The sequence below is a fragment of the Helicobacteraceae bacterium genome (genome assembly GCA_031258155.1).
Taxonomy (GTDB): Bacteria; Campylobacterota; Campylobacteria; order Campylobacterales; family SZUA-545; genus JAIRNH01.
Window position 1 is genome coordinate 1 of the sequence record JAIRNH010000061.1, and the last position, 41,845, is coordinate 41,845.

Annotated in this window: 29 protein-coding genes; 9 read left to right on the forward strand and 20 right to left on the reverse strand. The window is 51.1% G+C overall.

Going from position 1 to position 41,845, the window contains the following annotated elements; translation table 11 throughout:
• On the reverse strand, positions 1-5,484 hold a 5,484-nt coding region (locus LBF86_08220; protein MDR0665484.1), incomplete at its 3' end, for a hemagglutinin repeat-containing protein.
• A gap of 1,089 nt (positions 5,485-6,573) precedes the next feature.
• Between LBF86_08220 and LBF86_08225 the strand changes: the two genes are divergently transcribed.
• Positions 6,574-7,209, forward strand: coding sequence for a hypothetical protein (locus LBF86_08225; protein MDR0665485.1), 636 nt, complete (start codon positions 6,574-6,576; stop codon positions 7,207-7,209).
• A gap of 553 nt (positions 7,210-7,762) precedes the next feature.
• Here the strand turns inward: LBF86_08225 and LBF86_08230 are convergent.
• The 5 genes from LBF86_08230 to LBF86_08250 all read right to left on the reverse strand — a co-directional run bounded on the left by LBF86_08230 (position 7,763) and on the right by LBF86_08250 (position 12,660).
• On the reverse strand, positions 7,763-8,431 hold the full coding sequence (locus LBF86_08230; protein ID MDR0665486.1) for a cytochrome b/b6 domain-containing protein: 669 nt from the start codon (positions 8,429-8,431) through the stop codon (positions 7,763-7,765).
• Complete coding sequence (locus LBF86_08235) at positions 8,424-9,389, reverse strand: 4Fe-4S dicluster domain-containing protein (protein MDR0665487.1); 966 nt, start codon at positions 9,387-9,389, stop codon at positions 8,424-8,426. Before LBF86_08235 ends, LBF86_08230 begins: the two co-directional genes overlap by 8 nt.
• 8 nt (positions 9,390-9,397) lie before the next feature.
• Complete coding sequence (locus LBF86_08240; protein MDR0665488.1) at positions 9,398-9,655, reverse strand: DUF2892 domain-containing protein; 258 nt, start codon at positions 9,653-9,655, stop codon at positions 9,398-9,400.
• 13 nt (positions 9,656-9,668) lie between these two features.
• Positions 9,669-11,048, reverse strand: coding sequence for a DUF3373 domain-containing protein (locus tag LBF86_08245; GenBank protein MDR0665489.1), 1,380 nt, complete (start codon positions 11,046-11,048; stop codon positions 9,669-9,671).
• 238 nt (positions 11,049-11,286) lie between these two features.
• Entirely contained in the window at positions 11,287-12,660 is a 1,374-nt protein-coding gene (locus LBF86_08250) for an FAD-dependent oxidoreductase (protein MDR0665490.1), read from the reverse strand.
• Between the two features lie 157 nt (positions 12,661-12,817).
• Here LBF86_08250 and LBF86_08255 point away from each other — a divergent pair, with 157 nt between their 5' ends.
• Complete coding sequence (locus LBF86_08255; protein ID MDR0665491.1) at positions 12,818-13,153, forward strand: hypothetical protein; 336 nt, start codon at positions 12,818-12,820, stop codon at positions 13,151-13,153.
• 758 nt (positions 13,154-13,911) lie between these two features.
• Here the strand turns inward: LBF86_08255 and LBF86_08260 are convergent.
• The 3 genes from LBF86_08260 to LBF86_08270 are packed head-to-tail and all read right to left on the reverse strand — an operon-like array spanning position 13,912 to position 16,589.
• The gene (locus LBF86_08260; GenBank protein ID MDR0665492.1) at positions 13,912-14,997 is read right to left on the reverse strand and encodes a PilT/PilU family type 4a pilus ATPase; all 1,086 of its coding nucleotides are present in this window, start codon (positions 14,995-14,997) and stop codon (positions 13,912-13,914) included.
• A 22-nt stretch (positions 14,998-15,019) separates the two neighbouring features.
• A complete protein-coding gene (gene gatC, locus LBF86_08265; protein MDR0665493.1) occupies positions 15,020-15,310 on the reverse strand; it encodes an Asp-tRNA(Asn)/Glu-tRNA(Gln) amidotransferase subunit GatC in 291 nt (96 codons plus the stop codon).
• The gene (locus tag LBF86_08270) at positions 15,300-16,589 is read right to left on the reverse strand and encodes an MFS transporter (protein ID MDR0665494.1); all 1,290 of its coding nucleotides are present in this window, start codon (positions 16,587-16,589) and stop codon (positions 15,300-15,302) included. Before LBF86_08270 ends, gatC begins: the two co-directional genes overlap by 11 nt.
• Before the next feature lie 67 nt (positions 16,590-16,656).
• Between LBF86_08270 and LBF86_08275 the strand changes: the two genes are divergently transcribed.
• The 4 genes from LBF86_08275 (at position 16,657) to cadA (ending at position 22,917) form a co-directional block, all read left to right on the forward strand.
• A complete protein-coding gene (locus tag LBF86_08275) occupies positions 16,657-17,244 on the forward strand; it encodes a non-canonical purine NTP pyrophosphatase (GenBank protein ID MDR0665495.1) in 588 nt (195 codons plus the stop codon).
• 103 nt (positions 17,245-17,347) lie between these two features.
• Positions 17,348-19,684, forward strand: a complete 2,337-nt coding sequence (locus tag LBF86_08280; GenBank protein ID MDR0665496.1) for a TIGR03545 family protein — start codon at positions 17,348-17,350, stop codon at positions 19,682-19,684.
• A gap of 159 nt (positions 19,685-19,843) precedes the next feature.
• On the forward strand, positions 19,844-20,797 hold the full coding sequence (locus LBF86_08285; protein ID MDR0665497.1) for a sel1 repeat family protein: 954 nt from the start codon (positions 19,844-19,846) through the stop codon (positions 20,795-20,797).
• Between the two features lie 59 nt (positions 20,798-20,856).
• On the forward strand, positions 20,857-22,917 hold the full coding sequence (gene cadA, locus LBF86_08290; GenBank protein MDR0665498.1) for a cadmium-translocating P-type ATPase: 2,061 nt from the start codon (positions 20,857-20,859) through the stop codon (positions 22,915-22,917).
• A gap of 1,216 nt (positions 22,918-24,133) precedes the next feature.
• Here cadA and LBF86_08295 read toward each other — a convergent pair.
• The 8 genes from LBF86_08295 to LBF86_08330 all read right to left on the reverse strand — a co-directional run bounded on the left by LBF86_08295 (position 24,134) and on the right by LBF86_08330 (position 33,711).
• Positions 24,134-26,152, reverse strand: coding sequence for an ATP-dependent helicase (locus LBF86_08295; protein ID MDR0665499.1), 2,019 nt, complete (start codon positions 26,150-26,152; stop codon positions 24,134-24,136).
• A gap of 20 nt (positions 26,153-26,172) precedes the next feature.
• A complete protein-coding gene (tkt, locus tag LBF86_08300; protein ID MDR0665500.1) occupies positions 26,173-28,092 on the reverse strand; it encodes a transketolase in 1,920 nt (639 codons plus the stop codon).
• Positions 28,093-28,975: 883 nt separating this feature from the next.
• Positions 28,976-29,458, reverse strand: coding sequence for a methylglyoxal synthase (locus tag LBF86_08305; protein MDR0665501.1), 483 nt, complete (start codon positions 29,456-29,458; stop codon positions 28,976-28,978).
• On the reverse strand, positions 29,455-30,669 hold the full coding sequence (gene trpB / locus LBF86_08310) for a tryptophan synthase subunit beta (GenBank protein MDR0665502.1): 1,215 nt from the start codon (positions 30,667-30,669) through the stop codon (positions 29,455-29,457). The genes LBF86_08305 and trpB overlap by 4 nt, the downstream gene beginning before the upstream one ends.
• Positions 30,669-31,223 (reverse strand): adenine phosphoribosyltransferase, encoded by a 555-nt coding sequence (gene apt / locus LBF86_08315; GenBank protein ID MDR0665503.1) that lies wholly within the window; start codon positions 31,221-31,223, stop codon positions 30,669-30,671. Before apt ends, trpB begins: the two co-directional genes overlap by 1 nt.
• A 9-nt stretch (positions 31,224-31,232) precedes the next feature.
• Entirely contained in the window at positions 31,233-31,565 is a 333-nt protein-coding gene (locus LBF86_08320) for a hypothetical protein (GenBank protein ID MDR0665504.1), read from the reverse strand.
• The gene (rpiB, locus tag LBF86_08325) at positions 31,565-32,005 is read right to left on the reverse strand and encodes a ribose 5-phosphate isomerase B (protein MDR0665505.1); all 441 of its coding nucleotides are present in this window, start codon (positions 32,003-32,005) and stop codon (positions 31,565-31,567) included. Before rpiB ends, LBF86_08320 begins: the two co-directional genes overlap by 1 nt.
• 128 nt (positions 32,006-32,133) lie before the next feature.
• On the reverse strand, positions 32,134-33,711 hold the full coding sequence (locus tag LBF86_08330; protein MDR0665506.1) for a PAS domain-containing protein: 1,578 nt from the start codon (positions 33,709-33,711) through the stop codon (positions 32,134-32,136).
• A 1,634-nt stretch (positions 33,712-35,345) separates the two neighbouring features.
• Here LBF86_08330 and LBF86_08335 point away from each other — a divergent pair.
• Together LBF86_08335 and LBF86_08340 are read left to right on the forward strand one after the other, a co-directional pair.
• The gene (locus LBF86_08335; protein ID MDR0665507.1) at positions 35,346-36,098 is read left to right on the forward strand and encodes an ABC transporter permease; all 753 of its coding nucleotides are present in this window, start codon (positions 35,346-35,348) and stop codon (positions 36,096-36,098) included.
• On the forward strand, positions 36,082-36,831 hold the full coding sequence (locus tag LBF86_08340) for a TIGR02757 family protein (protein MDR0665508.1): 750 nt from the start codon (positions 36,082-36,084) through the stop codon (positions 36,829-36,831). Before LBF86_08335 ends, LBF86_08340 begins: the two co-directional genes overlap by 17 nt.
• On the opposite strand, the gene LBF86_08345 is transcribed toward LBF86_08340, so the two are convergent.
• The 3 genes from LBF86_08345 to groES form a co-directional block, all read right to left on the reverse strand.
• The gene (locus LBF86_08345; GenBank protein ID MDR0665509.1) at positions 36,803-37,915 is read right to left on the reverse strand and encodes a DUF1887 family protein; all 1,113 of its coding nucleotides are present in this window, start codon (positions 37,913-37,915) and stop codon (positions 36,803-36,805) included. The two genes, LBF86_08340 and LBF86_08345, sit on opposite strands and share 29 nt — an antisense overlap.
• Before the next feature lie 155 nt (positions 37,916-38,070).
• Positions 38,071-39,699, reverse strand: a complete 1,629-nt coding sequence (groL, locus tag LBF86_08350) for a chaperonin GroEL (GenBank protein ID MDR0665510.1) — start codon at positions 39,697-39,699, stop codon at positions 38,071-38,073.
• Between the two features lie 18 nt (positions 39,700-39,717).
• Positions 39,718-39,999, reverse strand: coding sequence for a co-chaperone GroES (gene groES, locus LBF86_08355; protein ID MDR0665511.1), 282 nt, complete (start codon positions 39,997-39,999; stop codon positions 39,718-39,720).
• A 173-nt stretch (positions 40,000-40,172) separates the two neighbouring features.
• Here groES and LBF86_08360 point away from each other — a divergent pair, with 173 nt between their 5' ends.
• Entirely contained in the window at positions 40,173-41,693 is a 1,521-nt protein-coding gene (locus LBF86_08360; protein MDR0665512.1) for an AAA family ATPase, read from the forward strand.
• Positions 41,694-41,845: the final 152 nt, after the last annotated feature.

Sequence of the window (41,845 nt, forward strand, 5' to 3'; positions counted from 1 at the left end):
AGCGGCTATAATGGAGGTTTGGTTGTTTACCCAATTATCGGAGTATTTAGCGGCGTTTGCGCTTAGCGAGGACGATCCGCTTGATCCAATATTGGCGTTTGAGCCTTGGGAGTATCCGAAAGAGGAGTCTTGAAGAGAGATAAGGCTAAAGTCGCCGCCAACCGTTAAGGATATATTGTCTCCGATTAACGAAGCGCCTTTGATTACGGTATCGCCTCCCGAATAAAGCGATAGATCGCCGACTTGTATAAGGCTGTTTTGATAGTAGTTAGAACGATCGGAAGCCATAGAGAAGCCGCCTCCTCCGCTAACGCCGACGCCAGCCGTCCCTACTGAGACGGAAGCCTCTACCTCTTTGGTTTGGGTTGAGGATTGGGCGGCGTTTTTAGAGGCTGATATATTGATATTATCGACTGCGGCGATAACGGCTTGGTTTGCCGTTAGGACGGAGCCTTCGACGGTTATATCGCCTCCGGCGTTCAGCGACAGAGCGTCGGCGCTTAGCGACGAGGCTTTATTTGAAACCCGCGTTTGTTCCGTAACGGTCTGCGTTCCTTTAACCTCCATAGAGGCGTCGGCGTAGAAGCCGCCGGTTTCGCTAGAAGCGGCGGCTTTAGCTCCGGCGGCGGCGACAGCCGTCGTAGCTTGGGCTAAATTGGCGACGGCGACGGCTATATTGGTTTCATAGAATTTCAAGTCGCTTGCGTTAATTCGCGGATCGCGCTTGGCTTCGTCGTAAGCCCTTTTAGCTTCGTCGACGGCTTTTACGGCTTCAGACAGGTTGGCGACGGCGATATAAGCGTCGTTGTAGCTGTTGCCAACGCCTATTGATAATTTGGTTTTTAGCTCGTTTAACTCCTCTTTTACTATGGCTATCTCTTCGGCGGACAGTATGTTGATATTATTGGCGGCGTCGATAGAGAGCGTATTGGCGGCGTCGACGATCGAGCCTAATATGTTAACGTCGGAGCCTGAAACGATATCGATGGCGCCCGCGTTAATAACGGAGGCTTTTTCAAACGATGTTTGCGTTTGATAGCTTTTATCCGTTTGCGTTCCCGTAACGCTTATGCTCGCGCGCGAAGAGCTAACCTCTACGCCGCCGCCCGTAATCGCCGATCGCGACGAAGATTCGCTTGTTTGGGCGGTTTCGGCGGCGGAGGCGATCGTAATATCGTTAAGCGCCGCTATAGATACGCTCCCGATAGCCTGTATATTAGCCGCCTCTAAAACGACGTTTCCGTCCGATCGCAAAGCAATATTATCGGCGGCGAGATTCGAGGACGAGCGTTCTACGATCGATCGTCTTTCGGAGTTTGAGCGATCCGTCGTAATATCAAACTCCAAGCCATAAGCGCCGGCGTAAAACGCCGCTCCCGCCACAACGGTTTTCAGAGCGCCTCTTAACCCCCAATAGCTCTCGTCCCACGACTCGTCGCGCAAGGCGACGCTATTTACGATAAGGTTATCAAGCGAGCGCCCGTCCTCCGATATATAGCCGCCTTTAGCGTCTGTGAGCGCCGAGCCGGTTTCGTCTTTAGCGACGACGATCGATCCTATGTTCAAATTGTTCTTGGCGTTTAGATTCGCCGCGCTTATAATAATGTCGCCTTTAGCGTCTAGCGCGACGTCGTTCGCCCAAATACCGGCTTTGCCTAGACTTTCCGTATAGCTTCCCGTATCGGAACCGCTCTTGGCAACGACGTTCTTTTTCTTCGTAACGCTTTGTTCGTATTGAGAATCCACCGCCGAAACGATCGCCAAGTCGCCTCCGGCGATCAAATTGACCTCTTGATCGGCTTTAATAAAAGAGCCGTAAACGAAAACGCCGTCGGCTATATCGGCGTTCATAGATCCGCCTACGTTCCATTCGGAACCGTCGTTAATCAAAGAACGCTCGCTCTTAACGGTCTTTTTTGAGGAAGAACCGAGTATGGAACTAGACGAGGAGGATTTTACGGAAGTTTTATCAGTTTCGTTAGCTACGGACGTTATTAACAACGAGCCGGCTTGCAGATCGACGTCGCCTCCTACGAGCGCTTTCGTTCCGTAGAACAAAGCGTCGTCGTTTGCCTCTATACGCAGATTGCCTCCTATATTCAAAGCCGACGTTTCGTTGGTTGTAGAGTTTTCGGTAACGGCATAGCCGTTTTGACCGTAAAAGCGAGAGTTGCGCAACGCGACGGAATCGAATACAACGCTCTCTTGCGCGGACAGACGCGCGTCGCCGCCCGCGCTTATCGCTCCGGCGCCGTCTATGATCGAACCTCCCGTCATAACGTTTAGAGCGCCTTCAGCCGTAGTGGAGGCTATTTGCGAAATTACCTCGTAGCGATCTTGTCCGATCGCAAAAGAGTTCGTTGTAGATTGATTTATATAGTCGCCCTGCGCGGAGATTGAGAGCAAATCGCGCGAGGCTATAGAGCCTCCGACGTTTTTTATGTCGCCGTTTGCGCTAAGATACACGTTTTCGCCTAATATCGACGCGAGCGGATCGGAAACGCCGTAAAGCCATGCGAGCGGGTTAACGGAGCTTTGATTTAGTATATCCGAGGCGCTTAAACGAAGCGAGCCGCCGGATTTAATCGTTCCGTTTATGTTGGCGATCGTTCCGTCGGAAGCGATCGAGAGTCGATCTTCGGCTTTAATAACGCCTGAATTGGAAAGCCCGTCGGCTATAAAAAAATCTACTACGTCAGCCTCTATGATAGCTCCGTTTTCAATAGCGATACGACCGCGCGAGGCTTCGCCAAGATATACCTTCGGCGCTAAGACGCTCTGTCCGCCTATATAAACGAACTCATACCAGATAATATCGTTGGTTAAAACGGCGATCTGTTCGTCGGCAAGCGACACGCCGGGTTGAAGCTCCAAAGCCAACGCCGCCGACACGCCGTTTTCCAGTAGCGCGTTGAATATCTCCTCGTCGCTTCCTCTAGCTAAATAATCGGGCGACACTCTTCCAATCGCGTCTAAAACCAACCGCTGTTCGACGAGATTATCTCCCAAACGTTTAACGTCCGATTGGGGGACGTAGCCGATTCGATCAAAGAAATACGAAGAGCCGAGCAGTTTATCTACGTCCGTAAACGCCGCGCGACTTTCGATTAAATAGTTGCGATCCGCCGTTTGATTACGATTTAGCGCGTATAGAGCGTTTAGATCGCCTTGCTCGATCGCCTTGTCGCCTCCAATTAACGAGAGCGGATCCACAAAGCCTTCGTTAGCGGCGATTGATTGAATATTGTCCGCGTATTGGCCAAAAGAGAGATCCGAGACGACGGGAATATCCGAAACGTCCGACGACGCGCCGTTTTCCAGATTGGAAATAGAGCCGCTAATAGTCCCCGCCGCTTGAATATAGGAGTTTATAGAACCGGTTTGAGCGACGGTTTCAAGCGGAAAGTATTCTTGCCACGTTTTGGTCCTATGTCCGTACTGAACGCATCCGACAACAGGTATTTTGATTTTGCAATATTCTTCTTCTTTGCTTCTGGTTACCTCCCCTACAATATACTTGCTTGCATAAAGAGGAAGCGAAATGTTGGCAAACGTTTCTCCTGTCGCGTAAATATCCCCGCCGCTTTGAATATACGAAAGATTGTTTGTCAAAGAGCCGACGTTTAACTCCATATCCTCGCTAGATCGTATAACCGATCGCTCGCTTTCGTTTAACGTAGCCGCATCCGCATAAACGCTTTTTGTTTGATTGAGAATGTATTGGGTCGAATATACGCGATCGTAAGCGTTCGCTCCGGTTAAATATCGGTTGATTAGATCGGAGCTCGCGATATATAACCCGCCGCCGCTAAATATCCGCGATCCGTCGTTTAATACAAGATCGGCGCGCTCGCCGTCGCGATCTACGCGCAGAGATTGTCGCCCGTATATAACGCTATCGCCGGTATTGTAAAGATTGACCGCGTTTAGATAAAGATCGCCCTCGGAGTAGAGCGCCGCTCTGTTTTGGTTGTAAAGCGCCAGCGCGTCGATCGTCAGATCCTCTTTCGCGGCTAGCGCGTAAGAGTCGTTGACGATTTTATTCGCGCCTTTTATATACAGCGAGCCTAAAGCGGCGTAATCTCTTTTTAGCTCCAGATTATTTCCGCTTAATTCAATTACGCTTCGCTTGCCGCCGTTAATCCCGATTCTATCGTCTATCGCGAGATCGCTTCCAAACGAAACGATCAGATCGCGGCTTGATCGAAACTCGCCCGCATTATCGTGGGTATTCGCCCTTACGTCTAGCAACGCGTCCGCCGCCAAAATACCGCCGTCGTTTTCTAAGCGATCGGTCGATACGACGGTTGCGTCCGCCGCGATAACGCCCCGATTGTTTAGCGCTTGAGTCGCGATTGAGAGCCGATCTAAAGATCCTATCGATCCAACATTGTTTAGCGCGTCAGATCGTATATCGGTTTTGGTTTCGGATACGATAACGCCCTCGTTATCGATCGTTTCGGCGCTAAGGGCGAGAACGTTTTTGGCTTGAAGCGTCCCGCTATGCGCGAGCGAGTCGGCGTTTATAACGAGATCGCTAGCGTACAGCGTTCCGTTGGTTTGCGTATCTGTAGCGGCGATTAAGGCGGTTTTAGCGGCGTAAGCGTCCTTAAGTTGAAGCGAGCCGTCCGCTAGGATCTCAAGATCGTCCGCCAAAGCGACCAACGCCGCGTCGCTTTTAACGCCAAATCCCGCGTCCGTAGAGACGATTTTAATCGATCCCGCATACATAGAACCTAGCGCCGAAGCGTCGATGGCCAAACCGATTTGGTTGTCCGACGTTTGCGTTAACAGAGAGGTTATGGCCTTAGTCGCGTAATCAAACTCCTCGTTTCCAGCGTATATATTTATCCGCTTTGATCCTAATATCTCGCCCGTAACGCGATGAACTTTCGCGACTAAATCTACGCTGTCGGACTCTCTAGCGTCAAGCCCCAAAGCGCCTATTAGCAGCTCTTTGTCTCCCATATTGAAACGCAAATCGTCGAAGCCGGGTTTAGAGCCGCCTACGATTAGCGAAGCGCGAGAGGCGTTGATAAATCCGCAACCGTCGCAAGTTATGCCGTTTGGATTGGCGATAATCAGTTCGGCCTTAGAACCAAACACTTCAGCGTAGCCTTTTAAGTCGCTTCGCTTATTGCTTGTTACTTCGTTAAGTATGACTAAGGCGCGATCGTTGGCTTGGAAGTTTGGGTTTGCCATAAGAGCGCCGCCCAGCTTTGAAACGCCGAGCTGATCGCTGTTGTTGAATATCGCGCCTTGCTTGTCTATGTTGAAATTGGAATAGGTGTTGCGCGAAACGCCGTCGTTGTTTGGTCTGGCTATCTGTATAAGATCGACGCCGTTTTGCGCTTTATCGAGAGAAGTCTTAGAATTTGGATCAAGCTCTATCGACGCGGCGCGTAGCGGAGCTAACGCTTGAGAAAAGATAAGACATAAGGAGAGCAAAAAAGAGATTTGGGGTTTCGGACGGGTTTTTAGCATTTCGCGATTGCCTCCGGACGACAATATAAAGCGGCGACAATTATACAGCAAACAGTTTAAAATCAAGCATAAATGTTGCGGACGGCGGAAGCCGAAATAAAAGCGTTGATTCGTTAGCGCGGTAAGTCGGGCTTAGCCGTCCGCGTCTAATCCGCTATCGTTTGCGTCGGCAGTCCTTACGGACGCTAAAGCGCTCGTATATTTTTGGAATTGGGAAGAGGCAGCCTTAAATTGCAAAATAGCAAGGCGCAAAAAGTTAATCGCGCCAGAAGATCGCTCGAAGCTCAAGATAACGCTTGAAATACCGAAAATCGCTTCGCTGGCTGACGAATGCCTGTTTTAACGTCGGGACTTTTTACGACTATATAGCCCGTTATATCTTCAGAAGCAATCGCTATCCACCCTCTTGCCGCGTTCTTTTAAGGTATGCCGGACTGAATACCCGTCAATAATACGCTGGATATTATTATCGGGATTTTTGAAAACGAGACTGTCGCCCTGCTCGCTGAAAGCTAGTTCAATTCGGCGATCTTTTTATCGCATGCTTTCTCGACGGCAATTTTTCGTTAGAGCCTTGTATTTTTCAATAACGACGGCGATAAGTTTTTTTTGTTCTCGTTTGCGACTGCGGCGTAATATTTAGCGCGGCGCTACTCGACGCTTCTTGAGACGTTGGCGCTTTTGGATTCTTAACGCCCCTTTTCTTTCGGTTGTGGAGCTCCTTCGTTTTTTCAGGATGACTTACGCGCAAAAGCTCCGCAAAATGAATTAACGCCGTTACATTATCATGTAAGATAATCTTCTATTTTTAAGTAAGTTTTCAGCCCATTTTGCGCGTTTAGCGCCGTTTCTTGCCGCCTTATCAGATTCGCCGCCTCTCGTAAAGCCGCCGAGTTCCTATCGCCGATATTCGTCCGTCGCGCCTGTCCAGCGTTCGCAAGGTTTTACGCGCGCCAAATGCGAAAAACGATCGATTTTGACGATCTAGCTTAATTTTTAATCACGCTTACGCGCATTTTTAGATTAGGGTATCGGCAAAATATACCGCTCAAAAAACGCTATGTAACGAAACAACAATAAAGGCGGGCAATGCGATATAGATTAGGGGGCTTTACCTTAGCGGAGACGATCATAATCGTAGCGGTCGTCGGCATTTTGGCTATGACCGCTACAGTCGTCTTTCGAGAACCCGACAGGCTGGCTTTGGCTAGAGATCAAATTATCCTCCATATTCGTTACACGCAACATCTTGGCGTGATGGACGATAAATTCGATCCATCCGACGCTAACTGGCGTTTTAGGAGATGGCGATTAAGATTTGAAAACACTGGATTTCCCGAATACGCGGGCGGGAAAGCAAACGGGTGGTCGTATTCTATTTTCGCGGACAAAGACAAAGGCGCCAATAACGCGCCTTCGCTGGGCGAACTAGCGAAAGACCCGCTTACAAAGCGGCTTTTAAGCGGCGGTTTCAACGACTCCCTCAAAAGCGCCGATCCTAGGGCAACTCCAGAAATGGCGTTATGGTATTGGAGAGTTGAAACGCTTGTATTCACAAATTGTAACCGGAGTATCGCTTTCGACGAGATTGGTAGACCGTATAACGCGGGCGCTAAGACAATAAAGGCGCTGACTAGGACCTGCAAGATAACGCTAAAAGGCGAAAACGAAGAGAGCGCGAGCGTTTGCATCGAGCCTGAAACTGGCTACGCGCACGAGTGTTAAGCCAAGCGTAGCGCGCCGCGTAAAAAGCGCGCCTTTCAACCGCCCTCTCCCGTCATACCCGCGCGGAGCGATAGAAGCGTAAGCGCTTCGTAATCGAGCGGGTATCCAGACGCGCCGAAGGCGTGAAAGATATAGATTTTCGTATTTCTCCGAGCCTTATGAGAACGGATTCCCGCCTTCCTACCGCCTTACCGCTCCTACCCGCGCGGGCGTTTCGCTGGAATGACAAAGAGACGAATGTTTTCATGGGTATGACAATGCGCGTTATATCGCCAGCTTCCCGTCATACCCGCGAAAGCGGGTACCCATCTTTAATGATTGTTGTTATAGATACTCGCTTGCGCGGGAATGACAAAAAGACGAAGCGCTTAATCGCTTTCGCTTGCCAACAAGAAACGACGCGAGCGATCGTAATCGGCAAGCGGGCGATTTTCGCCAAAACGCCGAACGCTTAATTAGGCAAACGCTAGTCAAGCGCAACATCTGGGGGGGGGGTCTGTATGTTACCCACGCATTTCGAACGCTTAGTTAAGCAAACGTAGCGGCGATTTGTTTATTCTCGCGCGTCCTTAAGTTTTGCGGCTTCCTTTACTCCCTCTTGCCAAAGAGCGTGTCTATGGATCGCGTAATCCGCTTCGACCTTGCCGCTAAACATCGCGCTTAGCAATTTGCGGTTCGGCTTGAACAAAAACGCCGCCAAATGTCCGACGATCCCAAGTATAACTAGGATCATTCCTAGATTGTGTAGCTGCGCCGTCCAGAGGTGAAGCGCGTCGGGTATATTCCAACCCGCGACGTTTTTCGCCATTTTGATTAGCCCCGTAACGATAAGCAATAACAGCGCAAAGGCGATAAAACCGTAAGCCAGCCGTTGTTCGGGCAGATATTTGCCGCTTGGCGGCTCCTCTTTAGAGCGTATCATCGCCCAAATAACCTGTAGCGAAGCCTTGAAATCGCCTTTTTTTGGCAGTATGTCAAACTCGCGTCGCAAACCATGAGCGGTTATATGATAAGCGACGGCGGCAAGTAGCGCGATCGCAAAAACATAGTGAATCCACAGCGTAATTTGGTAATCCGCCGTCCATGCCATAGCGCTTAGATCGGCGAGCTTATAGCGTTTGTATGCGGGCAACTGCCCTATGCCGCTAAAGATCAATCCAAAAACGCTTACCGCGATAGTCCAATGAACAATCCTGTTTGAAAGACTTTGGCGTTTAATCACGCTTGCCTCCTTTATATACCGCGATCGCCGCGCTTGCCGCAGCCGCGATCGGCGCGATTAACGCCGCGGCGAATAGAGCGTCCGCGCCTTTTAACTTGCTTTCAACGCCTACGGGCATTTGCGGGCGACCGTGCGCTTTGTCGCCGCCCTTTTTAGCCGCGATCGCCGCGTCGATCTCCTCGAAGGGAATCTTTGAAACATAAAAGGTCGCGGTTCCGCCGCCTTCGTTAACGCCGTAGATATATCCGCCGATCGCTTCGGCGCGCCGTTTTGCCTCTAGTTTCATATCGGCTTTATCGCCAAACATAATCGCGTTTTTAGGACACGCCGACTCGCACGCGGGTTTTTGATCGTTTGCCAGCGAATCGGCGCACATATCGCATTTATACATCGAGCCGCCGCCCATAAGTTTAGGCGCGATCTTTGTGTATATACCGACTCCCGCCTGCCGTTGCGGGATATTCCAAGGGCATACGTCGCGACATTTGCTTCCGCCCATGCAAAAATTAGCGTCTATGCCGACCGCGCCCTCTTTGGATTTGCCGATCACGCCGAAGGGACACAGCTTTTGACAGGCGGGATCGTCGCAGTGCATACAGCGGCGCGGCAGATAGATCGTTTGCCCCGCCGCTTCGATTTTCTCGACATACGTCCAATTATACGGCGTTAAACGGTTTATTACGTCGCGTTTGCCCGACCAGTCCTCATGACGCTTTTGGGGCCAGTAATCTATCAGATATTTTGGGTCTGGGCGAGGAAACCTATCGGCGTTCTTTTCGCGGCACGCGCCGACGCACGCGGGCGCGGGTAGTTTCGCGCACCCGTCGCATAGCGTTAGATCGATAATCGATCCTTGTTCGCGGCGCGGTTGGCTCGCCGCTTTCGCGTCCGAAGGCGCGAGCGCGGCGCACGAGAGCGCGCCGATCGCCGCCGTTTTGAAAAAACGTCGTCTGTCCATTTTGAGCGCTACTTGTTTGCGTCCGCGCCGCAACAATCGCGGCGGCAGTTTTCTCCGCGTTTGTCCGCGCAACGCCGCGTCGCAAATTTTACAAAGCTATAAAGCGGACACACGCCAATCGCGCCCGTAACGATCATAATAAGCCCGATCGCGCATAAAACCCATGAGAGATACGGACCAAAAGCGTTCAACAGGGTAATTACGCCGATCGCTAAGCCTAAAAGTATTCGAGCCGATCGGTCGATTACGCATACATTCCTTTTCATCTTAAACTCCTTGCTAGTATTTGTAGCGGATATAAAACCGCAGATCGCTCGCCTTATCGACGAGGTTTGGTTGATTTTTAATTTTTATCGGCGCGCCCTCTTCTCCAAAAAAGGCGTTAGACCCAGAGTAGTCGTAATCGATATAGGTATAACGCGCTTGGAAACTAAGTATCTCGCCCGCGATCGGTTGCGTATAGTAAATCTCGTACGCCTTGCCGCGCGCCGCCATTTTCGAGCCGATCGCCGTATCTTCGCCGTATGTGAAACCGCGCCAATACTTATCGCCGTAGTTAAACTCCGCCCCGATCGAGCCGCGTTCAGACCAGAATGCGGGAATCTGCGCTCCGACATAGACGCTTTGTCCTGTTTTGGCGTCGTTAGAGCCGAGCATTTTACGATCGCCGCTAGGGTCGCTTTGGCTTGCCGAGTAAGCGACGAAAAACTTGGTTTTATCCAGAAAATCGTTTATAAACTCGCCTACGCCCTCTTGAACATAGGCGACGGAAGCGATGTTGATCGCGCCAAAATCGCGAAAGCCGCTTTTGGGCGCGCCAGAAGCGTCAAGCTCGTAGCCGATAAGGTTTGTCCCTCGCGCAAGTTGCGTTATCACGCGATATTGCCCGTCGTAATACGGTTGAAAAATTACGCCGAACATATCGATATTGTCTCTATGCGATTGAGTTTTGTCGCTCGCGTAATCCGCGCCGTCTTGGCTAAAGCGCGGCTTTGCGTTTGTTAGCCCGCGCCCCAAACATAGTTTGGCGTACATGCCGTCAACGCCCGTTAGCTTGTCGAGCCTAAACTGAAAGCTAGCGCCGTCGAACTCAACGTTGATCGCCTGACTAAGCGGCGATTGCGGCGCGTCGTCCTCGCGGTAGTGTAGCGGCAAACCGCCCGTGGAAGGACGGCGACCAAAACTCGCCGTATATGGAAGGTTTTCGCCGATCGAGCCGTTATATAGAAAATACGCCTGCCGAACCTTTAGCGTATTGTCCGAAGCGCTTTCATTAACTATCCAGTCAAAATCGCCGTATTGCGGCGCGACGTTACCCTGCGCGTGATTTACGCTATCGCCATATAGCTTGTTATAGGATAACTGACCAAAAAAGGCGACGGCGCTTTGCGGCTGATATTTCATATTAAGCCAAAGGCGCGTAGAGAGCAGATCGTTGTTTTTGGCCGAGCCGCCGTTCGCGAATTCATAGCGGATTACATCTACGCTAGAGCGCAGATCGACGCCGAACTTTAGATTATCCTGCGCGCTCTGTTTTCTTACCTCGCCAAGATCGTTTCGTAGGCGCGCTATTTCAGCTTTAAGCGCGTCGATTTCTGCGTTTTCGGCGGCGTAAGCGCCGCATAACAACGCCGTCGCAAAAACGGTTTTACGGATCATTATTAACTCCTTGTAATATCTGAAATCATTAAACGGCGGCGCGGCAACGCCGATTTTCCCGCGCAAATCGCGGCTTTACAGGCAGGCGAATTTGCGTAGCGAGGCGGCGCGCCGTCTTGTCGCTTTCGCGTTCGGCAAACGCGATTTGTTTCATCCGCCGCGCCTTTTGTCGGCGATCGCGTATCGCGCCGCCAATCAAGCGATCGCCGCGCGAAAGACAGACGACAAAACGCGCCATTTACGCGCTTGCTTTCAACATCGCTTTATACATTGGCATAAGCGCGCGCGTCTTAAGAAGCCACCACATCCAGCGTTCTTGCGTAGGGTCTAGCGGGGCGCTAGGCAGTAGCGTGTCCGATCCGTCCGCGCCCTTGTAGCCGAACTCAAGCATCATCACGCTGCCATAGTTGGTGATCAGCGGGCAAACCGTGTAGCCGTTATACTGTTGGCTTGGCGCTTTTCCTTGCATAACGTCGACGAGATTTTGCGCGACGATTTGGTAGTGTTTGCGCACGCTACCGCCTGTTTTGCCAAACGGCGTAGCCACAATGTCGCCCGCGCCAAAAATCTCTGGGTAGGTTTCGCTTTGAAGCGTTTTGATATTTACTTTCAAAAATCCCGACGGATTGGCTAGTTTTGGATTTTGCGCCACAACCGCCGCGCCGCTTTGGTCTGGAACGATGTGAATAAAATCATACGGTTTTACGACATTTTCGCTCTTTTCCACTTCAATGCCAAGCTCTTCGTCCTTTACTAGTTTTGCTACGGCGAAAGTCGCCTCGCGCCGTTTGGCGTCGATTTTTATAAGTTTGCTCTTGAACTCGTGCGACATCTCTCTTTTGTAATAGAGTTTTTCGATCGCCTCCGCATAGGCTTTCACGCCAAACCACGCGCCGCCCGTCATCATTTGAGTCAGATTCGCGTTATCGCGTTTGCCGTTTCGCCTTATGTAATCCTGCGCCAAAAACGCGATCTTTTTAGGAGCGCCGCCGCATTTAAGCGGCGTAGCCGTTTCGCAAAAGAGCGCTGAAACTTTGTTTAGCTCGCTTTGCTTTGCCAACTCTTGCAACTGACCAAACGCGGCTGTCGCGCCTTCGTAAGCGTAGATCGAGGCTACGCCGTCCTTGCCTAGCATAGAGCGATTTAACCCGTCGATCGCCTCGTAGTTCAAATCTATACCCGCGGCTATAACCAAAAAATCATAACTTACCGTCTCGCCGCTAGAAAGCGTTACGAGTTTGCCGTCGGGATCAAGCGCGAGCGCCTTTTGTTTGATCCACTTTACTTTTTTGGGTATATAGTCGGCGTTGTCCAGCTTTGAATAATCGGCGCTAACCACGCCGCCCGCAATCAGGCTAAAAGCGGGTTGATATAGGTGCGTTTGCGTATCGTCGATAATCGTAACGTCGGGTTCTTCAAGTAATTCGCATAGCTTCGCGGCGGTCGAAACGCCCGCCGCTCCGGCGCCGATAACGACGATTTTACCTTTGGCGTTGATTGCCGCTAACGCTTTTGTCGGCGCGATCGCGGGGCTAAACGCCAACGCCGCGCCCGCGACGCCGGCGATCTTGAGCGCTTCGCGCCGTGAAATAGTCGTTTTCTCTCCAATCATTTATATTCCTTTCTCGTTTGAAAGATTGCAAACAGGAAAATATATCGGGTTTTTCCTTCATTTATTCTTAAAAAAGAATAAAAGAGCGTGTAATTTAAGCATAAAATAAAATAAATGTAATATAATAACGCCCCAAATCAACATCAAAGGGACAATTATGAGAAAGATTTTCATCGCTCTGGCGATTTTGACGCTCGCGGGAACGGCGGCTTTTGCGGACGCGGACGCCGATACGGGGCAACGCATATACCTAAAAACGCTAAGCGATCATACGGGCATGAACGGCGCGGATTTTGCGGCGCTACATACTACGGCGGAGTGGAACGCGCTTTTTGACGGCGACGCGGAGGGGTTCGTTAAAGAGATTGGGCAAAAGTATCCAAACGCGTTGCCATATTTAAACGGCGAAATGTTCGCAAAGCACAGACGGTATCTGAAGGCGTTTATGGCGAGCTACTCCAAAGACAGCGGCAATTTCCCAAGTTGTAACTAACTTAACGCGCGATCGCTTCCAAAACAGGCGAGCGATCGCGCCGCGGATCGAGCTAGGGGTCTAAGCGCGCCAAATAGGCGGCGCTTTGCCGCGCATTGTCATTCCCGCGAAAGCGGGAATCCATAAAAAGGTTAAAAGCCTATGCGACGCGCCCATATTTCGATTATTTGAAAGAGACGGATACTCGCCTTTGATTACTAACCGCTCGCGCTTGCTCCGCGCGGGTTGCGTAATTTTTCGGCTCCAAGATGGATTTAGCCGTCCCAGAACGCCCGTTAAATAGCCTTTAATCGAAGGTTGTCGGCTCGACGCGCCGTTAAGCGCGCAATTACGGGCAATATAATCTATCGGTTTGTTCCAAAGCGCAAAAACCGCCGTAAGTTCCGCGATCGGCATATTCGGAAAACAAAAAAGACGGGGGCTTTTGCGCAAACGATAGTCCGCGATCGCGCATTGACATATACCGGCGGTTCTCTATCGCAAAAACGCAAAAGCCGCTTTAATAAAAATAAAAACGCGCGAAAACAATATAAGGCGCTCGGGGAAACGCGACCCTAAACGTTTTGAATCCGCGTCTATCTCTTCGCGAGCGAGCTAAACGCTAAAGAGCCGAGCGTTTAGAAAACGCTTGATTCGCCCGAAACGCGAACAAAACGTCTCGGAAAAATAGTCGCTCTAGGCGCGATAGCGACAGATCAAACGCCGCCCAGCGCTTGGACGGCTAGACGACGAATTGCCCGGCGTTTTCGCGAAATTTGTTACCCCGCTAGCTCGCCGACGCCGAGCGCTTTTTTCATCTCGTCTTGATTCGACGCGTATTTCAGCGCGTTTTCTCTGTTGATCTCTCCGGCGCGGAAGGCTTTGATCAGCTCCTGCGTCTGCGTTTGCATCTTGGTTTGCGACTGCCCGATCTGCATTGTAGAGTAGATCTGGTGCAGTTTATCGTCGCGTATGAGGTTGGCGATCGCGGGGATATTAACCATAATCTCAAAAATCGCCTTTCGTCCGCCGCTAACTTTTGGCATAAGCACCTGCGAAACCACGCCTAAAAGCCCCATAGAAAGCTGCGTGCGGATCAAAGCTTGTTCGTCGGTCGGAAAAACGTTGATGATACGGCTGATCGTCTGCGGCGCGGAGTTGGTGTGAAGCGTGCCAAGCACCAGGTGCCCCGTTTCGGCGGCGGTAAGCGCGGTTCGGATCGTAAGCACGTCGCGCATTTCGCCCACTAGGATAATATCGGGGTCGGCGCGCAACGAGTATTTAAGCGCGTTAGAGAAACTGTGGGTGTCCTCGCCGATGCTTCTGTGCGAAACTATGCAGGTTCCGTGCGGGTGAATAAACTCCACGGGATCCTCGATCGTAATAATATGTCCTTTTTCCGTATGGTTTATCTCGTTGACTATCGCCGCCAACGTCGTCGTTTTGCCGCTGCCCGTTGGTCCCGTAACGAGAATCAGCCCCTTTTGACGTTTGATTAGGTCTTTAAGCATAACCGGCAGGTGCAAACTATCGATCGAGGGAATTTGCGTAGGTATTATGCGAAACGAAGCCGTTACGTTGTGCCGTTCGTAATAGTAGTTGCAACGAAAGCGCCCGATGGTCGGCATATCGAGCGCAAAGTCAAGCTCTTTCTCCTCTTCAAATTTCTTCTTTTGCGAGTCGGTCAATACGGAGTAACACATAGTTTGAACCGTATTGCGGTCGAGCTTTGGCAAGTCGAGCGGCGTTATTATCGAGTGAATGCGCACCTGAGGCTCGGCGCCGACAATAAGGTGCAAGTCGCTCGCGTCGTGCGCGATAACAGTTTTTAAGAGCTGATCAAGGCTCAAATCGCTTAGTTCCATACTCTGACTCCTTTTTTTTAGTTTAACCTACGACTCTAGGCGTGATAAAACTTTGACCGTCGGATTTAGGCGCGCGCGCGATTAGATCCTCAAAAACGGAGCGATCCTCTTTAGGCTCGTCGGCGCGAAGCCTCGCCCGCGCGTTAAAAAGCGTAGAAATCGCGTCGATGCGGCTTGTGTCCAACTCGTTTAGCTTTTCCACAAAGTCCAAAATCTCGCTCAAGCTACGCTTAGCCGCTTCGCGCTTATTAGGCGCGATAGTCAGCCGCGAAAGCGTTTCCAAACGATTCAACAACTCGTCGTCAATTGTCATCGGTTTCCCTTTGAAGATAATCTAGCAGAGTTTTGCTTGAAATTATGGTCGGATCATAGCGCACAAATAGTTTTTCGGCGCGATAACACTCCACGACTCCGCGATATTTTTCAATCGCCTCTTGCGTTAGCGCGCGCGGCAGCTCGATCGCGATCGTTTTCGTTCGTCGCGGATTGTCCACGCCAAAAATTAGCGCCAGCCAAACGACGCACAGAGCGCAGAGCGAAACCGCCAGCGCGGAGAGTCCGTAGCCCCCGTAAATCGCCCCCGCTCCCGCGCCGCCGACGAAAACGCCGCAAAATTGACAGGCGTTGAACACGCCGAGCGCCGATCCGCGCTCGTCCGCGCGCGCGAATTTTGTCGCGCTCGACTGCATTAGCGGCTCTAAGCTGTTAAGCCCCACGAAAAGCGCCATAACCCAAAAAACAAAACTTTCCGGACAAATCGCAATCAAAATAAACGTCGCGATCAAAATAGCGACGCCTATTAGCATAACCGCTTTGACCGCGCCTAACTTTTCGCCCGCGCTAGTTCCAATTCCCATAGCCAAAACGCCGCAAAAAAGCGCGGGCAAATAGACGCGCCAAAGCGTGTCCAGCTCAAAACCTTCGTTTTGGGTCAAAACCATCGGAATCATAAAAAACGAGGCGGTCATAACAAAGCTGTGTAAAAACATCGCGATATTCAACCGCCGCAAATTACGATTGGCAAATACGCGGCGTATCTTATTGCCTCTGATAGGCTCGATCGGCGTGATTTTCGGCGGGCTAGGCGCGATCGCCAAAATCGCAAGCGCGGGAAAAACAAGCGCGAAACTAACCCAGAATAGCGAAGCCACGCCGAACTTCGCGCCCGCGAGCGGACCCACAAGCAACGCGACGACGAAGCTACAGGCGATCGACATGCCCATCGCCGCCATCGCTTTGGATCGATTCTCCTCGTCGGTTAGATCGCCGATCGTAGCCGTGATAACGGCGCTAACCGCGCCTGCGCCCTGAATAAACCGCCCTATTATCAAAACTATCGCGTCGTCGGCTAACGCGCATATCGCCGAGCCGACGGCAAAAACGCACATTCCGATCGCGATCATCTTCTTGCGCCCTAGCCGATCGCTGAGCGCGCCGAAAGGATACTGAAAGATCATCTGCATAAGCGCGTAGCCTCCGACCGCGAGTCCCGCCAAAAAAGGAGCGCCGCCCTTTAGGTTCGCCGCGTCGATCGCCAATACCGGCAAAACGAGAAAAAGTCCGAAAAATCTCAACGCCAAAATCGCGCACAAATATAAAATTGGCTTAATAACTAATCCTTAACGTATTGGAAGCTCGGATCATATATGATCCGCGATTATGCGACTGATTTTAGCCTCCTCAAACAAAGGCAAAGCAAAAGAGATCGCCGCTTTGCTCGCGCCTTGCGACGTAACGGTTTACTCCGAGTTGATCGAGCCGATCGCGATCGACGAAAACGGCGCCGATTTCGCACAAAACGCGCTAATCAAAGCGCGCGCCGTTTTTGCGGCGTTAGGCGATCCTTCGGCGCTCGTTATCGCCGACGATAGCGGCGTCGTCGCGCCGATCTTGGGCGAAAACGTCCCCGGAATACATAGCGCCCGATACGCGGGGCTAGGCGCTAGCGACAAAGACAATCTAAGCAAAATGATCGACGCGATTAAAGCAAAAGGCGTAGATCGAACGCCGGCGTATTACGAAGCCGCGATCGCGCTTAAAAGCGAAAAGGGCGAACGAACGGCGAGCGGCAGGCTTGAAGGCGCGATCGTCGTCGAGTCGCGCGGCGCGTTTGGCTTTGGCTACGATCCGATCTTTATCCCTAAAGGTTTTAAGCAAACGCTTGGCGAGTTAAGCCCCGATATTAAAGCCTCGATAAGCCATCGCGCGAAGGCTATCGAGCGGATTAAACCGTTTCTTGGGTTTTAACGCGAGAGAGATCGCTTTTTGCGATCAAAAGAGCGTTTTATAGGGTCTGCGCGGAAAATAGTTTTGCTACAATGCAGTAGAAATTAAACCAAAGCGCAACGGCATGTATGACGTTTTTATAAAGTTTATGCGGGCGCTGAACTCGGCGGATCGCTCTTGGCAACTCTCTTTGGCTTTGACGCTAAGCGTGTTCGTAGGGCTTTCGCCCGTTTTCGCGCCCCATCTGATCGTCGTTTGCTTGCTGGCGTTTTTTCTTAACATAAACATCGGGATTTTTATCGTAGGTTGCGGCATTTTCGCGGCGATCGGCTACGTAGCCGATCCGTGGATCGAGTCTTTGGGCTACTATATTTTGACTCTGCCGAGCTTAGAAGGGCTTTGGACGAGCGCGTATAACAACCCGTGGATAAGCCTCTCAAACTTCAACCATACGATGATCTTAGGCTCGTTAGCCGCTTCGTTGATTATCGCTATTCCCGCATTTTTTGTTTTTCAGATTTTGGCGAAAAACTACCGTTTTATTCTCTCGAAGATCCCGCTGCTTCGCGCTATGCTAGAAGAGCCAAAACCGAAAAAGCCTAGCCTGTTTCGCTGGTTGGGGTTGATCGCTTTTACGGCGTTGTTTGGCGGCGCGGCGGTTTTTTGCGCGTTTTTTCTCGACGCGATCCTAAAAAATTATCTTGAATCGGCGTTAAGCGAACCGATTGGCAAACAGGTTACGATCGACAAGCTACAAACTTCGTTCAGCCCGCTTTCGATCGCGATTGAAGGCGTGCAGATTCCCGATCGCAAGGATAATATGAAAAACGCCGTCGCAATCGAACGCGTCGCGTTTAATCTCGACATGGCGCGCGCCTTTCACAAAAAAGTTTTGATCGACGAGCTTGCGGCAAACGGCGTAGTTATTGGACAAGCGCGCCTTTCTCCCTCCAAAGATCTGCCCAACCCCCCCGCGCGAGAAGAGGTTAAATCGGACGCGAAAAGCGCCGAATCTAGCGAAGGCGGATCGTTTTTTAACGAGCTGTCAAAAGAGCTGCCCGATCCCAAAACGATCTTGAAAAACGAAAATCTTTTAACGCTGACGGAGAGCAAAAAGATCGAAGCGCGCTTAATAGAGATTAAGACGTATTGGAACGAAATCGCGAAAACCAAATTTGACAAAAAGGCGTTTGCCGATCTGGAAAAACAGTATAACGATCTAGCCGCTAAAGCCAAGAAAATCACAAACGAAAAAGATTTAGCCGAAGTATTAAGCGCCGCGCGGACGCTTCAAAAAGCGCTAAAAGAGCGCAAAGAGGAATACGCGAATCTCATTAAACGTTTTGAAACCGAGCGCGACGAGGCGAGAAACCTTATTAAACGTCTCGCGGAGCTGCCAAAAGAGGATTACGAGGCGCTTCGCAAGAAATATAGTTTCGATATAGGCGGCTCGCTTAATCTCGCCGAGGCGTTGCTTGGAACGGAGATTGGCGACTACATCGATCAGGCGCTAGAGTGGTACGAGCTGGCGCGCCCGTATATCAAAGACGCGCTAGAGGCAAGATCGCAGATTAAAGGCGATCCGCTTCCTAAACCCGAACGCGGCAAGAGCCGCGTGGTAACTTTCGCCGAATACGATCCCAAACCGAACTATCTAATCAAAAAGGCTACTTTCGATCTGACGACAAAAGAGGGTAATCTCTATCTAGCGTCGCTAACGGGCGCGACGGACAATCAAAAAATCACCCGCGCGCCTATGGAAGCGCTACTTAAAAGCGAGCGGGTCAAAGATTTTGATTCCCTCTCGTTCAACTGGATTCGCGATCGCTATAAAAATAACGACGATCGTTTCGCGCTTAAGTGGATCGGCGCGTATCAGCGCGGCTTTAGCAAGGGCAAGTTTTTTATGAAGAGCGCCAAGATGGATTGGAGTTTTGCCGGAACGATCAAAGAGGGGAGGCTCGAATCCAAGCTAGAGGCGCTTTTCAGAGAGACCGCGCTCGGCGTTGAAAAACCTAAAACCGAGCTTGAAAAACTGCTGTCCGACACGCTAGAAGGATTAAACAAGTTCAGCGTTTCGGTTAGGCTATGGGGCGCTCCGCTAAAACCCGACAGCTCGCTTTCAAGCGATCTTGACGATCAGCTCAAAAAGCGATTCAAAGTCGCTTTGGAAAAACGGCTTAAAGCCTATGAAGCGGAATTAAAAGCGCAGATCGAGGCTATCGCGAAAAAAGAGCTTGCCAAACTCGGCGCGGGCGAGGCGGATATAGCCGCGATCGAAAAGGTTATTAAGGGCGAAGCGAGCCTAATTGTCGCGCTGGAGGAACGAACGGGCAAAAACCTCTCCGAAGAGGGGCTGAAAAAGGAGTTGCAAAAAGCGTTGCAGGAAAAGGCGAAAGCCGAACAGAAAAAACTTGAGGATTCGCTCAAGCAAAAACTGCGAGACGCGCTTAAAAAGTAGCGAGAGCCAAAGCGGGGGATAAAATCTTCGCTTTCGCGATCGATTGCGTTAAACGCCGCGCGACAAGCTAAACTTGAAACAGCGGCATATACGGTAAAGGTTTATACGCTTCTTGAGTATAATGCGTCAAAATTTGACTTAATTGGGGGGATAATAGATATGTTGGTTAAATCGGCGGCGATTTTCGCCGTTTTCTGCGCCGCGGCGTTTGCCAGCGCGCAAAGCGATTACGAAGCGGGGGCGAAAGCCGAAGACGCTGGGGATTATCAAAAGGCGGCGAGGTATTACGAAAAGGCGTGCGACGCAAACCACGCGGCGGCGTGCAACGATTTGGGCTTTTTATACGGCGAAGGACAAGGCGTTTCGCAAGATTATAAACGCGCCGCCGCGCTTTACAAAAAGGCGTGCGATAAGGGCGAATATATGTTAGCCTGCGCCAATCTAGGCTACGCCTACGACGAGGGCGAAGGCGTGGCGGTCGATCACGTAAAGGCAAACGAGCTATATAAAAAGGCGTGCGACGGCGACGACGCGCTTGGTTGCAATAATCTTGGCTACTCCTACGAAATTGGCGAAGGGATCGGAGTCGATCTAGAGCAAGCGCGACGGCTTTACGCAAAGGCGTGCGACGGCGACGAGCCGCTTGGCTGCTATAACCTCGGCGATCTCTACAAAAATGGAAACGGGGTAAAAAAAGATTTGAAAAAAGCGGCGCAATACTATGAAAAAGCGTGCGATAGCGGCGAATATATGTTAGCCTGCACCAGTCTAGGCTACGCCTACGACGAGGGCGAAGGCGTGAGGGTCGATCACGTAAAGGCAAACGAGCTATATAAAAAGGCGTGCGACGGCGGAGAGCCGCTTGGTTGCAATAATCTTGGCTACTCCTACGAAATTGGCGAGGGGATCAATGTCGATCTAGCGCAAGCGCGACGGCTTTACGCAATATCATGCGACGGCGACGAGGCGCTTGGCTGCTATAACCTAGCCGAAGTTTACAGAAATGGAACGGGGATAAAAAAAGATTTGAAAAAAGCGGCGCAATACTATGAAAAAGCGTGCGAATTGGGCGACGAGGACGCGTGCGAGGAGGTCAAAGGTTTAAAGAAGTAACCGCGCCCTCGTAAAAAAACCGAAGCGTTGCGTTTAGCGTCGAATATCGAAAGAGGCGAATGAAAAGAACGGCGGCGATTAGCAAGATGACGTGCGCTAGTTGCGCGTCGCGGATCGAGCGAGCGTTAAACAAACTTGAAGGCGTAAAAAAGGCGAGCGTCAATCTGGCGAGCGAAAAGTTGACGATCGAGTATGAAAATATCTCGTTCGAAGCGATCAAAGCGCGCGTCGAAGCGCTTGGTTTTGGCTTGTCGGATAAGCGCGCGGAGAGCGACGAATCCGACAAAGTTTTGCGCCTCAAACTGATCGCGGCGATCCTTTTCGCCGCGCCGCTTTTATATCTCGCGATGGCGCCGATGACCGGCTTAAAAAGCGTAAGCGATCCGCTGCTTAACGCGATTATTCAGGCGTTATTGACGGCGCCTATTATCGCCGTCGGCTATCGTTTTTATCTTGTCGGCTTCAAAACTCTTTTTGCTCTCTCGCCCAATATGGATAGCCTGATCGCGATCGGAACTTCGGCGGCGTTTGGATACAGCCTATTTAATACGATCCGTATCGCGCTTGGCGATTTGCACGCCGCGCATAATCTCTACTACGAAAGCGCGGGCGTAATTATCGCGCTGATACTGCTTGGCAGAACGTTGGAAGCCAAAAGCAAATCGCAGGCGAACGAGGCGCTTAAAGCGTTGTTGGATCTCGCGCCCAAAACGGCGATCGCCGTTGAAAACGGCGCGGAGGTTGAAAAGCCGATCGGCGAAATAGCGATCGGCGACGCGCTGATTGTAAAACCGGGCGGGCATATCCCAATCGACGGCGAAGTGATCGGCGGGCGGAGCTTAGTTGACGAGTCCATGCTAAGCGGAGAGAGTCGCCCCGTCTCCAAAACGATCGGAGACGCGGTTTTTGCGGGGACGATTAACCAAAACGGTTTTTTAACCTTTCGCGCTTCCGCGACGACGGGAGAAACGGCGCTTATGCGAATAGCGCGAATGGTGGAGGAGGCGCAAGGCTCCAAAGCGCCGATCGCGCGTCTAGCCGACAAAATTAGCGGCGTTTTTGTGCCGGTTGTCTGCCTAATCGCGGTTGCGGCGAGTTTGGCGCAGTATCTCGCAGGCGCGGATTTCGCCTTTGCGCTGAAGGTTTTCATCTCGACGCTAATTATCGCCTGCCCGTGCGCTCTAGGGCTTGCCACGCCCGCCGCGATTACGATCGCGACCGGCTTAGCCTCTAGGCGCGGCGCGTTGATTAAAAGCGGCGAGGCTTTGGAGCGGCTTGGGAGGGTTTCGACGATCTTTTTTGATAAAACGGGAACTCTAACGGAGGGCAAGATCGGCGCTAGTTTTAACGGCGATCGCTCTCTTTTGCCGACGCTCGCCGCCGCCGAAGCCAAAAGCGAACACCCGATCGGCAAAGCGATCGCCGCCTTAGCTAAGCCGCTATGCGAGGCAGAACGTTTCGAGGCTATCGCCGGCTTTGGCGTAAAGGCGGTCGTAAACGGCGACGAAGTGGAAATCGGCTCGCAAAACGGGGAGATAACGGCTACGATCAACGGAGAACCGGTCGGAAGTTTCGCTATAGCCGATCGTCCAAAAGCGGACGCTAAGGCGGCTATCGAAAAGTTAAGAACTTACGGCGCAGAGATCGTTATGCTTACGGGCGATAATGCCAAAACCGCCGAAACGATCGCTAAAGCGCTAGGAATCGAACGCTACGAAGCCGCTTTGCAGCCGCAAGACAAGGCGGTTTTGATCGCCGCCGCGCAAAAACGAGGCGAGATAGCGGCGTTTGTCGGCGACGGGATCAACGACGCGATCGCCTTGACGCAAGCGGACGTAGGGGTTGCGATCGGCGCGGGAACGGATATAGCGATAAAAAGCGCGGACATAGTGTTAATGCGCGGCGAATTGATAGCGATAGCCGAAGCGATAGCGATCGGTCGCGCTACGATAAAAAATATCAAACAAAACCTATTTTGGGCGTTTTGCTATAACGCGATCGGCGTTTCATTCGCCTGCTTTGGCGCGCTAAACCCTATGATCGCGGCGCTAGCTATGAGCTTAAGCTCCGTTTCGGTTTTGGCGAACGCCTTGCGTCTTAAAAAGCTCAAAATCGATTAGATCGCCTCCGCGCGCAACCGCAGACAAAGCGCGATTTGCGCGGCGTTTTACTTTGGAAACGACAAGAGGGCTTAACGGCTTTTAGGCAAGGCGGTCGCTCTGCGCTTTTAAGAGGAATTATATTCGTCTAGATCGTTTGGCGGCAGGCGCCGTAAGCTATAAGCGCGCAAAAACAGAGCGATATTTAACGCCCATAAACGCGGCTTCAAAAAGCCAAAAGTAACGCCGTATCGGTTTAGTTTAGTGCGTTAAGATTTTTTAAGCGTTTCTTAAAAAGCCGCGTTTTATTACAAACGTTTGACGCAACTTTTATATTTACTGTTGAAACGCAAAACCCTAATCGCGGCGATAATGATCGAGAGAATGTAACGCGCGCGAACGAGGTTTATTGATTTTTTCAGCGCGTTAAAGCCGACAAACCCGCCCCGCAAATAACTTTATTCTCGCTCTTTCCCCGTCATACCCGCGCAAACGAGTATCCAGACGCGCCGAAGGCGTGAAAAGGTTTGCGTCATGCCCGCGCGGGTGATAGAAGCGCAAGCGCTTCGTAGTCGAAGGCGGGTATCCGTCTCTTTCAAACAATCGCGATATGGGCGCGTCGCATAGGCTTTTAACCTTTTTATGGATTCCCGCTTTCGCGGGAATGACAAGAATGTGGATTTCCGCCTTCCTAATGCGCCTTGCGTTCCTACTAAAGCGGGAGCTTCGCGGGTATGATGGGGAGAAACGGGAATAACAGTGCGCGTTATGCCGCGCGCTAGCCTAATTTCTCCAGAGCAGGCGGATCGTTTTGCGGCGGTTTAATTACTTAGAGCGCCAACTTTGCTAAGGGTTTTGCGATTGTCTCCAAAACCGCTTAAACCAAGCCGACCTAAAGAAACGCAAATAAAGCTACTTTTGGACAAAAACAAAGCCTCGCAATGCGAGCGGTAAACGGGTTTAAGAGCCGATAAATCCGCATCGCAAATAGCTTCGCCGCTAAGTTTTATTCGCGCCCTTACGTTCCGAAACGCTTTTCGACGTTTAGCAAAGAACTCGCCGCGTTTTATCGATATAGCCTCCGATAAGATCGAGAGCGTTTTGGGGACAAATCGTTGGCGCGAGGCGACAAGCTGCGGCGCGACTTGGGATCGGAGCAAAAACTTGCCCTATGCATAAAATAGGCTAACGTTTATGCGGAGCTCTCGCTTTTGCGGCGCGCAAAGCGATCAATCTTTTAGCGCCGATTAGCCGTTAGTGTGACGAGGTCGGCTTCGTATAAAAATTGGCTTGGCGCGTAGTCGATTTTTTTGTAGGCGTCTCTTGCGGCGAAAGATAGAAAAAGACTCTCTTTCGCGCGGGTAACCGCTACGTAAAATAGCCTGCGCTCTTCTTCTATCGCGCCGCCTTGACTCATCAGCTTGCGATTTGGAAACCGTCCGTCCATAAGATCAATCACAAAAACCTCGTCAAACTCCAGCCCTTTGGCGGCATGAACGCTTAAGAGATTAACGCCGCCGCCTTCGCTCATCTCGCTTGAGCCAAGCGCCATAGCGTTGATAAACCGCTCGCTTGTCTGATAACGATCGGACAGCTCTTTTAACGTCCGCGCCTTCTCGTAAATCCGCTCTTTGGCGCTTTCTAAAAGCGCCTCGTTAAGCGCGCCGTTTTTGGTGGCGCGTTGTTTGGCTAAGCGGTTTGCAATCGCGTCGAACAGCGTCGAGGCGATAATTTTTTCCAGCCGTTTTTTTGGGCTTGGCGTCGATTGCAAAGCTCCTAACAGCTCCCAAAAGGCGCCCAAAAACTTAGCGCTTTCGCCGTTAAGACGCGGGTGCGCCAAAAGCGGGTGGTTTTCAAAACCGCGCGGCAAACTTTCGCCGTTTGTTTTGCGCTTCGGCGCTTCAAGCCCGAACAGTCCCGCCTCTTTCGCGGCAAAAAGCGGCTTGTTAAGCGATTTTGGCTTGAGAAAACCGCGCAAAAAATCGCCTTCGCCAAGCTCCAAACTCGCGTCGTATAGCTCCCTCGCGCCGTTAGCGCCGTAGCCGGAAGCGTATTCCATGATATGGACGAAAGCGAGCAGATCGCGCGGGTTGATCGCAAGTTCCATCAGATCCAGCGCGGCTTTGATCTCGCGCGATTCAAAAAAGCTAGCGCCGCCCCTGCGTTTGCAAGATAAGCCAAGCTCTCTTAACGCCGCTTCGATTCCGTCGGCGCTAGAGTTGTTGCGGAAAAGGACGGCGATCGCGTTTTTGTCGCGACCGGACGCCGCGATCTTGGCGGCGATCGCGCGATACTGCTCGTAAAGCTCGTCATACATTAGCAGACGGGGCGCGGAGCCGACATGCGCTTTGATCGGCTGCAACGTCTTTTCATAAACCCGCCTATTGCGCGCGATCACGCGGTTTGCTAAGCTCAGAATCAACGGCGTTGATCGGTAGTTTTTCGTCAGCGTCCAGATTTTCGCGTTTTTATAGCGCTTTTCAAAATCGGAGATGATGCTTATGTCCGCGCCGTTAAAGGCGTAGATGCTCTGATCGTAATCGCCCACGCAAAAAAGCGACGGCGGGTTTATCGCTTCTAAAACGGCGTTTTGCAGCGGGTTAGTGTCTTGATATTCATCCACCAACGCTTCGCGATAGGGATTTTTCGCGCCCTCTAGCAACGCGCGGCGCATTTGAATAAGCAGATCGTTAAATCCCGCGAATCCCAGCTCTTCTTTTAGCGCGTCAAACTCGTCGGACATTTGCCGATACAGCTCGGCGTTTGCCTTGTGCGCGGGATTTTTCGACGCCAAATAGTCGCCAAAATCCTCCTCGCCGCGATTTTCAAACAAATTTTTGTAATCAAATAGCGCGGAACAGCTCAATACGTTTTGCGCGCCGAACGATCTAAAAGCGTATTTATCGTAAACGGTTTTGAACAGCGTTTTAAGGTCCGAAGGACGTTTTAGCAGTATATGCTTGCCGATTTTTTTAAGCCACTTATAGCTAACGGAGTGAAAAGTTCCCGCCATTACGCTATCGGCGGTTTTTTGGTCGAACGCTTTGGCGATTCTCGCGATCATCTCGCCCGCCGCTTTGTTGGTGAAGGTTAGCAACAATATCTCTTCGGGCGCGACGCCCGCGTTAAGCAGATAAGCGATCCGCCCTACGATCGCGCTGGTTTTGCCCACTCCCGCGCCGGCGATAATCAGGTTGTATCCAAGCGGCGCTTTCGCGGCGGCGAGTTGCTCTTCGTTTAATCGCGAAAGCGGCATAGCTTATCCTAGCGCGAACGCTACGCTAGCAGGCTTTGAGCAAGAAGCGCGATCCGATCGGCGTTAAAACCGAAATGATCGAAAAGCTCGTCCGACGGAGCGGACGCGCCGAAACTATCCATTCCCACGACGGCTTCCGCAAAGCGAAACCACTCGTTGGCGCTTGCCGCTTCAATCGCGATCGCGATCGTTTGCGGATCGATAATCGTCTCGATATACTCGTCGTCCTGCTCGGCGAATAGATCAAAACAAGGAACGCTAACTACGTTCGCCGCCGCGCCTAAGTCGCGGAGTTTGTTCATAGCCGCAAGAGCCAGTCCGACTTCGCTCCCGCTTGCCATTAGCGTTATTTTCGCGTTCTTCGAGGTTTTAAGCAGATAGCCGCCTTTGGCTATGTCGCCTACGACGCCGACGCGATCAAGAGCGGGCAAATTCTGACGGCTTAACACAAACGCCGAAGGCGCGTCAAGTTTGAGCGCGATCTTCCACATGGCTATATTTTCGTATCCGTCGGCGGGGCGAAAGACGTAAAAGTTTGGCAACGCGCGATAGGCGCTAAGATGTTCGATTGGCTGGTGGGTGGCGCCGTCTTCGCCCACGCCGATACTGTCGTGCGTCCAGATAAAAAACCGTTTGGCTTTCATCAGCGCCGCGGTTCTAATCGCGGGTTTTTGGTAGTCGCTAAAGACGAAAAAGGTCGAGTCAAACGGGATAAAAAGCCCATAAAACGCGATCGCGTTGCAAATCGCGCTCATCGCGTGTTCGCGTATTCCAAAACGGATATTCGCGCCCTGCGGCGCAACGCCCAAATTTTTAAGCTCCGTCTTGTTGGAGCCGGCGAGATCGGCGCTGCCGCCGATAAATCCGGTCAATGCTTTAGCGATAGCGTTTAATATCTCGCCGTTCGTCTCGCGGGTCGCCTTTGACGTTTTGTCGAAAGTAGGATATTGGATTGAGTCAAAATCAGGGTTTAGCAGTTTTTCAAGCGTCGGTTTTTTGTCCGATTTTTTAACGCGATCGTTCCACTCGCGCTCTAGCAACTCGCCTTTTTCCAGCGCGGTTCTAAACCAAGTCAGCGCGGTTGGCGGGATATAAAAAGGCTCGTCGCTCCAATTGGCTTTGGCTTTGGAGGCGGCTATTTCGCCTTGACCTAACGGCGCGCCGTGCGTTTTAGCGCTGCCCTCCATGCTCGCCGCGCCTTTGGCGATCGTGGTTTTGGCGATGATAATCGTAGGCGCGCTCTGTTTTTTCGCGCTCTCGAGCGCCGCGTCGATCTGCGCAAAATCGTGTCCGTCTATGGCGATCGTGTGCCAGCCTTGCGCTTGAAATCGCGCCGCTACGTCCTCGTTAAAGCATATTTCCAACTTGCCGTCGATGGTAATATCGTTGCTATCGTAGATTACGATCAGGTTGTCAAGACGATTAAATCCCGCGAACGAGGCGGCTTCGTAACTTATCCCCTCCATAATATCGCCGTCGCCGCAAAAGCACCATACCTTATGATCGATAATCTCTTTGCCCAAAAGCGTCTCCGCGCGTTTTTGCGCGAACGCAAAACCGACCGCGTTGGCAAATCCTTGCCCCAAAGGTCCCGTAGTAACCTCGATCCCTTCGGTATGAACGCGCTCCGGATGCCCCGGCGTTTTAGAGTTAAAACGTCTAAATTTTTTTAGATCGTCTATGCCGATTTGGTATCCCCACAGATGCAAAAGCGCATAGATTAACGCGCTGCCATGCCCGCCCGAAAAGACGAGGCGATCGCGGTTTAGCCATTTGGGATTGCTCGGATTGTGTTTGAGGTGAAAACCAAACACGCTTGCAATATCCGCTAAACCCATAGGCATGCCGGGATGACCGGAGTTTGCTTGTTGAATCATATCCGCCGCTAGAAAGCGGATCGTATTTGACATTTCGCCAAGCGGCGCGTTTTCAAGAGGCATTTAGGATTCTTTCGGAAAAAATAGGGCGCTAGTTTAGCAAAAGCGAGATTTACCGCCCGACATTCATTTTCGGTTTGCAAGTTTTATCAAAAACTGCGTTGCGGTAACGCATTCCGTCAAGGCAAACTTCGACGAGCGTTAGGGGGCGTTATCATGAATTCGCAATTACTTTCAACCTCGTTTAAAAAAATTCCCCTCTGTGTGTAATTAGCCTAACTTTTCTAATGTTGTTGGCGGGTTGCGGCGGCGGAGGCAACGACGACAATAAGCAAAAGTCTTCTCCTTCGATCGTATGGCAAAAAAGTCTTGGCGGTAGCTCCACTGACTGGGCTGCTTCCGTCCAACAGACAAACGACAACGGCTATATTATCGCGGGTTCTAACCGCTCTAACGACGGCGATGTAACGGAAAACCAAGGCGGCGCCGACTACCGGATCGTAAAACTAAAACAACGCCGCGTAAGGAGACGTAACAACGCCGACTCGCCCTTCCCGTCACTCCCGCGAAGCGCCCGCGCGGGTAGGAGCGCAAGGCGCGCAGGATTGCGAGAATCCATTCCCATAAGACTTGGCGAAACGAGGAAATCTATCTCCTTTTCACGCCTTCGGCGTATTTGGATACCCGCCTTTCTTCGCCATTGCGGGCGGAGACTGCCCTATCGCTTCGTCGCGGGTATGGCAAAGAGGGCGCGACGCGGGTTGAAACGCGAACTCAAACCCCGCGCGCGAGTCAAACCAATGCCGCGTTTTAACGAAGGCGGGTCGTTTCTCAAAACTTTGCGGCGCGTTAGCGCTCGTCGTTGGCTATTAAACGCGCGATTTTTGCTTAAAACCGCGTTAAAGGTTATTTTGATCGGGCAAAACCTAGCAAGCGCGATAATTCGTCAAGCCGTCGCCGTTTGTTGCTCCTCTCTAAGGAACCTGACGTATTTTGGAATGGTGGGGATATAGGTTTCATCGTCCCATAGCGTACTTGTGATCATCAGATCGGCGCTGTAGCGGTTGCAGGCGATCGGCACGTTGTGGATTCTGCATTGGCGAAGCAACATCTGAATATCCGCTTCGTGCGGTTGCGGATTAAGATCGTCGATCAAAAAGATCGCCAGATTGATCTCGTGGCGCACCACCATCGCCGCGATCTCCGCGTCGCCGCCTAAGGGTCCCGAATTTAGGCGGATAATCTCCGCTTCGACCCCTTTTTCGTCAAACGCTTTTTGGATAAGACCGCCCGTAGTTCCCGTGCAAATAAGTTTATGATGAGATAGCGTCTCGGCGTTAAAGGTAGTCCATTCAACCATATCCACTTTGCGCTGATCGTGCGCCACGATAGCTATCGCCAATCGTTTATTTAGATTCAGCCGTTTCATTGCTCCTCCTTCGATTCGGAAAATCTTAGCATTTCGCGCGCTTGTATCATATCTTTATCGCCGCGACCGGAGATATTTACTATGGCGGTTTTGCCCTTCAAATCCAGCTTGCGAAGATAGGCGACGGCGTGCGCGGATTCAAAAGCGGGAATAATCCCCTCCGCGCGGCTTAACCAGACAAACGCTTGGAGCGCTTCGCTATCGGTTATCGCGTCGTATTTGACCTTGCCGCTTTCCTTTAACGCCGCGTGTTCCGGTCCAATCCCCGGATAATCTAGCCCCGCCGAAACCGAGTGCGCCTCCAAAATCTGCCCCTCGTCGTCTTGCAACAGATAGCTTAATTGCCCGTGCAACACGCCGGGCGCGCCTTTGGAGAGGCTCGCGCCGTGCTTGCCGCTCTCAAGCCCCAAGCCGCCCGCTTCGATCCCCACGCATTGCGTCCGCGGATCGTCGAGAAAATAGTGAAACGCGCCCATAGCGTTACTACCGCCGCCAATGCAGGCGATCACATAGTCGGGCAGTTTGCCGCAAAGCTCCAAAATCTGCGCGCGCGCCTCGTAGCTGATAATCGCCTGAAAATCGCGCACCATCATAGGGTAGGGGTGCGGACCCGCGACCGTGCCGATAATGTAAAACACGTCCCTTGCGTGAGTAACCCAGTGGCGGATCGCCTCGTTCATCGCGTCTTTTAGCGTTTTCGAGCCGCTTTTTACCGAATGCACCTTCGCGCCTAGCAGCTCCATTCTAAAAACGTTTAGCGCCTGACGCTCCGCGTCGCGCGCGCCCATAAACACCTCGCATTCAAGCCCCAATAACGCGGCGATTGTCGCCGTTGCCACGCCGTGCTGCCCCGCGCCCGTTTCGGCGATCACTTTGGTTTTGCCCGTTTTTTTGGCGATCAAACCTTGCAAAACGGTGTTGTTGATCTTGTGCGAACCCGTGTGGTTGAGATCCTCGCGCTTTAAGAAAATATTCGCCTGCAACTCGTCGCTTAAACGTTTGGCGCGATACAACGGCGAAGGGCGACCGACGTAGCTTGCGAGCAGATCGTTCGCCTCGCGCCAAAACGTTTTGTCGCCTCTTAGCGCGCGATAGGTCGCTTCAAGCTCGATCAATAACGGCATTAGCGTTTCGGGAACAAACCGCCCGCCGAATTTGCCAAAATGTCCGTTTTGATCGGGGTCTCGTTTTGAGGGCGAGGGAATATACATTATTCGCCCTCGACGTCCAAAATCGCGTAAAAATTCGTCAGCTTTTTAATCTTCTCCGCGCCTTTTAGATCAAACAGGTTGATCACAAACGCCGCCTCGACGCACTTTGCCCCGACGCGCTCGATCAGCCTGATCGAGGCTTCCGCCGTGCCGCCCGTAGCTATGAGATCGTCTATAAACAGCGCTCTCGCGTTTTTAGTGGAGCCAAAGGCGTCGATATGAATTTGCACTTCGTCAAACCCGTATTCAAGCGCGTATTTTTCGCTTGCGGTAGTATATGGCAGTTTGCCCGGTTTGCGAATAGGCGCGAAGCCTACGCCAAGCGCGATCGCAAGCGGCGCGCCAAAGATAAACCCTCGCGCTTCCGAGCCGACTACAAAGTCGATGTCGGCGTTTTTATAGCGATCGACGAAATGATCTATAACCGTCTTAAAGGCTTTATGATTGCCTACAAGCGTAGTTATATCCTTGAACTGAACGCCGGCTTTGGGAAAATCCGGCACGTTTCGAATTGTTTCCAGCAAAAAAGCCTTTTGATCCGCCGAAATAGCCATTCTTGTCCTTTATAATAGAGCTTCGATCTTGCTTTCAAGGTCTTTAATTTTATGACGAATCCGCTCGTTTTCAATACGGTATTGCGCGTTACGAGATTTGAACGCCTTAACGTCGTTTCGCAGACGATTCATCTCCTCGTTGAGAATGTCGGTGTTGCCTAAACTTCGCTGCAATTGTATCTGATACTTGCGGATAAAAATTTCGGCTTCTTTTAGCGTCTCTTTTAACGCTTGGTTGCTTTTATGCTCTTTTTCCATCAAGTTTTTGTAGTAAAAGGCTTTGAAAAACAAAAACCCAATCGCCAGCAGCACGATCGTTATATAAAGCCACTCAAAAAAGATCACTTAGCTTCCAATTCGGCTATTTTTTCGATTCTCGCGCTATGCCGCCCGCCCTCGAACTTCGCGCCAAGCCAAGCGTCTAGGATCGATTCCATCGCTCCGAATCCTATCGCTCGCGCCCCAAAACACAGTATATTCGCGTCGTTGTGCGCTCTTGCCATCGTAGCGGCGTAAGCGTCGTGACATAACGCGGCGCGAACGCCCTTAAACTTATTGGCGGCTATGCTCATTCCGATCCCCGTTCCGCAGATTAGGACGCCGCTTACGCCGCCTTTTTGAACCTCGACACAAACTTTAGCGGCGTAATCGGGATAATCGACGCGATCGCGGTTATACGCGCCCATATCCACGATCTCGCGCCCGCGTTTTCGCAGATATTCGATCGCGGCGTTTTTCATATCGATCGCCGCGTGATCCGAGCCGATAACAATTTTTTCCATAACGCAAATTATAGCGACATAATTTTAGACGCTTTAGCGGGCGTTTTGAACGCCCGCCGAACGACCCTTGCTAAACTTAAATTGACGGCGAGAGGGGCGATCGCGCGTTTAGATTTACGGATATAAACCTATTTTCGCGATTTGCGCAAGTCGCGCAGATACGCCGCCACGCGGTATCCGTCGTGCCACGGAACTCGCGCAAAAATAGCCTCCGTAGGCAACGCCTCGCCCATTTTTGTCGTAAGCTCCCAATCAAACTTTCCGTATCCGTCCTGAAAGGCTTTGCTTAACATCTCGTCTTTATCTTCCATCGCGGTTTTGGAGCGCTGGTTTTGTAGCAATTCCGAAAAATTGTCGATCAGCTCGGATTTTCGATTGAAGCCAAACATGCTAACCGCCTTCGTATTGCAATCGATCAGGTTAAGCTCGTCGTCCCACAAAAAGGCGGCGATCGGCGTCGCGTCTAGCAACGCCAGCGGTATCTCTTCCGCCTCTTTAACGTTTTTGTCTTTGGTTACAATCTCGCGCAGATCCTGAATATACGCCGCGAGACAACGAACGCCGTTCCAATCCATGCTTTTTAGCGTTATCAGCACGGGCAACTCTTTGCCGGACGCCGTTGCCTCCATCAACTCGAAAACATGATAGCCTTCCTCCAGCGCGACGACGATATTTTTGCGCCTTATCTCCTCGGTGGGTTCTCCGTTTGGCTGAAACGCCGGCGAGTAGTGAAAGAAATGTTTGAGCATGTCCTCTTTGGAGTTCGTTTCAAAAAGACGCATAGCCTCCAAGTTGCAATCGATCGCCGTTACGCCGTCGTCGAAAAAGACGCAGGCGATCGGCGTCGCGTCTAGCATAGCGCGGACGCGCTCGTTGGCTAAGCGTTCGTTTTCCTCTTTTTTCTTGATTTCACGCAGATCGATGCAGTATATGACGTAACCGCGCTCGCTTCTCCAATCGGCTCGAACGACGACCAGCTTCGTGGGCAGAGGATCTCCTTTGGCGTCTATGTAAAGCCATTCGATTTGCGAGCGTCCCTTATCGTCGCACTCTCTAAGCGCCGTTTTTATTTTTTCGGAGCTAAGAGCGCCGTCCGGCTGATATTCGGGGTGAAATTCCTTAAAACGGCGCAATAGCTCGGCTTTGCTCGCCGCGCCGAACATACGCTCTATTTCCGCGTTGCAATCTATAATGCGGTTGTTCTGATCGCGCAACGTGCATCCGATCGGCGCCTTGTCCAGAAGAAAGCGCGCATTTTCGTTCGCGATATAGGAGCTTAACGCGGTCGCGTCCAGAAACAGCACCTTCGCGCCGAGAAATTTTTTGTGTTCGTTGATTATTGGAACAGATTGCACAATATAATGGTGTTTTTTGTCGTCTTTTGGAAACTTTAACTCTAGCTGTTTTTCTTGAGTGGCGCCCGTCCACCTGATCTCCTCGAACGCCTTTTTCGCGCCCGCGATCAATTCGTCGCCGCCTTCAAACAGCTTATAAACGTCGTTAAAATGTTTATTGATGGCGGCGTGGCTATTTTCAATCCCCACGGCGCGCGCGAATTCGTGGCTGCAAAAGTCAATAAAACCGTTCTCGTTTATATACATAATGCGGTTTGGTTCATATTTCAGCGTTAGACACGCTCGTTCGCCTAAGCGAATCTTCTCTTTGAAATCGTCGCGCTGCAAGTTTTCATTTACGGTAGGTTGCATAGTCTTATCCTCAATTATTGTTTTTATTTTGTAATAATAACCCAAATTAACATTAACGCGGCTAATACGGTTTAACGGATTTGATTAAAAAATAGGTAGCGGGGGGGGGGGGGGGCTTTTGACCTATTTAGCTATTTATAAAAGCGCTTAAAAAAAGAGCAAAGCGTCGTTTATAGATAGTCGAACAAACGCCGAAATCCGCCTTGCCGTTTTTTGGATTTCGCTTTTATTAAGGCGGCAGCTTTATCTTAGTAAAGTTATATATTTATCAATTCCATGTTTAGGATCGAAAGAAAGACGCTCTTTGCGACCAAGCCGATAATAGCCGCGATCGCTCCAATTGCGTTGCGCGCGTTTGAGCGCGGCGATTTACAAGAGGCGAGGGCGATACGATCGGACGATCGGAATCGATCCAAACCATACGTTCGCTTACAATAATCGCGCCTCTCTTACAATGATTTAGGCGAATATAGCAAAGCGATCGCCGAACGACGCGATCGCTTATAATAATCGCGTAAACGTTTGCGGGAAATTAGGCGATCTAAAGAGCGCTACAAAAGACGCTCGCAAGGCGATTGCAGGTTGTTGTAAAACCTAAGAAAGAGAAACTTAACCGCGATAAACAAAAAAACGCCCCCCTCGCGCCTATATAGCAAATCAAGACGCGCAAACGTCGATCGCTGGGGGTAAAAATCGATCAAGCGCCGCATTTTTTGACTTTCGTTTGCGTTAAAGTTCGTAGTTTTGTCTTGGCGGAGCTATCCAAACTTGAAATAAGCTATCCGCCGAAACGAAGCGGCAGTCGTTAGAGATCGGCGAACTAAGGGGCGACAATAAAGCGCTTAGGGCGGAACAAGTCGCGATCAAACGGCTTATTGGAACTGTTCTATCGGGAACGCCGGATATGATCGCTAACATGTTTTGTATTAACCGCGTTTTATTCGCTTGTAAGAAACCGACAAAGTTATAACGGCGCGGGTTCGTCGCTAAACAAGAAAGTCAAAAAACGCATTTTCAATCAAAAAATGTAAACGTCGCAAAAACGCTTGAGCGCCAGTCGCTTTATTCGCGCCTTTATATCGTCGCGCAATCGCTAGTAATTTTATGTATCTCGCCGTCAATTCGCGCCGCGAGAGACTTCGCCGCCCGATCGCCTTATCTGTATTTGTTTGAAATTGTTATCGCGCTCTATTTTTCAGGTAATAGCAAGTTTAGCAAACGACGACGCCCGATCTCAAACTCCCGATTCGCGTTTCATCTTAGTTCGGTCGCGCATTCTACTCTCCTTCGCGATCAGAGTCGCCGAATTTGATCGCGCTCCATCAGGAACGCTGGTAGCGGTCGCCAAGCTGCCTGCTCTTGTTTTTTTCAATGGGCGGCTACGTTCATGGGTTTGAGAGCGAAAAACGCGCCAACTTCCTAAGTCAATTCTCCGCGCAACGCCCCAGAAGGGCTTATCGGCTCGTTAGCGCGGCTTGCTTGTTTCAAAGATATAACAAGCGCCCCGTATCGTTCTAACATTTGTCGTCAAGAAGCGAAACGCGCGCGAAAAACGCCGCTTTTATTGAACGTAAAATCGCTAGAATTTCAACGTGAAACTAAAACTGATCGTATGCGTTAGCGCCTTGTGCGCCCTGATAACGCTTTGCGTCGTCGGCTATAGCGATCCCTTTGCGTTCAACAAAGACGAGATTTTGCTAAGTCCAAGCGCGGAGCGTTGGTTCGGCACGGATCGGCTGGGGCGCGATCTGTTTAGCCGCGTTATCGCCGGCGCTAAAAATTCGCTAATTATCGGCGTTTTGAGCGCGATAATCTCAAGCCTGATCGGGCTTATCATAGGCATTACCGCCGGCTATTTCAAAGGAAAAATAGACAGGGCGATTGTCGTGGCGATCGATCTGTTTTTGACGTTTCCAACATTCTTTTTATTGTTGACTCTTGTTAGCTATATGGACGCGAATCTGTTTTTGCTTATCGTCGTCATCTCCGTTACGGGCTGGATGGGGACGGCGCGAATGATCCGAAGCGAGGCGTTCGCGATCGGAAGCAAGCCTTTTATCAAGATACTGCAAACGGCAAACGCGTCGTTGTGGAAGATCGTTTTCAAATACTACGCGCCGCTTTTGGCGCCAATTTTTTTGGTCGGTTTCACGTTTGGCGCGAGCGGAGCGATTTTGGCGGAGAGCGCGTTAAGTTTTCTAGGGCTCGGAATTGCGCCGCCGAATATGAGCTGGGGCAGTCTATTGGCGGAAGGCAAGGCGTTGATAGATATTGCGTGGTGGGTCAGCTTTTTCCCCGGGCTGTTTATTTTCGCCGTTACATTCGCGCTTTTGAGCCTAAGCGACTATTTGCAAAAACGATTCAACAGCCGTGAAGCCCTATCTTGATTCGTTATTAGCGGAGTGCGGACTGGACGAAAACAATCCCGATCCGCTTCTGATCGCCCGCGATCTGCCCGACGACGCGGCGCTAATTTGCGCGTTGTTTGCTTACGGCAACGTCAAGGCGATGATCGCTTTTTTGCGCTCGCTTGATTTTAGCTTGTTAGACTGCGACGAGAACGCGATCAAAGGCAAATTAGTCGATCGCTATTATCGCTTTCAGAGCGTCGAGGATACGCAAAACGTTTTTATCGCGTTCGCGAAAATGCGCAGAGATAACGTAACGCTCGAACGCCTTTTTACCGAAGCGTATCAAAAAAACGGTTTTTTATCCGCTCTGTCAAATATGATCGCTATCTTAAAGAGTTACGCGAAAGCGCGGACATTCGGACTTAACTTTCTGTTCTCCAAGCCGTTTGATCACCGCAACCCAAAAGGGGCGAGCGCGTTAAAGCGCTATCTTATGTTTCTTCGCTGGATGGTTCGCGACGGTTTTCCCGATCTAGGCAGATGGCGCGGCGTAAAAACTTGCGATCTATTGATCCCGCTAGATACTCATAGTTTTGCGCAGGCTGGCAAACTCGGATTACTGAAACGTAAAAGCGCCGATCTGCTTGCCTCTATCGAGCTTACGCAAAAATTAAAAGAGTTCGATCCAGACGATCCCGTTAAATACGATTTCGCGCTCTACCGCTTAGGGCAAAACGGCGCTAAACGTCAAAAAAGCGCCGCATCATAGCCGTTAGTTTTTGCGTCTCTAGCGTCGGCTCGTAGTAGATCAAGATATTGTTTAGCTGCGCTCTGGATAACGCGCCTTTTTCAAAATTTTTGTGTATGCGTTTACCGCGTTTTAACGCCTCTTTGCTTTCCGTGCTGGCTACGTTAATAATCATTACCTTGCCGTCCGCGTCCATCTGCTCTAATAGCGCGTCGTATTTGTAGATAAGGTTTTCCCCATCGACGCGATCGCGGAATTTGCACTCGACAATATAGAGATGATTGTTTTTTATCATTAAAACGTCAAACTCGTTTTGTATAGTAACGCCGTTAATTGTTTCGTAACATATCTTGGCGCCAGACATAATATCGTCAAAACTTAAACGGCTTACAAGATGATATATTTGCTCTTCAAAAAGCTCGCCTAGAATATAGTTAATGTTTATTGGTCGTCCGCGCCGATTTACCGCGCCTATCTTATATAGCGGACGAATAATCGCCCCGTATAGCTCTTCGTTAATATCCTTTTCCTCCATAACTCGTTTGCGATACTTTTGAAACAGTGAAAAATTATTGGTTATCTCTTGGACAAACGGTCTTCTTCGTTCCAAGTCGCTCGCGTTTTTCGCCTCGACGATCTGATAACCTTTTGAGATGATATGATCGTCGATCTTCATATTATGTTTTATCGACGTTTTTTCTAACCCGTTTATAGTTAAAACGGAGAGATCGTTTGAGTAGCGCCCATATATTAAAAGCCTAGCGCCAACGTCTAGTAACTCTTTAGATAGCAAGATTGCCATATCCGCCTGCCCGTCGCTAAGATTGATATAGAGTTGATCGGGCGGCGCAAACTGCGCGATCGACGACGATAGTTTGACGATTGATTGAAGATCGCAGTTTTCAAGACGTATTTCTCGAAGCGTGCATTTAAGGCGGTATTTGCTTCTAAGAGCGCTTAGCCCCCTAACAATTCTAGCCGCGTTTTTATCGTCGCGCTCGTTGGCGTTATAGACCAAAACATGCAGGGTGATTTCGGATTTGAACTCAAAAAATACAGGTAAGATCGACGAGTCAAAATCGCCAAGCAACGAGATCAAAACCATGATCGCCCAATCCGCGCGCGCTTTAATTTTTGCCGCGCAAAAACTAAGAAGCCGGCAATCATAACATATTCAAAGAAAGACGCGAGGAAGGAGCGGGGGCGCTAGGCAATCCGCCCCCTAGCGCCCCGTTTTGTTAGCCGCGTTTAGCGAATGGATTAGTAGTCCATGCCGCCCATACCGCCGCCCGGCATTGCGGGAGCGGCGGGTTTGTCCTCTTTGACTTCGCTTACGGTCGCTTCGGTCGTCAACAAGAGGCTCGCCACTGAAACCGCTTTTTGTAGCGCGATGCGTTCGACTTTGGTCGGATCGACAATACCCGCCTCAAACAGATCGACATACGAGCCGCTAGAAGCGTTGAAGCCTACGTTTGGCTTTTCTTGTTCGACCGCGTTGACCACCACGCCGCCGTCAAAGCCCGCGTTTTCGGCGATCTGGCGAAGCGGAGATTTGATGGCGCGAAGGATAATTTCCGCGCCGATCGCCTCGTCGCCCTCAAGTTTCAACTTGACCTTGGAAGCCGCGCGAATTAGCGCCACGCCACCGCCGATCACGATGCCTTCCTCAACCGCCGCTTTGGTCGCCGAAAGCGCGTCGTCCACGCGATCTTTGCGCTCTTTCATCTCAATTTCGCTCGCCGCGCCGACTTTGATCACAGCCACGCCGCCGGAGAGTTTCGCCAAGCGCTCTTGGAGTTTTTCTCGATCGTAGTCGCTTGTGGTTTCGCCGATCTGTTGTTTGATCTGCGCGATTCTGGCTTTGACGTCTTTGCTTTCGCCTTTGCCATTTACAATCGTGGTGTTCTCTTTCTCGATGATAACGCGAGCGGCTTGACCAAGATCGTTAAGCGTAATACCTTCTAGCGTGCGACCAAGCTCTTCGGCGATCACCTGACCGCCCGTTAGAATGGCGATATCTTCAAGCATAGCCTTTCTTCGATCGCCAAATCCGGGCGCTTTAACCGCCGCGATATTCAAAACGCCGCGCAGCTTATTGACCACCAGCGTAGCGAGCGCTTCGCCCTCTACGTCTTCGGCGATGATAAGTAACGGCTTGCTCGTCTTGACAAGTTGCTCAAGCAGCGGCAGAAGGTCTTTCATAGAGGAGATTTTTTTGTCAAAAAGCAGGATATACGGGTTTTCGATCTCCGCTTGCATCTTTTCGGAATTGGTAACGAAATATGGAGAGAGATAGCCGCGATCAAACTGCATGCCCTCCACAACGTCTAGCTCGTCGTTGATCCCTTTGGCTTCCTCGACGGTGATAACGCCGTCTTTGCCGACCTTTTCCATCGCTTCGGCGATCAGTTTGCCGATTTTCGCGTCTTCGTTAGCCGAAACCGTCGCGACTTGTTCGATCTCTTTTTTGTCTTTAATGTCGCGGCTGATATTTTTAAGCTCGGCGATAATCTCTTCGCTCGCTTTGTCCATACCGCGCTTAATGCTGATCGGATTGGCGCCGACGGTTACGCTGCGCAGACCCTCTTTGAAGATCGCGTGCGCGAGGATTGTCGCCGTCGTGGTGCCGTCGCCCGCTTCGTCGGCGGTTTTGCTCGCCACGTCTTTAACGAGCGAAGCGCCCATATTTAGCAGGGGGTCTTTTAGCTCGATCTCTTTAGCCACGCTCACGCCGTCTTTGGTGATGTGCGGCGCGCCGAAACTTTTTTGAATCAAAACGTTGCGTCCTTTAGGACCCATCGTAACCTTTACCGCGTCCGAAAGGAGCTTTACGCCTTCGTATAGCTTGTGTCTCGCGTCGTCGGAAAAGAAAATCTCTTTTGTTGCCATCGTTTTATCCTTTTGCGTTTATTTGCGAACGCCCAAAACGTCGTCGTTCTTTTCGCTGTTGTTTAACACAACGTAATCTTTACCGTCGATCTTGATCTCGGTACCCGCGTATTTGCCGAAAACGACTATATCGCCGACGGCGATTTCGCCCTTTTCCTTGATTGCCTTGCTGATCGCCACGACTTTGCCGTCGAGCGGTTTTTCCTTCGCGTTATCGGGAATGATGATGCCCGAAGCGGTTTTGGTAGGCTCTTCGCTTCTTTCTACAAGAATGCGATAGCCAAGAGGCGTGAATAGCATTGATTCCTCCTAACGAGTAATTTTTGAAGTTGTGATTTTAGCGCTCTAAACCTTAGAATGCTAAAAGCATTATACAACATTTAGTCTATCATTGTCAAGTATGCCTCCGACGATTGCCGTTAAACGCCCGTTAAATCGCGGTTTAAGGGGCGATCTGGGCTATAATTGCGCCTATGATAAAAAGGGTGTCGATCAAGGACGCGCTCACCTTTAAGAGCGTCGTTTTGGAGCCTCATATCGGACTAAACGTCTTTTCAGGTCCCTCCGGCGCGGGCAAATCGATACTGATGGACGCGGTTTTATCGCTCTTTGGTCTGAAAGATAGCGATGCGGCGCAAGCCGAAGCGGTCGTTACGAATATCAAACTTCCGAGCGACGCGCCGATCGCGGAGGGCGGCGACGAGATTGTCGTTAGGCTGATCAAAAAGGATAAGGTTAGATACTTCATCAACGACGCGCAAATCGGCAAAAGCGCGTTGAAATCGCTATTCGAGGGCGCGGCAAGACGCTTAAATCAAAAAGAGACTTCGGATATTTCCTCCGCCAATCTGCTTTCGCTGTTGGATTTGCTTGCGGATAACCAAAAAACGCGCCTAGAGTTTGCCGAAACCTACGCGGCGCTTAACGCGAAAACGGCGGAGCTCGCGGCGCTAAGAGGCAAAGACGCAAACGCTAGAGAGTTGCGGGAGTTCGCGAGATTCGAGCTGGATAAAATAACCGCGATCGCGCCTAAAGAGGGCGAATACGAGCGACTGCTGGCGCTGAAAAAGCAGCTATCCAAAAAGGAGAAGATTGCGCAAATGCTTCAAGGCGCGCGAGATTTTAAGGAGCTGGAAAACGAAGCGTTTGCGCTTTACGACGCGCTAAATCTTGATCGCGCCGTTTTTGAAGAGGGAATGAACGATTTAGCGTCCGCGATTGAAACGGCGCAAAACGATCTCGACGAGATCGAGGCGACGGAGCCAGAGGCAATGCTTGATCGCATTGAAAAACTTTCGGGTTTGATCAGGCGTTACGGAAGCGTCGGCGAGGCGTTGGCGCGCGCGGAGGAAAAGAGAAAAGAGCTAGAATCGTTCGAGTCGCTAGAATCCGATATAAAGAGCGCCGCGCGCGAGGTTCAAACGCTGGAGGGCGCCGCGCGCGATTTGGCGAAAGTTATCAAGAAGTCGAGAGTTGCGGCGCTTAAACCGCTGGAGACCAAAATCAATCTTTATCTGACGCGGCTTCGCATGAGCGCGGCGCAATTGGAGTTGAGCGAAACCGAGTTGGACGAACAGGCGGGGCAAAAAGCGGCTATTGTTTTGGACGAGGCGGCGATCGACAAGATCAGCGGCGGGGAGTTGAATCGTTTGCGTCTCGCGCTGTTGGCGGTTCGCGCGGAGCTTGGCGGCGCGACGGAGCGGACGATGCTGTTTTTGGACGAGATCGACGCGAACGTTAGCGGCGAGGAGTCGGCGAGCGTGGCGACGACGCTTAAGTTTCTTTCAAGCCGCTATCAGATTTTTGCGATCAGCCATCAATCGCAATTAACGGGCAAAGCCGACGCGCACTACTTGATAACGAAGGAAAACGGCGAAAGTTTCGCTCGACTTTTGGATCGCGCGGGGCGCGTCAGAGAGATCGCCCGCATTATCAGCGCGGACAAGATCACCGACGCGGCGCTTGAACACGCCGAAACCCTGCTATCCGAATAAACGGCGATAATTTATCCCCCGCGATCGCGTCCTCGCCGTTATCGGCGAGTGCGGCGCGGACGTCAAAAAGGTTCGCCTCGCGCTTGAAAACGCCGTTTCGTCTATCGCGTAAATCGGCGTTTGAGTTTTTTTGGCGAGGATAGTTTCGCGAA

Bases quoted from the DNA above. Each gene is read 5' to 3' on its own strand.
- LBF86_08225 (MDR0665485.1), top strand. From the start codon at position 6,574: ATGCGATATAGATTAGGGGGCTTTACCTTAGCGGAGACGATCATAATC.
- LBF86_08235 (MDR0665487.1), bottom strand. From the start codon at position 9,389: ATGGACAGACGACGTTTTTTCAAAACGGCGGCGATCGGCGCGCTCTCG.
- LBF86_08240 (MDR0665488.1), bottom strand. From the start codon at position 9,655: ATGAAAAGGAATGTATGCGTAATCGACCGATCGGCTCGAATACTTTTA.
- LBF86_08245 (MDR0665489.1), bottom strand. From the start codon at position 11,048: ATGATCCGTAAAACCGTTTTTGCGACGGCGTTGTTATGCGGCGCTTAC.
- LBF86_08250 (MDR0665490.1), bottom strand. From the start codon at position 12,660: ATGATTGGAGAGAAAACGACTATTTCACGGCGCGAAGCGCTCAAGATC.
- LBF86_08255 (MDR0665491.1), top strand. From the start codon at position 12,818: ATGAGAAAGATTTTCATCGCTCTGGCGATTTTGACGCTCGCGGGAACG.
- LBF86_08260 (MDR0665492.1), bottom strand. From the start codon at position 14,997: ATGGAACTAAGCGATTTGAGCCTTGATCAGCTCTTAAAAACTGTTATC.
- gatC (MDR0665493.1), bottom strand. From the start codon at position 15,310: ATGACAATTGACGACGAGTTGTTGAATCGTTTGGAAACGCTTTCGCGG.
- LBF86_08275 (MDR0665495.1), top strand. From the start codon at position 16,657: ATGCGACTGATTTTAGCCTCCTCAAACAAAGGCAAAGCAAAAGAGATC.
- LBF86_08280 (MDR0665496.1), top strand. From the start codon at position 17,348: ATGTATGACGTTTTTATAAAGTTTATGCGGGCGCTGAACTCGGCGGAT.
- LBF86_08285 (MDR0665497.1), top strand. From the start codon at position 19,844: ATGTTGGTTAAATCGGCGGCGATTTTCGCCGTTTTCTGCGCCGCGGCG.
- cadA (MDR0665498.1), top strand. From the start codon at position 20,857: ATGAAAAGAACGGCGGCGATTAGCAAGATGACGTGCGCTAGTTGCGCG.
- LBF86_08295 (MDR0665499.1), bottom strand. From the start codon at position 26,152: ATGCCGCTTTCGCGATTAAACGAAGAGCAACTCGCCGCCGCGAAAGCG.
- tkt (MDR0665500.1), bottom strand. From the start codon at position 28,092: ATGCCTCTTGAAAACGCGCCGCTTGGCGAAATGTCAAATACGATCCGC.
- LBF86_08305 (MDR0665501.1), bottom strand. From the start codon at position 29,458: ATGAAACGGCTGAATCTAAATAAACGATTGGCGATAGCTATCGTGGCG.
- trpB (MDR0665502.1), bottom strand. From the start codon at position 30,669: ATGTATATTCCCTCGCCCTCAAAACGAGACCCCGATCAAAACGGACAT.
- apt (MDR0665503.1), bottom strand. From the start codon at position 31,223: ATGGCTATTTCGGCGGATCAAAAGGCTTTTTTGCTGGAAACAATTCGA.
- rpiB (MDR0665505.1), bottom strand. From the start codon at position 32,005: ATGGAAAAAATTGTTATCGGCTCGGATCACGCGGCGATCGATATGAAA.
- LBF86_08330 (MDR0665506.1), bottom strand. From the start codon at position 33,711: ATGCAACCTACCGTAAATGAAAACTTGCAGCGCGACGATTTCAAAGAG.
- LBF86_08345 (MDR0665509.1), bottom strand. From the start codon at position 37,915: ATGGTTTTGATCTCGTTGCTTGGCGATTTTGACTCGTCGATCTTACCT.
- groL (MDR0665510.1), bottom strand. From the start codon at position 39,699: ATGGCAACAAAAGAGATTTTCTTTTCCGACGACGCGAGACACAAGCTA.
- groES (MDR0665511.1), bottom strand. From the start codon at position 39,999: ATGCTATTCACGCCTCTTGGCTATCGCATTCTTGTAGAAAGAAGCGAA.
- LBF86_08360 (MDR0665512.1), top strand. From the start codon at position 40,173: ATGATAAAAAGGGTGTCGATCAAGGACGCGCTCACCTTTAAGAGCGTC.